The 57,671-nt window shown below is 62.2% G+C and carries 48 protein-coding genes and 1 pseudogene; 27 read left to right on the top strand and 22 right to left on the bottom strand.

Annotated elements, in window-relative coordinates; translation table 11 throughout:
• Nucleotides 1-74: 74 nt before the first annotated feature.
• Nucleotides 75-449 carry a GFA family protein gene (locus GGD57_RS17095; protein WP_184471524.1) on the top strand — a complete coding sequence of 125 codons (375 nt, stop codon included), beginning with the start codon at nucleotides 75-77 and terminating at the stop codon, nucleotides 447-449.
• Between the two features lie 107 nt (nucleotides 450-556).
• On the opposite strand, the gene GGD57_RS17090 is transcribed toward GGD57_RS17095, so the two are convergent.
• A complete protein-coding gene (locus GGD57_RS17090; protein ID WP_184471523.1) occupies nucleotides 557-1,309 on the bottom strand; it encodes a polysaccharide deacetylase family protein in 753 nt (250 codons plus the stop codon).
• Nucleotides 1,309-2,400: a glycosyltransferase family 4 protein gene (locus tag GGD57_RS17085; RefSeq protein ID WP_184471522.1), complete on the bottom strand. Its 1,092-nt coding sequence runs from the start codon at nucleotides 2,398-2,400 to the stop codon at nucleotides 1,309-1,311. The genes GGD57_RS17090 and GGD57_RS17085 overlap by 1 nt, the downstream gene beginning before the upstream one ends.
• 180 nt (nucleotides 2,401-2,580) lie before the next feature.
• On the opposite strand from GGD57_RS17085, the gene GGD57_RS17080 reads away from it, so the two are divergent.
• Both GGD57_RS17080 and GGD57_RS17075 read left to right on the top strand, forming a co-directional pair.
• On the top strand, nucleotides 2,581-4,299 hold the full coding sequence (locus GGD57_RS17080; RefSeq protein WP_184471521.1) for an adenylate/guanylate cyclase domain-containing protein: 1,719 nt from the start codon (nucleotides 2,581-2,583) through the stop codon (nucleotides 4,297-4,299).
• Nucleotides 4,299-5,177, top strand: a complete 879-nt coding sequence (locus GGD57_RS17075; RefSeq protein ID WP_184471520.1) for an FkbM family methyltransferase — start codon at nucleotides 4,299-4,301, stop codon at nucleotides 5,175-5,177. The genes GGD57_RS17080 and GGD57_RS17075 overlap by 1 nt, the downstream gene beginning before the upstream one ends.
• A gap of 80 nt (nucleotides 5,178-5,257) precedes the next feature.
• Here the strand turns inward: GGD57_RS17075 and GGD57_RS17070 are convergent, their stop codons facing one another.
• Nucleotides 5,258-6,169 carry an ankyrin repeat domain-containing protein gene (locus tag GGD57_RS17070; RefSeq protein WP_184471519.1) on the bottom strand — a complete coding sequence of 304 codons (912 nt, stop codon included), beginning with the start codon at nucleotides 6,167-6,169 and terminating at the stop codon, nucleotides 5,258-5,260.
• A 284-nt stretch (nucleotides 6,170-6,453) separates the two neighbouring features.
• On the opposite strand from GGD57_RS17070, the gene GGD57_RS17065 reads away from it, so the two are divergent.
• Nucleotides 6,454-8,367 carry an adenylate/guanylate cyclase domain-containing protein gene (locus GGD57_RS17065; protein ID WP_184471518.1) on the top strand — a complete coding sequence of 638 codons (1,914 nt, stop codon included), beginning with the start codon at nucleotides 6,454-6,456 and terminating at the stop codon, nucleotides 8,365-8,367.
• A gap of 235 nt (nucleotides 8,368-8,602) precedes the next feature.
• On the opposite strand, the gene GGD57_RS17060 is transcribed toward GGD57_RS17065, so the two are convergent.
• From GGD57_RS17060 to GGD57_RS17025, 8 genes are all read right to left on the bottom strand, one after another.
• Nucleotides 8,603-8,929: a hypothetical protein gene (locus GGD57_RS17060; protein WP_184471517.1), complete on the bottom strand. Its 327-nt coding sequence runs from the start codon at nucleotides 8,927-8,929 to the stop codon at nucleotides 8,603-8,605.
• 117 nt (nucleotides 8,930-9,046) lie between these two features.
• Entirely contained in the window at nucleotides 9,047-9,946 is a 900-nt protein-coding gene (locus GGD57_RS17055; RefSeq protein WP_184471516.1) for an RDD family protein, read from the bottom strand.
• Complete coding sequence (locus GGD57_RS17050; RefSeq protein WP_184471641.1) at nucleotides 9,943-11,019, bottom strand: stage II sporulation protein M; 1,077 nt, start codon at nucleotides 11,017-11,019, stop codon at nucleotides 9,943-9,945. The genes GGD57_RS17055 and GGD57_RS17050 overlap by 4 nt, the downstream gene beginning before the upstream one ends.
• On the bottom strand, nucleotides 11,019-12,338 hold the full coding sequence (locus GGD57_RS17045; RefSeq protein ID WP_184471515.1) for a DUF58 domain-containing protein: 1,320 nt from the start codon (nucleotides 12,336-12,338) through the stop codon (nucleotides 11,019-11,021). Before GGD57_RS17045 ends, GGD57_RS17050 begins: the two co-directional genes overlap by 1 nt.
• A complete protein-coding gene (locus GGD57_RS17040; protein WP_184471514.1) occupies nucleotides 12,339-13,295 on the bottom strand; it encodes an AAA family ATPase in 957 nt (318 codons plus the stop codon). It lies immediately after the preceding gene.
• Entirely contained in the window at nucleotides 13,282-14,523 is a 1,242-nt protein-coding gene (locus tag GGD57_RS17035; RefSeq protein ID WP_184471513.1) for a hypothetical protein, read from the bottom strand. The genes GGD57_RS17040 and GGD57_RS17035 overlap by 14 nt, the downstream gene beginning before the upstream one ends.
• Nucleotides 14,516-15,268, bottom strand: coding sequence for a hypothetical protein (locus tag GGD57_RS17030; RefSeq protein WP_184471512.1), 753 nt, complete (start codon nucleotides 15,266-15,268; stop codon nucleotides 14,516-14,518). The genes GGD57_RS17035 and GGD57_RS17030 overlap by 8 nt, the downstream gene beginning before the upstream one ends.
• 3 nt (nucleotides 15,269-15,271) lie before the next feature.
• Nucleotides 15,272-15,718, bottom strand: a complete 447-nt coding sequence (locus GGD57_RS17025; protein WP_184471640.1) for a DUF805 domain-containing protein — start codon at nucleotides 15,716-15,718, stop codon at nucleotides 15,272-15,274.
• A gap of 661 nt (nucleotides 15,719-16,379) precedes the next feature.
• Here GGD57_RS17025 and GGD57_RS17020 point away from each other — a divergent pair.
• Nucleotides 16,380-18,170 (top strand): ABC transporter ATP-binding protein, encoded by a 1,791-nt coding sequence (locus GGD57_RS17020; protein WP_184471511.1) that lies wholly within the window; start codon nucleotides 16,380-16,382, stop codon nucleotides 18,168-18,170.
• A gap of 33 nt (nucleotides 18,171-18,203) precedes the next feature.
• On the opposite strand, the gene GGD57_RS17015 is transcribed toward GGD57_RS17020, so the two are convergent.
• On the bottom strand, nucleotides 18,204-18,683 hold the full coding sequence (locus tag GGD57_RS17015) for a class I SAM-dependent methyltransferase (RefSeq protein WP_184471510.1): 480 nt from the start codon (nucleotides 18,681-18,683) through the stop codon (nucleotides 18,204-18,206).
• Nucleotides 18,684-18,755: 72 nt separating this feature from the next.
• On the opposite strand from GGD57_RS17015, the gene GGD57_RS17010 reads away from it, so the two are divergent.
• A complete protein-coding gene (locus GGD57_RS17010; RefSeq protein WP_184471509.1) occupies nucleotides 18,756-19,979 on the top strand; it encodes a DUF3095 domain-containing protein in 1,224 nt (407 codons plus the stop codon).
• 32 nt (nucleotides 19,980-20,011) lie between these two features.
• Here GGD57_RS17010 and GGD57_RS17005 read toward each other — a convergent pair whose 3' ends face one another.
• From GGD57_RS17005 to GGD57_RS16995, 3 genes are all read right to left on the bottom strand, one after another.
• Nucleotides 20,012-20,284 carry a Txe/YoeB family addiction module toxin gene (locus tag GGD57_RS17005; RefSeq protein ID WP_097616517.1) on the bottom strand — a complete coding sequence of 91 codons (273 nt, stop codon included), beginning with the start codon at nucleotides 20,282-20,284 and terminating at the stop codon, nucleotides 20,012-20,014.
• 1 nt (nucleotide 20,285) lies between these two features.
• The gene (locus tag GGD57_RS17000; RefSeq protein ID WP_184471508.1) at nucleotides 20,286-20,537 is read right to left on the bottom strand and encodes a type II toxin-antitoxin system Phd/YefM family antitoxin; all 252 of its coding nucleotides are present in this window, start codon (nucleotides 20,535-20,537) and stop codon (nucleotides 20,286-20,288) included.
• 78 nt (nucleotides 20,538-20,615) lie between these two features.
• Complete coding sequence (locus tag GGD57_RS16995; protein WP_184471507.1) at nucleotides 20,616-21,953, bottom strand: nucleotide sugar dehydrogenase; 1,338 nt, start codon at nucleotides 21,951-21,953, stop codon at nucleotides 20,616-20,618.
• 630 nt (nucleotides 21,954-22,583) lie between these two features.
• Here GGD57_RS16995 and GGD57_RS16990 point away from each other — a divergent pair.
• The 10 genes from GGD57_RS16990 (at nucleotide 22,584) to GGD57_RS16945 (ending at nucleotide 37,205) form a co-directional block, all read left to right on the top strand.
• Nucleotides 22,584-23,927, top strand: a complete 1,344-nt coding sequence (locus GGD57_RS16990; RefSeq protein WP_184471506.1) for an adenylate/guanylate cyclase domain-containing protein — start codon at nucleotides 22,584-22,586, stop codon at nucleotides 23,925-23,927.
• Nucleotides 23,928-24,082: 155 nt separating this feature from the next.
• Nucleotides 24,083-25,978: an ABC transporter ATP-binding protein gene (locus GGD57_RS16985; RefSeq protein ID WP_184471505.1), complete on the top strand. Its 1,896-nt coding sequence runs from the start codon at nucleotides 24,083-24,085 to the stop codon at nucleotides 25,976-25,978.
• Nucleotides 25,972-27,879 (top strand): ABC transporter substrate-binding protein, encoded by a 1,908-nt coding sequence (locus GGD57_RS16980; protein ID WP_184471504.1) that lies wholly within the window; start codon nucleotides 25,972-25,974, stop codon nucleotides 27,877-27,879. Before GGD57_RS16985 ends, GGD57_RS16980 begins: the two co-directional genes overlap by 7 nt.
• Nucleotides 27,880-27,882: 3 nt before the next feature.
• Entirely contained in the window at nucleotides 27,883-28,881 is a 999-nt protein-coding gene (locus GGD57_RS16975; protein WP_085739742.1) for an ABC transporter permease, read from the top strand.
• The gene (locus GGD57_RS16970; protein WP_184471503.1) at nucleotides 28,881-30,053 is read left to right on the top strand and encodes an ABC transporter permease; all 1,173 of its coding nucleotides are present in this window, start codon (nucleotides 28,881-28,883) and stop codon (nucleotides 30,051-30,053) included. The genes GGD57_RS16975 and GGD57_RS16970 overlap by 1 nt, the downstream gene beginning before the upstream one ends.
• 96 nt (nucleotides 30,054-30,149) lie before the next feature.
• The gene (locus GGD57_RS16965; protein ID WP_097611638.1) at nucleotides 30,150-31,355 is read left to right on the top strand and encodes a glycosyltransferase family protein; all 1,206 of its coding nucleotides are present in this window, start codon (nucleotides 30,150-30,152) and stop codon (nucleotides 31,353-31,355) included.
• Between the two features lie 9 nt (nucleotides 31,356-31,364).
• Nucleotides 31,365-32,612, top strand: coding sequence for a glycosyltransferase (locus GGD57_RS16960; protein WP_184471502.1), 1,248 nt, complete (start codon nucleotides 31,365-31,367; stop codon nucleotides 32,610-32,612).
• A complete protein-coding gene (locus GGD57_RS16955) occupies nucleotides 32,609-33,775 on the top strand; it encodes a glycosyltransferase family protein (protein ID WP_184471501.1) in 1,167 nt (388 codons plus the stop codon). Before GGD57_RS16960 ends, GGD57_RS16955 begins: the two co-directional genes overlap by 4 nt.
• Nucleotides 33,776-33,923: 148 nt before the next feature.
• Nucleotides 33,924-36,638 (top strand): ABC transporter ATP-binding protein, encoded by a 2,715-nt coding sequence (locus GGD57_RS16950; protein ID WP_184471500.1) that lies wholly within the window; start codon nucleotides 33,924-33,926, stop codon nucleotides 36,636-36,638.
• 99 nt (nucleotides 36,639-36,737) lie between these two features.
• Nucleotides 36,738-37,205, top strand: a complete 468-nt coding sequence (locus tag GGD57_RS16945) for a cyclic nucleotide-binding domain-containing protein (RefSeq protein WP_085740122.1) — start codon at nucleotides 36,738-36,740, stop codon at nucleotides 37,203-37,205.
• A 91-nt stretch (nucleotides 37,206-37,296) separates the two neighbouring features.
• Here GGD57_RS16945 and GGD57_RS29535 read toward each other — a convergent pair.
• Nucleotides 37,297-37,494: pseudogene (locus GGD57_RS29535) on the bottom strand (hypothetical protein); the annotation flags it as partial.
• 557 nt (nucleotides 37,495-38,051) lie between these two features.
• Complete coding sequence (locus GGD57_RS16935) at nucleotides 38,052-39,383, bottom strand: MFS transporter (RefSeq protein WP_184471499.1); 1,332 nt, start codon at nucleotides 39,381-39,383, stop codon at nucleotides 38,052-38,054.
• Between the two features lie 378 nt (nucleotides 39,384-39,761).
• Between GGD57_RS16935 and cyoA the strand changes: the two genes are divergently transcribed.
• Genes cyoA through GGD57_RS16910 form a run of 5 tightly spaced genes read left to right on the top strand, consistent with a single transcriptional unit; the run spans nucleotide 39,762 to nucleotide 44,832 of the window.
• Nucleotides 39,762-40,940, top strand: coding sequence for a ubiquinol oxidase subunit II (gene cyoA / locus GGD57_RS16930; RefSeq protein WP_184471498.1), 1,179 nt, complete (start codon nucleotides 39,762-39,764; stop codon nucleotides 40,938-40,940).
• A 42-nt stretch (nucleotides 40,941-40,982) separates the two neighbouring features.
• The gene (gene cyoB / locus GGD57_RS16925; protein ID WP_184471497.1) at nucleotides 40,983-42,986 is read left to right on the top strand and encodes a cytochrome o ubiquinol oxidase subunit I; all 2,004 of its coding nucleotides are present in this window, start codon (nucleotides 40,983-40,985) and stop codon (nucleotides 42,984-42,986) included.
• 5 nt (nucleotides 42,987-42,991) lie between these two features.
• On the top strand, nucleotides 42,992-43,612 hold the full coding sequence (gene cyoC, locus GGD57_RS16920; protein ID WP_184471496.1) for a cytochrome o ubiquinol oxidase subunit III: 621 nt from the start codon (nucleotides 42,992-42,994) through the stop codon (nucleotides 43,610-43,612).
• Nucleotides 43,609-44,010, top strand: a complete 402-nt coding sequence (gene cyoD, locus GGD57_RS16915; protein WP_097611644.1) for a cytochrome o ubiquinol oxidase subunit IV — start codon at nucleotides 43,609-43,611, stop codon at nucleotides 44,008-44,010. The genes cyoC and cyoD overlap by 4 nt, the downstream gene beginning before the upstream one ends.
• A 60-nt stretch (nucleotides 44,011-44,070) precedes the next feature.
• A complete protein-coding gene (locus GGD57_RS16910; RefSeq protein WP_184471495.1) occupies nucleotides 44,071-44,832 on the top strand; it encodes an SURF1 family protein in 762 nt (253 codons plus the stop codon).
• A gap of 162 nt (nucleotides 44,833-44,994) precedes the next feature.
• Here GGD57_RS16910 and GGD57_RS16905 read toward each other — a convergent pair whose 3' ends face one another.
• Both GGD57_RS16905 and GGD57_RS16900 read right to left on the bottom strand, forming a co-directional pair.
• Entirely contained in the window at nucleotides 44,995-45,690 is a 696-nt protein-coding gene (locus GGD57_RS16905; RefSeq protein WP_184471494.1) for a pentapeptide repeat-containing protein, read from the bottom strand.
• Nucleotides 45,690-46,937, bottom strand: coding sequence for a multidrug effflux MFS transporter (locus GGD57_RS16900; RefSeq protein ID WP_281423750.1), 1,248 nt, complete (start codon nucleotides 46,935-46,937; stop codon nucleotides 45,690-45,692). The genes GGD57_RS16905 and GGD57_RS16900 overlap by 1 nt, the downstream gene beginning before the upstream one ends.
• A 177-nt stretch (nucleotides 46,938-47,114) precedes the next feature.
• On the opposite strand from GGD57_RS16900, the gene GGD57_RS16895 reads away from it, so the two are divergent.
• Together GGD57_RS16895 and GGD57_RS16890 are read left to right on the top strand one after the other, a co-directional pair.
• The gene (locus tag GGD57_RS16895) at nucleotides 47,115-47,711 is read left to right on the top strand and encodes a TetR/AcrR family transcriptional regulator (RefSeq protein WP_184471492.1); all 597 of its coding nucleotides are present in this window, start codon (nucleotides 47,115-47,117) and stop codon (nucleotides 47,709-47,711) included.
• A gap of 150 nt (nucleotides 47,712-47,861) precedes the next feature.
• Nucleotides 47,862-49,037 carry an acyltransferase family protein gene (locus GGD57_RS16890; RefSeq protein WP_184471491.1) on the top strand — a complete coding sequence of 392 codons (1,176 nt, stop codon included), beginning with the start codon at nucleotides 47,862-47,864 and terminating at the stop codon, nucleotides 49,035-49,037.
• A gap of 142 nt (nucleotides 49,038-49,179) precedes the next feature.
• Here the strand turns inward: GGD57_RS16890 and GGD57_RS16885 are convergent, their stop codons facing one another.
• The 3 genes from GGD57_RS16885 to GGD57_RS16875 form a co-directional block, all read right to left on the bottom strand.
• Entirely contained in the window at nucleotides 49,180-51,108 is a 1,929-nt protein-coding gene (locus tag GGD57_RS16885; protein WP_184471490.1) for a hybrid sensor histidine kinase/response regulator, read from the bottom strand.
• A gap of 72 nt (nucleotides 51,109-51,180) precedes the next feature.
• The gene (locus GGD57_RS16880) at nucleotides 51,181-52,587 is read right to left on the bottom strand and encodes an FAD/NAD(P)-binding protein (protein WP_184471489.1); all 1,407 of its coding nucleotides are present in this window, start codon (nucleotides 52,585-52,587) and stop codon (nucleotides 51,181-51,183) included.
• A 364-nt stretch (nucleotides 52,588-52,951) separates the two neighbouring features.
• Nucleotides 52,952-53,863, bottom strand: coding sequence for a LysR substrate-binding domain-containing protein (locus GGD57_RS16875; protein ID WP_184471488.1), 912 nt, complete (start codon nucleotides 53,861-53,863; stop codon nucleotides 52,952-52,954).
• Nucleotides 53,864-54,018: 155 nt separating this feature from the next.
• Between GGD57_RS16875 and GGD57_RS16870 the strand changes: the two genes are divergently transcribed.
• The 4 genes from GGD57_RS16870 (at nucleotide 54,019) to GGD57_RS16855 (ending at nucleotide 57,419) form a co-directional block, all read left to right on the top strand.
• Nucleotides 54,019-54,699 carry a type 1 glutamine amidotransferase domain-containing protein gene (locus GGD57_RS16870; RefSeq protein ID WP_184471487.1) on the top strand — a complete coding sequence of 227 codons (681 nt, stop codon included), beginning with the start codon at nucleotides 54,019-54,021 and terminating at the stop codon, nucleotides 54,697-54,699.
• A 59-nt stretch (nucleotides 54,700-54,758) separates the two neighbouring features.
• Nucleotides 54,759-55,175 carry a GlcG/HbpS family heme-binding protein gene (locus GGD57_RS16865; protein WP_246713666.1) on the top strand — a complete coding sequence of 139 codons (417 nt, stop codon included), beginning with the start codon at nucleotides 54,759-54,761 and terminating at the stop codon, nucleotides 55,173-55,175.
• 21 nt (nucleotides 55,176-55,196) lie between these two features.
• Complete coding sequence (locus GGD57_RS16860) at nucleotides 55,197-55,430, top strand: hypothetical protein (protein ID WP_184471486.1); 234 nt, start codon at nucleotides 55,197-55,199, stop codon at nucleotides 55,428-55,430.
• 180 nt (nucleotides 55,431-55,610) lie between these two features.
• Nucleotides 55,611-57,419: an ABC transporter ATP-binding protein gene (locus tag GGD57_RS16855; RefSeq protein ID WP_184471638.1), complete on the top strand. Its 1,809-nt coding sequence runs from the start codon at nucleotides 55,611-55,613 to the stop codon at nucleotides 57,417-57,419.
• Nucleotides 57,420-57,671: the final 252 nt, after the last annotated feature.

The following is a 57,671-nucleotide window of genomic DNA, read 5'->3' as shown; positions in this document are numbered from 1 at the left end:
CGCGACATGCTCTGCGGAACGGATGCCGAGCCAGACCGTTTCCCCCGCGCGAGATCAATGAAACGGGGACAGCCATGACCGTGTTTTCCGGACAATGCCTTTGCGGCCAGGTGCAGCTTTCCGTTCGGGGCGAGCCTTTGCGCGTCGGGATCTGTCATTGCACCGATTGCAGGAAGGACAGCGGTTCGGCCTTTACCTTCTATGGGATCTGGCCCGCCGGCCAATTCGAGCACACGGGGGAAACCGGCGCGTTCCAAGGCCGGCATTTCTGCACCGGCTGCGGCTCGCGGCTGTTTTCCGCCGATGCCGTAGAGGCGGAGATCAAGCTCGGCATCCTCTCCGAAGCCCCGACGCCGCTCGTGCCGGGCTACGAACTCTGGATCAAGCGCCGCGAAGCGTGGCTGCGGCCGGTGGAAGGCGCCGAGCAATATGAGGAAGACCGCAGGTGAGCGGCGGCGGGCGCCCGATGGCCGCCCTCGTCCGGCATCGCCGGATCGCCGTCGCCGGCGTTGTCGCCGCCCTCATCCGAGAATTTCCCAGGCGCTTTGATCCCCTTCTATCTTAGAAGCGCCGATGCCGATGACCAGCGGACGGCAGGATGCCGGCCCGTCATGACAAACAAGGCCGACAGGAAATCCCAGGCGGCGGCGTCATGCACCAGATGGTGGGTGAGCACGCCGATCGGCTCGTCATTGCCGGCAAAGCGGTCATGCAGCTCGGCCACCAGCTCGGCCACCAGTTCCGCCTCGCCGCGTCCGCCGCGCGTGCCGTGCCAGTCGATGATGTCGACATGGGTGTTGAGCAGCGGCATCGGGCCGCCCTGCCTTGCCCGCCCATAGACCGACAGCGCCGCAAAACCAAGCCCCGGCAGTGCCGGGATAAGGGCCGCGTGGATGCGGTTCCACGGCGGCACCAGCAGCCGCTGGAAGCGGGCCGGATGCAGCCGCTCCAGCAGCCGCAACCCTTCGCGCAACTCGCCGAGCACGACGTCTGCCGGCCGCTCGCCGCCGAGTTCCTGCTTCTTGGCCTCCGGCCCGGCATGGTTCGTGTGCGACCAGCCGTGCACGGCGACAGTCACGCCTGCCTCCGCCGCCAGCCGCGCCGCCAGAGCCTCGCCGGTCAGGCCGGGAATGACGGCAAGCGTCAGCGGAACCCTGCTTTCCCCCGCCAGCGCCAGCAGCGTTTCAAGCGCCGGCGTCGGCTCGATGGCATCATCGTCCCGCAGCCAGAACCGCACCACCCGGCCGGCGGCCTGCCAGCGGTCGAGTTCGCGGCGCAGCGGCTCCCAGTCGTCCATCCGATCGGTCATCACTTCACTCCTGTTCCCGCATGGTCCCGCAAAATTCCGTCCAGTCGTTCCGCCGCCACCGCCAGCGAGCGCTCCTCGAGCACGAAGCGCTGCGCCGCCTGCCCCATGGCGTCTCGCCGCTCTCCATCGTCAAGCAAGGCAGCCACGGCCCCGGCATAGGCAGCAATGTCGCCATCCCGGGTCAGCAGGCCGGTCACCTCGGCCTCGACCACGGAAGGCACGCCCGCCGTTTCCTGTGCCACGACAGGCAGGCCGGCGGCCTGGGCTTCCAGATAGGCAAGCCCGTAAGCCTCGCCGCAGCCCGGCCAGACATACATACCGCCGCGCCCGAGCAGGCCGGCGATCTCCGCTCCGTCCAGCTCGCCCAGCCACTCGATGCGGCCCGGGGGAAGGCCGGCAAACAGCGCCTGCACCTCCTGGCGCATCGGGCCGTCACCGATGACGGCAAGCGTCCAGGGCCGGTCTTCGATCAGCCGCAATGCCTTTGCCAGCATCGCATAGCTCTTCATCTTGTCGCCCGCCCGCATCATCGCCACCGTCACCAGCCGGCGCGGGTCCGGCGCCGGCGATACCGTCTCGAACAGCGCCGTGTCGATGAAAGGTTGCAGGCGGCCAAGCCGGGCCTGCGGAAAGGCGGCGGAAAGCCCTGCCCGGTCTCGCTCGGTGAAGCTGATGTTGACCGCCGCCTGCAGGATCGCTTCGCCGACGCGCTGCTGCTGGGCGGCCCAGCCGGTGCTGTCGCGCTTGGCCGCATAGGAGGCTTCCGCCGTCACATAGGGAATGGCCAATTCAGCCGATATCGCCGGCCCGAAAGCATCGGGCGATTTGTAATAGGGGTGGTAGCAGAACCAGAGTTCGGGTCGCGGCCCGCAAGCCCATTTGTCCCGCAGCCGCTGCAATTCGGCACGGATGGCCGGTTCGAGCGCCGCTGCCGCCTCCGGGCTCGCGGCATAAGCGCGGAATTCGGACACGATCTCGACCTCGTGGCCGGCGCGCTCGAGCGCCCGGATCAACAGCCGCGCCATCAGCCGGTCGCCCGACGGCACCGGATGGTTCGGCGATTTCATCGGCGCGTAAAAAGCCACCCGCATCCACAACCCTCACCTGGAGACACACTGTTTCCACCCGGCATGCCCGCCGGCGCAACTCCGCTATTGTCCATTTCCCGAAAACTTGCGCATAAGCATATGGAATGTGATCGCGATCGAAACAATTCCGCCTTTTTGCCAATCTCTATGGGCGCGCGGTTGCATCGACAAGAACGGGAATGAATGACGACGGCCTCAGTCACAGGGATTTTTTCGGAGCGCTCGATCAGAAGGGCAAGGCTTGGTTCCGGCCTGGTCATTTTCATCTTCGTCCTGCTGCATTTGTCGAACCATGCGATCGGCCTGATTTCGGTCTCCGCCGCCGATAAGGCCGCCCGCCTTTTCCTGGCGATCTGGCGCAATCCGGTCGGGACCGCCATCTTCTATTCGTCGATTCTGACCCACATCGCGCTGGTGCTGCGCGCCATCTATATGCGCCGCAGCCTGGTCATGCCGAAGGGCGAAATGGCGCAGATCGTGCTCGGCTTGCTGATCCCGCTGCTTCTCATGGATCATGTCATCGGCACGCGCATCGCCCACGAGCTCTACGGCTATATCGACGATTACGAGACGGTCGTGACTACGCTGTGGATCCGGAACCCGACGAACGGCCTGCGCCAGGGGCTCGGTGTCCTCGCCGTATGGATCCACGGCTGCATCGGCATCCATTTCTGGCTGCGCTACCGCCCCTGGTACCCGAGCTTTGCGCCATTGTTGCTGGCGCTGGCGATCCTCGTACCGGTTCTGTCGCTGCTCGGCTTCGTCGAAATGGGCCGCACGCTCGCCGACCCCTCCTACCAGCAGGCCATCGCCAACAGCCCTTACAAGGCGACCGTCAACAGCCATTTCGCCTCGAACCCCGGGATTGGCCGTGAAGTCTCTGAGATCCGCGCCGTGCTTTACGGCGCTTTCTCGCTCTCCCTGCTCATCGTCGTCGTCGCCCGCGCCCGGCGCAAGCTGAAGGAGCGCCTCGACCAGGTGGCCGTGCATTATCCGGGCGGCGAAGTGATCCGTGTGCCGCGCGGCTTCTCGGTGCTGGAAGCAAGTCGGCTCGGTGGCCTGCCGCATTATTCCGTCTGCGGCGGCAAGGGCCAGTGCTCCACCTGCCGCGTGCAGATCCTCGGCGATTACGAAGCCCTGCCGGCCCCCGACAAGATGGAACAGACGACGCTGCGGCGCATCAATGCCGGGCCGGATGTCCGGCTCGCCTGCCAACTGCGCCCCGACCGCGACCTCGCGGTCGCGCCGCTGCTCGTGCCGGCGGTCGAAGGCGCCCTTCCCGCCAACAGCCAGGAGACCAGCCCCGGCCGCGAGCGTGAGATCGCCGTGCTCTTCGTCGATATCCGCCATTTCACCACGCTGACGGAAACCCGCCTGCCCTTCGATGTCGTCTTCCTGCTGAACCGCTATTTCGCCATCATCGGCAAGGCGGTGGAGCAGGCGGGCGGGCGGCTCGACAAGTTCATCGGCGACGGCGCCATGGCGCTCTTCGGCCTCAACACCGCGCCGGAGCAGGCATGCCGCCAGGCGCTCACAGCGGCTGCGGCAATCGTCGCCGAGATCGAGAAACTCGCCGCCGAACTCGCCGAGGAACTGGCGCTGCCGCTGCGCATCGCAATCGGCATTCACACCGGCCCCGCCGTCGTCGGCACGATGGGCTATGGGCGGGTGCGCAGCATGACGGCGATCGGCGATACCGTGAACGTCGCGAGCCGGCTGGAAAGCGCCGCCAAGGAGTTCGAGGCGGCAATCGTCATCTCCGAACCGGTGGCAACCCTCTCCGGCGCCGATCTTTCCGGCATCGAAAGCCGTGAAATCAACGTGCGCGGCCGCGCCCTGCCCTTGAAAGTCTATGTCATTCCGCGAGAGAAAGCGGCAGCACCGCTCGAAGGAAAAGACTGATGCCCGGCAAACCCTGGCTCACCGCCAGATATTGGAGCCGCCGCCTGCGCAAGGCGCGCAATCGAGCCGTCTCGCGCTTCTTCGACACCCGCTTCGGCCGCCGGCTACTGATCGAGAATATCGGCCCGCGCGTCACCTCGATGACGGTCGACGCCGGCGACCATCTGATGACCTTCTCGCCCGGCGATTATATCGGCCGCAAGGTCTTCCGGAAGGGCCATTTCGAGCGCGACGCCGTCGACCGGCTGATCGCCATCCTGCGCGAGCGCGGGCTGCTGCGAAAGGATGCCACACTGCTGGAAATCGGCGGCAATATCGGCACCCAGACCGTCTATTTCGCCTTGAGCGGCACCTATGCCCACATCGTCAGCATCGAGCCCGACCCGCGCAATTTCCCGCTGCTTGAACGCAACATCCGCCAGAACCGGCTGGAGGAAAAGGTCCGACTTATCAATTGCGCTGCCGGCGAGCACGCCGGTGAGATCGACTTTTTTCTCAACCTCAACAATCACGGCAAGAGCAGCGCCATCCGCCAGAGCCCGACCGACAGGAAGATCAGCGTGCCGGTAAAGCCGGTCTCCGAGATCCTCGCCGGCCTTGCGATCGACCCCGCCGCGATCGGCCTGGTGTGGATGGATATCGAAGGTTACGAGCCGGTCGCCTGCCGCTCGATGCAGCCGCTGCTTGCCCGCCGCGTGCCGCTGCATATGGAATTCACGCCGCTGTTCTACGGCGCCGAGGGCACGAAGGCCTTCATGTCGATGCTGTCGGGGTTTTACGAGGATTGCCTCGTGCTGTTCGAGGACCGCGAGGTGGAGATGAAGGTACGGGATCTGCCGGGCGAGTTTGACCAGTATAATGTGCTGTTTTTGCCGTAGGCTTACATCCTGACAGCTGATCGTTGACGCCGTGCCGTGCGGCACGCCTTCTCAAGTCTCGAGCATCGCGCGCCGGCTCCTCAAGGCAGCGGAGCCGGCGTGTCGGCGAGCGTTCTGAGATAGGCGATCACGTCAAGCCGGTCGGCTTCATCCGGCGCGGCGCGGATTTCCATGTCGACGCCAGGTGTCGTCAGTGTCGGACCGGCAAGAAAGATATTGAGATCCTCATAGGTCCAGGACCCCTCCCAGGCCGACAGGGTTTTGGAGTAGCCGCCAAACTTGGTCGAGGCCTTGTCGCGTCCGACGACGTTCCACAAGTTCGGCCCCCGGGTGGGTCCACCCTGGGCGCGGGTAGCATGGCAGGAGGAGCAGTTGGGGGCAAAGAAGGCCGCGCCTTTGGCCGGGTCGCCCTTTGCCAGCTTCGCGGCAATCGGCTCGGGTTTCAGAATGGTAACGCCATGCGCCAGCAGGTAGGCGGCGATCTCGGCCTGATCATTGTGCCTGGCAAGGTGATAGGGCGTGATAATGGCCGGCAGACGGGCGGGATCACCCCGGGTCCAGACGGCGTTGACGTCGGCGCCGGCTTCGACGAGCACCTTGACGCAGTCGAGACAGCCGTTCGCGACCGCGAAATGCAGCATGCGCTCGCCCCTCGATGCGGCGTTCGGGTCGGCGCCGTGCGCCAACAATAGTCCCATGAGGTCGGCGGAATTCTGCAGAACGGCGCCGGTAAGCGGCAGGCCGAGCGCCGAGGGGTTGTTCACGCCGGCCCCGCGCTCGATCAGCAATTCCACGGCTTCGGGATGACCGCTGCGAACCGCCAGGAAGAGCGGCGTGATCCCTTTCTCCTGCTCCTCGATGTCGGCGCCGGCATCGAGGGCCGCCGCGATGGCTGTCAGGTCGCCGCTCTTGACCGCCTCGTGAAGTGGAGCGCATTGGCCGGCTGTGAGAGCACTCAAATAGATGAGCGCGCTTCCGATCAGTTCACGCATCCGGCTCTCCCTCCGCCAACACGGTGACCGATAATTATATACCCGAGCGCCCCTGCCGGCCAGCTTGGCGTGCGCCCCGGACCTCCACGTCTGCCGTCAATATTCGCGAGAACCAATTGGAGGAGGAGGGCCTGGCTTATTGCACCGCCGGCGATAGGCCAGATCTTGTGCAAGCCCGAAAAAAGCGGTTAGCTGCCGTCATTGGGGACGCTCTTCATGCATGGTTAGAGGAGCTTTGGGGCGACAGCTGCGCTGAGAGGTGTCCGCATTTCGAGGGAAATCTCGTGCGCTGGTCCAAACCGCTTAGAGTGCATCTCGGCGTCCTGGTCGTCGCATCGCTGCTCTGCACGTCGATGCCGATCATCTGGATGGCATTCAGGCAGGGAAGCGATGCCGCGGTGAATTCCGGCGTGCAGCAGATGCGCGGGATGAGCCTGCGGCTGATCGAGGGATATCGCAGCACGCTGCAGGGAGGCACCGAGGCGATCGCGCTGGCATCGACCCTGCCGCAGCTCGCCTCCCCGCCGCCTGAGGATATGACTGCGAAACAGGAAGTGTTTCTGGAAGTCCTGAGAAACGTCCCCGAAGCGACGAGCATCTATACCGGATATCCCGACGGCTCGTACCTGCAGGTCATCAATGCCGCAAGGAGGGATGTTCGCCAGACCCTCGCGGCGCCTGACGAGGCGGCCTTCGCGATCAGAACGATCGCGGAGCGGCAAAGCGCGGACGTCCTGTCGACGCTCCGCTTTCTCGACAGCAAGGCAAGACCGATCGGCGAGCGGGACATCGAAGATGTGTCCTTCGATCCGCGGCAACGCCCCTGGTATCAATCCGCCGTTCAGGACGGGGTTCCGGTCTCCGTCGGACCCTATGTGACCGGAACGCTCAAGGTTCCGACGCTGACGATCGCGGCGCCGATGAAGGGCGACGGCCGGGTGGTCGTCGGCATCAACATTCACCTGCAGACCATCAGCCGCCTGCTGGATGCGCGGGGGATTTCGCCGCATGCCCGCGCCTACATCATCGATGGCGGCGGTCAGCTCGTTGCCCATTCCGACCCCGATATCATGAGCAGGATCATCGCAATATGGTCGAGAACATCCGGCGCCTTCGTCATGACGACAAACGGTTTCGACACCAGTGTTGAAACTGTCGTCAGGCTGCGGCGGGATCCCGCCTTTGCAAACGGCGGCGTGGCACGGCTCGATCTCGATGGGGAAAGCTATCTCGTGCAGATCGCTCCGGTCAGCATATCCGGTCTGTTTAAGGGAAGCACCGCCGCAATCGTCGTGCCGCTGGAAGACCTTGTGGCTGAGGCCAACCGGCTGCTCGTGCGCAATCTCCTGATGGCCGGCGCCTTCGTGCTTGCCGGTGTGGCTGCATCGGTGGTTCTCTCGCGTATGGTCAGCCGCTCTCTCTATCGGCTCGCCGACGAGGCGCGCAGGATCGGCGATCTCGATGTCGGCGAGAAAACCCTGTCGCATTCGTGGATCAGCGAGATCAACACGTTGGCGAGCGCGCTCTCGGCAAGCCGTCACGCCATCGGCCAGTTCGCCCTCTATGTCCCGCGTGAAGTGGTTCGGCGGATCGTCAGCCCGGAAGGGCGAGCGGTCGTCAAGGCGAAGCGGCAGGATGTGAGCGTGCTGTTCACCGATATCAGAGACTTCACGACCATATCCGAGCTCAACTCGCCCGAAGATGTGGTCGATACGCTGTCGGCCTATTTCGAACTGCTGAACACCATCGCCGAGAGCCATGGCGGGACAGTCGTCCAATATCTCGGCGACTCCATTTTCGTCATGTGGAACGCCCCTGTCCCGGATGTAAGGCATGCCGAAAACGGCTGTCGATGCGCCCTTGCCATGAAAGCGGCGATCGACGGCCTGAACGCGGAAAACGGCAAGAACCGCCGTCCCGCGCTGGTCACGCGATTTGGATTGCACACCGGCCCGGCGGTCGTCGGCAGCTTCGGCGCGATTTCGCGGCAGCAATACACGGCCATGGGCGACACGATCAACGTCGCCTCACGGCTGGAAGGATTGAACAAGGAATACGACACCTCGATCCTGGTCAGTGCCGCCATCCATGACGCCGTTGGCGATCGCTTCGAGTGTCGGCCGCTGGGTCTGGTGCAGGTCAAGGGGCGGGCTGAGAAGGTCGATCTATGGGAGCTTGTTGGGGAGAGCGGCAAATAAAATTTGGCGCGATTTTCGGGGAAGGCGAAATTCCTCAATCTCAACAATCACGGCAAGAGCAGCGCTATCCGCCAATGTCCGAAATCCTTGCCTAACTCGATCGATCCGGCGCCTACCGGTCTATGCGGGCGCTGCCTTCCGGCCGCGTCTCGCTGGCACCGGTCGCTTGCTTGGTGATCCGGCATATGGCGAGTTGTCATCTTCTTTGTCATCTCCGCCAAACCTCGCCGCCCCATCATTGCCACCACTTGGCTTTCTCAAGGATGACTTTCCGCATCACCTTGTGGTTGTCGGGAACTTGGATCTCGATAACCTTGCTTTTATTTCCCTTTTTCACCTCAGTGCACACTGCTGCCACCGCCGGAAAAAATGGGTCGGCAAAATCACTCATTCCAAGAGTGGCGGCAGCTTTTTCTGCCGATTCTGCCGTCATGTTGAAGCCGCATGCCGATTTCGTAACACTGTGAAAATAGAATGCCGCTGCGGTTTTGCGATCGTCAGCCTGAACATGACCCGCCGTAGCAAAAACAAACGCGAGAGCGCCTAAAATATGCAGCTTCATTATACTACCCCTAATTAGAATCTCTGAGCGCACCACAACTTCGCAGATTTCAATCGGGCGCGGCATTCGCCCTGCCGGTTAAGAGGTGACGGTGTTCAATATGCGGCCCCGCGCCCCTCAAACAAGCCTCTTCGCCTCTGCTCGCGCATGCTCATGATATTTGTTCTCCCGCAACGTGCCGAACAGCTTCAAGCTCTCCAGATGCTCGCGCTGGGCGCGGTAGAACTCGTTGAGGAAAATCAGCTCCTGGCCTGATTTCACGGCGTCCGAATAGCGGATCCGCCGGGTGATGGTGCGCACGATCTGTTCGATCTCCTTGTGGTTGGACGTCTTCGTCGAGTCGCGAAGCACGTCCTCCAGCGTCTGCAGCTCATATTTGCCGTAGACATCGAGATGTTCCGGCAGAAATTCGAATTCCGCCTGCGACGATGCGGCGGCGAACGCAGGCAGTGCGAGGTCGGAGAGCAGCACGGAACGCGGATTGTCGACCACCAGGGTGCCGGCGATGATGTCGCCGATCCGTTGCCGGCGTCGGTTGGCCAAGGGAACGATCACGACCACCAGAAGCCAGGCGCCCGTCAAACCGTTTTCCCACGCCGATTGATATTCTACCGACGCCAGAAGGCTTATGGGAGCGAAGATCTCCACCTCTTTCATCAGGTTGCGCGCAGTCACCTGGTGTGGTGTCAGCCTCCGTCCATTGACGTTGATGACGCGGATGCCGGTTATCTTTTTCCCGAGCGTGCGGCCGTTCCAGATGAGCTCCGAGAGAATGTAATAGGGGGTCCGCACCAGAAAACCCAGCAGGATGACCAGCATCGTCTCGGCACTCGGAGGCAGGAGCCCTGTGAAGCCGATAACGAACGCACAGACGAAGATGAGCAGAGTAGTGAAGAGCATGTCGAGGAATTGCGCACCGAAACGGGTTCCGAGTGAGCCGATCGCGAAACTGATCGGAACGCCCTCCGGCGGGATGAACTGTTCGACGCGTTTGCCGTCCGTCACTGGCTGGTTCATCGCGCGGGCTCACGCGAAATATTGCTGTCGCGGCCGCCGAGCAGCAGCCAGCATATCCAAAAGAGACCCATTCCCCAGCCGATGGTGAGGCGCCAGACCGGCTCCTGGATCAGCTGACGCAAAAATCCCTCGATCAAGGCTGCCACGACAAGCATCAGTGCCGCGAGGATCGCGAGCTTGACGGCATCATGCCCCTGATGGCGCAACGCTTCCTTTCGCGTTCGCGCGCCCGGCAGAAGAACGGCAAGTCCGAGCCTCGCACCGCCGGCGCACGCAATGGCGATGGCCGCAAGCTCCGTCACGCCGTGAATCGAGAGCCAGGCGAACACGTCGTAACCCAGCCCCCTGCGCGCAAACATCGCAAAGAACGCGCCGAGGATCAGACCATTGTAGAAGGTCAGAACGAAGCTCGGCAGCGATACGAAAACACCGAGCGTGAAAATCAGGACGACGATGCTGGTGTTGTGGGAAAACAGAAAGGTAGAAAATGCCGCCAGCCGGTCGCTGTCATGCCGTTCGTCGCCATAGATCGTCGAGCGGAGATAGTCGGTCGATGCGTCGGGCGTGCGCTGATCGGCCATCTCCGGAGGCACGAAGGTGTAGAACCAGCCCGGGTCGTTTTGGTAGAGCCTGTATCCGGCGACGGCCCCCAGAATGAGGGCGAGGAAGCCGATGAACAGCGGCAGGGCCGATCGGCGCACCGCCTGCGGAATGCCATGCAGCAGCAAACGGGTCGCAAGGCCGCCCAGGCTTTCCTGCGGCGCGTAGACGACCAGATAGGCCCGGGCGCAGAGACTTTCCAGATAGGCGATCAGGGCACGGTCGAGCGAGATGTCGCGCGCGACGCTCAGCGAATTCATCGCCTGCCTGTAGCCGGCGGCCAGATTGCGGACTTCATCATAACCGAGCGCGGCTACGCCGCCTTTTTCAGCGCGCGTCACCAACTCGTCCAGTTGACGCCAATGTGCCTCGCGCTCCACCCGGAAGCGCGCCGAGCGAAGCATATCGGTCTGGCCGGCGCCTGTTTCCGCCGTCGGGGGCCTGTCTATCCTGCCATCGATACCGATATCCATCATATCATCTCACGGGATTTGATTTCGATGTAGCGCGCAATGAGATCCGAGGTCAGCGCCTCCGGGGTGCTGTCGAGGCAAAGCACGCCGAGGCGCCCGAGCTTTTCCATGACGGCCCGCCTCTCCTGCAGGATCTGGCGCGCCGCGACGGAGCGGGCGACGGCGTCCATGCTGATCTCCTCGGGTTCGACAAGCTTCTGCAGCATGGGATCGCGCAAGGCGACATAGACGATGAAATGATGCCGGGCGAGCACCTGTATATTCTCGATCATCAGCTCTGCCGTGATGCTGTCGACGAAATCGGAGAATATCACGATCAGCGAACGCCGCTTCAGGCGTCCCGACAAATGCGTCAGTCCCAGCGTATGATTGCTTTCCTGGGTTTCATAACGCAGCCCGGCGCAAACCGTCTGCAATCTGGGAAAGGCCGATCGCCCCGGCAGGGCCGGCACGAACAGGCGCGGACGGCTGTCGAAGCTGTAGAAGCCGACGAGATCGCCGGCGAGCCCTGCCCCCCAGCACATGGCGAGCGCCGCATTGATGGCGCGGTCGAGCTTGGTGAAGCCGCCAAGCTGCTCGGCCATCAGCCGTCCGGAATCGACGCACAGGATGACCTGGTGGTTTCGTTCGGCCCGCATCTCGCGCACGACGAGACTGCGCATGCGCGCCGACCGCTTCCAGTCGATGCTGCGCGGATCCATGCCGTTGGCAAATTCGCGCAGCTGATGGAATTCCGATCCCTCGCCACGCAGGCGCAAATCCTTCTGGCCGGCCTCCAGCGGCAGAATCTGGGTCTTGATCGCCCCTGACAGCACCGGCGATATGTCGGGCAGAACGGCGATCTCCTGTCCGACCGGCATGCGCGCGATGATGTCGAGCAGCTTGAGCCGCGATGGCCATTTCAGCCACAGCTCATGGACCGCGTATTGGCCGCGCCGTGTCAGGCGAAGATCGAGAACGGCCTTGGCCTGTTTTTCGCCGGCGTCGGCTGGTGCGCCCGGCAATCGGCTTTCGCCGACGACCAGCTCGGGAGCGAGATCGAGGCGGATGTCGATATTATGAGGCAAGGCGCCCTTTTGCGGGCTTATGCCGATCGTCAACGCTGCGGTGTGGCCGACAAAGCCTTGCCGCGGCAGGTCGAATTCGATCGTCATCCGGCTCGACACGATCGACATCACCAGATCGGCGGCCGTCAATGCGGCAAGCCCCGCCCATAGGCCGAGCAGGGGATAGCCCATATCGCGCCACCAGACGCTGACGAAGACCGTCACCGCAGCCAAAATCAGAACAAGCGCGATCAGATACCGGGATGGCCGCATTTAACGGGGCGCATCCACGCGGTTTATGATGTTCCGCAACACCTCGTCCGGCGTGCGGCCATCGATTTCCGCCGAGGGCGAAAGAATGATGCGATGGCGCAATGCCGGCACCAGCAACGCCTGAACATCGTCCGGCAAGCCGTAATCCCGGCCCTCGAAGGCTGCGCGCACGCGCACGGCCGAGGCAAGAGCATCTGCCGCGCGCGTCGATGCGCCGTAGAGAATATCGGCATCGGAGCGGGTGGCGCGCACGAGATCGACGATATAGGTCAGGATCGTCTCATCCAGACGGATCGCATCGATCAGCGCGCGTCCCTCGGCGAGCGCGGCGCTGGTCACGAGCGGACGGATGCCGGCATTGCGCAGATCCGATTTCAGCGCCTGGCTGGCGTGCCTGGACAGGATGGCGATTTCGGTGTCGCGGCTGGGAAAATCGACGACAAGCTTGAACAGGAAGCGATCGAGCTGTGCTTCCGGCAAGGGATAGGTGCCCTGTTGCTCGATCGGGTTCTGCGTCGCCAGCACGAAGAAATCCGAGCCCAGGGAATAATCGGCTCCGTCAAGCGTGACCATCCGCTCGTTCATCGCCTGCAGCAGAGCCGATTGCGTCTTCGGCGGAGCGCGATTGATCTCATCGGCGAGCAGGATGTCGGTAAAGACCGGGCCCTTGGTCAGGTGGAACTGATTTGTCTGGAAGTTGAAAAGATTGACCCCCAGCACATCGCCGGGCATCAGGTCGGGCGTGAACTGGATGCGGCGATAGTCCAGCGCCATGGCGGCGGAGACCGAGCGGGCCAGCAGGGTTTTGGCCGTGCCGGGAGGACCCTCGACGAGGCAGTGCCCGCCGGCAAAGATCGAAATCAGGACGAGATCGACAATGGCGTCCTGCCCCTGCACTACCTTGCCGATTTCGCCACGAACCGCAGCGATGAGATTGCGAAATTCACCTAGATCCAAGCTCAAAGCTCCCTAACATTTTCCTGAATGTCTCAAGATTGCGATGCAGATCCGAGCGCGTCATGACATGTCCGCGTTCGGTCAGCGCCTCGGCTGCGGCATGCAATGCCTGCGCGCCGGCCTTATCCTGGCGCGCCAGGCGCTGAAACAGGCGCGCTATACCGGCCTGATTTCCGGCGCCCGATCCGAACAGCAACTGCGCTTTATCGGCAAGCAGATGCAGCACGAACTGGCCGGCCATCCGCCCGTCATTGCCCGACAGGCGCAAGAGCCGCGCCGTGGCGTCGATCGCTGCCGTCTTCGACATTTCGATGTTGCCGGACGTATCGCCCAACGGCGGCCCGAAGCGATAGGCGCCGCGCCAGCAGCAGATCGCTGCGACAACGAGAAGCGTTCCCCAGATGACGGAGAGCGGATAAGCGAAAAACCGCTTGAGGTCGGAGGCAGAACGCTCATAGGACTTGCCCTCGTCCACCGGTTTTTCGCGGTCCAGAGGTTCGCCTGCCGTATCCAGATAGACCGGCCGTACGTCGCCGGCGCCACGGAGACGCTCGACGAGCGACACGGCAAAGGCGGCGTTATCGGCCAGGGCCATTCCGTGATTGTTCAACAGGTCGGGATCCGACAGAACATACACATTGGGCTTCTGCGCGCAGCGCAGGAGCAGCGCACCCAACGGCGTGCCTGCAATCTCCTTGCAGCCGCTCGGGAGACTCGACCGCTCGAAGGTCTGTGCTTGATAGAGGTCGATCTTGATTGGCTGGCCCGATTTCAGCTGGATTTGCGCCTCTTCAAAATCTGTCTTGCTGCGGGCGAAGCCAATATCCGAGTACCCGATCTTGTCGAGTTCGCCGCCGATATCGGTCAGGTCGACCAGTCCCGATTTGCTGGCAATACCATCCGTTGATACGCTGCCGCGCCATTTCGGCAAAATGATCAGCGTCGGCAGGGCGTATCGGCTTGCCTCCTTAGCCGGGTTTGCTGGCTGAGAGGCGACAGCCTCGCCTTGGCGTATCGACAGGGGAAAGATGCGCAGCGAGATTTCCGAACTCGCTCGGGCGACATGCGGGTCGGATCGCACGACAGGGATGCCCTTGGCCTGCAGCCACAATTCCAATCCTTTGTTGCCGAGCGGCGAGCGGTCGTAATCGCTGCCCCGCGGCAGCCAGAAGAGCGCCAGTGCCGCGAGCCCAAGCACCAGGATTAAAACGGGGGCCGACTTACGCATGAGTCAATCTGCCGACCGACAGCAGGCCACGCGCCGTCGCGAGAAGGGTGCTGAAATGGTTTTCCGCAACGGCGCGGCCGCCGTAATGCACGAGTTCCACCGCGGTCAGGAAATTTGCAAGACGCTCACGGTCGGGCATGTTTTTCGGCAGGCGGGCGAAAACGGCGCGTTCCGTGTCCGAGCGGAAAAGACGTGTTTCCGTCATATCAGCCGCGTGCAGCAGACAATGCCTGAGCAGCAGGACAACGGCCTGCCGTCGATCCGCCATGGCGGCAATACGCTGCAGGAAGTCGGTCGGCTCTTCCTCGGCCGCGGCCTGTGAGGTGCGCCAGCTTTCCGGCGCCTCTCCCTGCCGCTTCATTTCGCGGGGAGCAGATGCGAGCAAGACTCCACCGTTTCCGAAGCGTATCCACAAGCCGATGACCGCGATGAGACCGGCAAGCACGACGGCAACCGCCAGCGGTCCGCTGACTGCGGTCTCGCGCGGGACGATCAGCGGCTGGCGTTGTGGCGACGATGTCGCCGTATTCGACGTCGGCCCGGCTTTTGCCGAGGCGTCGTCATAGACGAGCGTACAGCGCAATCCGTTCTGCGAGCACTGCGCGGCATATTCGGCTGCGGCGGCGCTCTTTTGATCACCGCCCTCAACCTGCTGATTGTCGCCGTCCTGCGCCTGTGCGGGCGGAAACTGGGCCGAGGTGGCGAGCAACAGAGCCACCAGCAGGCCGACTTTGCGGATGATCATGCTCTAGGCGAAGACCTCAGCTCGTATCTCCGGACGCAGCGGATCCGCCCCGAACTTGTTTGGGCCTTCGGTGCCCGGAAGCAAGTTGATAACAAAGATCACAAGGCCGGTGACGTAACCGACATAGGGGATAAGGCCGAGGATAGAGAGCGCGAGATACCACCAACCGGAAATGTTGCGATCATGGAAGCGGCGAACCTCCAGAGCTATCAGCGGCAAAAATATCGCGAGGATGAGCAATCCGCCGATGATCAGGAACGCGGTGTTCACTGTCGCGCTTCCGCCTTGGCGATTGGAAAACGCACCCATGAAACCCGCCACAAATCCGCCTGCCCCCGCTACGATACAAAAGAATAGCTGAAACCACCAGAATTCCGACCGGGAAGCCCTGCCAGAAAAGGTTGCGTATTTCTGCACCAGAACAGTCCGAACAGCTTCAGTAAATCCCATTTCAATGCCCATTCTGCTGCTCTAAGGGGGGCGACGACCCACCATCGCCTCGCCGCGATAGTCATTTCGAATGAGAAAAGAGCTACAATTCAAGCGCAGAAATTGCAATAAGACGTTCATTCAGGTTCACGATTTAAAAGCAATGCTTGTAAACTGAGACTTTTTCATCACTTATTAGACGCCCCTTCGGGACGAGAATGCATCATCCTTGCTGGACTGACCTCCCAACGTTTATGCTTCCGACGGAAAAATAACACGCTTTCTCGATGCCGTCGGGAAGCGACAGCACCACGAACAATTCAGCTGCACGTCGGCCGAAACATTGATCCGCAACCGCACAAGGTGTGTCGTTTCCGCATCACTTTCCGTCAGGTTGCAAATATCCGCTTGGCAACAGCGCATTGGTTCGGTAGAAAACGCTCACCGCTCAATCGAACAAGGGAGGCGTTGAATGACATCAGTAATCATCGAAACCTTCCCATGTGGCATGTCCCGACGCTAGGTCATTGCCATTCGCGGCCCGCCTCGGGCGCGCCACATGCGGTTTTCTCTTCCTTCATAGCCCGATTGATCTGACGGGATCATTTTATCTCCCGCTTGGGCTGTGCGCCTTTTAACTCTCGCTTTGAGGACCGGCGTCGACATGGGCCGGGCTGGTTAAATGACTCGCAAGAAGCTCGATTTCCGTGCCGATGCCTATCGCAACGTGCTCGGCTTTGTTTTTCATCATTGGCGCCATCGGCTTGGTCTGGTGGGCATTATCGTCGTGCTGGTGATATCAAGCACGCTCGCCGAAGTCATGGTGCCGGTGTTCTCGGGCCGGATCGTCGATGCCATTGCCGGCGGCAATGCGGCGGATGGGGCGCTCCGTGCCTTCGTCGTCGTCGTGGCTCTGGGCATGACGAGCGTAGCGCTGCGCTGGTTCATCTTCAACGGCATCATCCGGCTGACGCTGCGCATCATGGCGGATGTCGTCAACAACGGCTTCCACAAGGTGCAGCGGTTCTCGACCGACTGGCATGCCAACAGCTTTGCCGGTTCGACGGTGCGCAAGATCACCCGCGGCATGTGGGCGCTCGATTCGCTCAACGACCTGCTGCTGGTCGCTCTTTTGCCGTCCATCGTCATGCTGGTCGGCGCCAGCATCGTGCTCGGCAGCTACTGGCCGGTCATGGGCCTGATCGTGGCCCTGGGATCGCTGATCTATATCGGCGTGACCGTGGCGCTTTCCATGGGCTTCGTATCGCCGGCGGCAAGGCTTGCCAATGCCTGGGACACCAAGCTGGGTGGGGCGCTGGCGGATGCAATCAGCTGCAATGCGGTGGTCAAAGCCTTCGGCGCCGAAAACCGCGAAGAGGCACGCTTGCGCCATGTGCTCGCCAAATGGGACAGCCGCACGCGGCGGACATGGAAGCGCGGCACATCGAGCGGCACGATCCAGGGCTTCATGATGGTGTCCATGCAGGCCGGCATCCTGGGCACGGGCCTCATCATGTGGCGGCAGGGACTGGCAACGGCTGGCGACATCACCTTCGTGCTGGCGATGTTCTTCGTTCTGCAGGGCTATCTCCGCAATGTCGGCCAGGACATCCGCAATCTGCAGCGGGCCGTCAACGACATGGAAGAGCTGGTGCTGCTCGACAAGATGCCGCTCGGCATCGAGGACAGGCCTGATGCCACGCCGATTGCGATTGGCGAGGGCGAGATCGTCTTCGATCGCGTCACCTTCCAATATGGCGCGCATCCCACCCCGCTTTACGAGGACTTTTCGGTCACCATCAAGCCGGGCGAGCGCGTGGGACTGGTGGGGCATTCGGGCTCGGGCAAGACGACTTTCGTCAAGCTCATCCAGCGTCTGCACGACGTGACGTCGGGCGCAATCCGCATCGACGGGCAGGATATCTCAGGCGTCAGGCAGTCAAGCCTGCGCGGCCAGATTGCCATCGTGCAGCAGGAGCCGATCCTGTTTCACCGCACGCTCGCCGAGAACATCGCCTATGGCAGGCCGAACGCCTCGCGCCGCGAGATCGAGCAGGCGGCGAAACAGGCAAGCGCCCACGACTTCATCATGGGCCTTCCCAAGGGCTATGAGACCATGGTGGGAGAGCGCGGCGTCAAACTGTCGGGCGGCGAGCGGCAGCGTGTCGCCATTGCCCGTGCGTTCCTCGCCGATGCGCCGGTGCTGATCCTCGACGAGGCGACGTCGAGCCTCGACAGCGAGAGCGAAGTCCAGATCCAGCAGGCGATGGAACGCCTGATGAACGGCCGCACCACGCTTGTCATCGCCCACCGGCTGTCGACGGTGCGGGCGCTGGACCGGCTGCTGGTCTTCGACAAGGGCAACATCGTCGAGGAAGGCGACCACCAGGCGCTGATCCGGCTGAACAACGGCATCTATCGCCGGCTGTTCGAGCGGCAGACGCTGGAACTGACCAAGGGTCTGGTGGCGTGAACCGGAATACGCCAGGGCTGATGCTCCGGCGTATTACCTCTTGCGATAAAGGAAATAACGGCCTTCCTTGATGCCCCCGGGCAGCGGCAGCGCCGCCAGCTCGGCATGCTCCAGCGGCAGGCCGCTGACGGCAATGGCGTTTGGGGCGAGCACGCCGGCCATCAGCTGCGGCAGCCAGGTCAGGGTCACCGCGTCGATCTCGTCATGGCCGGTGCCGATATCGGCATGGGCAAGGGCGGCGCCGATGCCGAGGAAGGCCTGGCCGGATTCGCGGATATTGCCGGTGACCATGTCCTGCGGCTCCGGTGTCGAGGCCGAATAGGAGCGGACCTCCCAGTCGAAGGCGACGATACGGCGGCCAGGAAAGCACTCCCGCAGGTGATCATAGGTGCGGCCGTTGCCGAGGCCGAATTCCAGCACCGGGCCCTCGATTTCGCCCACCAGACCGATAATCGCGTTCAGAATATCGCGTTGAGCCGTCAACCGGCGAATGAAGCTGTCGAGGCGGCTCATCTATTCCGTATCCGTCATGAAAATCGTGGATGCGTGCTAACACATGAAACCTTGCCAAGTCGATTGCCGTAAATGGGAATTGGCGTTGCAGTGGCAACATGGGTCTGTGCTAAGGTCGATGACATGGAAACCGTAACCGACGAAGATTTCTTTGCCGCCGTGCCGCTCTTCAGCGCCTTCGAGGGCGTGACCGATGCCGCCAATTATCGGCCGCTGCCGGAGGGATGGGTGCTTGCGGTCGCCGACATCGTCGGCTCGACACAGGCGATCGCCGGCGGCCGTTACAAGGACGTCAACATGGCGGGTGCCAGCGTCATATCGGCGGTGCTGAATGCCGTCGGCAAGGGCGATTATCCCTTCGTCTTCGGCGGCGACGGCGCGCTGATTGCGCTTCCGGGCTCGCTGGAGCAGGCGGCGCGCGATGCTCTCGCTGCCGTGCAGGTCTGGGTCGAGGAGGATCTCGGCCTGATGCTGCGCATCGCCGTCGTTCCGGTCGCCGATACCCGCGCCGAGGGGCTCGACGTCCGCGTCGCGCGCTATTCCGCCAGCCCGCATGTCACCTATGCGATGTTCTGGGGCGGCGGCACCAGCTGGGCAGAAAGACAGATGAAGCTCGGCCGCTACGGCGTCGAGCGCGCTGCCGCCGGAACCCGCCCGGATCTGACCGGTCTCTCCTGCCGCTGGAGCCCGATCGAAGCCGAGAACGGCGAAATCGTCTCGATCATCGCCGTGCCCGGCGAAGGCCGGCCGGGCGAAGAATTCCGCGCCCTCGTCAACGGTATCGTCGCCATCACCGCCGAGCAGAACCGCGGCAGCCATCCGGTGCCGGCCAACGGCCCGAAATTCGCCTTCTCGCTGAAGGGCATCAATCGCGAGGCCAAGGCCACCGCGCCGGCCGGAAGGCGGCTGCGGCAGAAGCTCATCATCTTCCTGCAGCTTGCCATCACCGTGGCATGCTACAAGCTCGGCATCCCGCTCGGCCGCTTCGATGCGCGCCGCTACAAGAGCGACGTCGCCGGCAATTCCGATTTCCGCAAATTCGACGACGGGCTGAAGATGACCGTCGACGTCGACGCCGAGCACCTGAAACGGATCGAGACGCTGCTGGAAGCGGCGCAGGCCAAGGGCATTGCCCGCTACGGCCTGCATCGCCAGGCCTCGGCGCTGATGACCTGCTTCGTGCCGACGCCGATTTCGCGCGACCACATGCATTTCATCGATGGCGCATCAGGCGGTTATGCCGTCGCCGCCAGCCGGATGACCGGCAAGGCGCTTTCGACAGCGTCTGTGCTTTAGGCGCCAAAGACCAGCGCCGGCATTGTCCCAGCCTATTTTTCGTAATGAAATCGGCACTGGATGATTTCCAACTGCTGGTTGGAGCCCTTGCCTGTGACGCAGTATACGAGCCGATGCTCTCCCAGGATTCGCCGAGACCAAAATCCGGAGAGATCACCCTTCAGCGGCTCGGGCTTGCCAAGACCTTTGAAGGGCGACCTCTTTGTATCCCTGAGCAGCTCGTTGATTTTCTCGACCATCTTCTGATCGGTTTTCTGCCAGTATTCGTATTCTTCCCAGGAATTCGGGGTCCAGAGCAACTTCATGTCAGAGAGTCGGGTCGTTCTCTATCGTCTGTCCCGTACGAAGCTGCCCGATGCTCTCGCGCAACCGGGCGGAATTGGCAGGCGTCGAGAGCAGATGCAACGTCTCTTGCATGCTCTCGTACTCGCTTTCGGCAATCAAAACCAATGCTTCCGAACCTTGACGGGTCACGAGCAGAGGCGCTCGGGAAGACAGAACCTGATCGAAATAGGTTGCGATGTTCTGCCGGAATTCGGTCAAACGAACATGTGCCATCGAGCATCCTTTCTCCACTCTTGAGCGTACAGATATATGTACAGATTGCTTGAGGGTCAAATACGCAGCCGCGTTCCGTCACGCCTTGATGACGTGATCGGCCGAAAGGCCGAGCCGATTGAAGACGTTGCGGGTGTCGACGATCAGCGCAGCGCTTTTCGCAAGCGTCGCATAATCCAAGCCGTCATGGTCTGTCGCGACCAGCACCGCGTCGTAGCCGGCAATCGCTTCCGGCGTCAGCGCTACCGATCTGCGGCCCTTCAGCACCTGGTATTCGCGCGTCGGCGGGATCTCGGCAACGAAGGGGTCGTGATAATCGGCCCGGCCGCCGCGTTCCTCGATGATCTCGATCAGCCGCAGCGACGGGCTCTCTCTGATATCGGCGACGTTCTTCTTGTAGGCAAGCCCGAGCACCAGCACCCGGCTGCGGCTCAGCGCCTTGCCGGCGCGGATGTCGAGCGCTTCGGCAAGCTTGCCGACGACATAACGCGGCATCGCCGAATTGATCTCGCCGGCCAGTTCGATGAAGCGGGTCGGCAGCTCGTATTCCCGCGATTTCCAGGTGAGGTAGAAGGGATCGATCGGGATGCAATGACCGCCGAGGCCGGGCCCGGGATAGAAGGGCATGTAGCCGAAGGGCTTGGTCTTGGCCGCGTCGATCACTTCCCAGACGTCGATGCCCATCGCCGCATAGACGGTCTTCAATTCGTTGACGAGGGCGATATTGACCGAGCGGAAGATGTTTTCCGTAAGCTTCACCGCTTCGGCCGTCGCATTCGAAGAGACCGGAACGACCGTCGAGACCGCAGCGCCATAGAAAGCCTTCATCAGCGCCAGCGCTTCAACGCCGTCGCCGGCGACGACCTTCGGGATGGTGGCGGTATGATAATGCTGGTTGCCGGGATCCTCGCGCTCCGGCGAGAAACCAACGAAGAAGTCCGCGCCGGATTTCAGCCCGGTGCCTTCGAGGATGACCTTGACGATATCGTCGGTGGTGCCGGGATAGGTGGTCGATTCCAGCACGACGAGCTGGCCCGGGCGCAAATGCGCGGCGATCGAGCGCGACGTCGCCTCGACGAAGGAAAGGTCGGGATCGCGGTGCTTGGTCAGCGGCGTCGGCACGCAGATGATGATGACGTCGCAGGCGGCAAGACCGGCAAAATCGGTCGTCGCCTGGAAGCGCCCCGCCTCGATCTCGGCGCCAAGCGCCTCGTTGCTGACGGCGTCGATATAGGAGCGGCGGGCCTCGAGCGCCACCATCTTGCCCGGATCGATGTCGAAGCCGGTCACCGCAAAACCGCTGCGCGCCACCGCGATCGCCAGCGGCAGGCCGACATAGCCGAGCCCGATGACGCCGGCACGCGCCGCGCGGGTTTCGATCTTCTGCAAAAGCGTGTCGAAAGTGGAGGTGGCCAAGGCGGGATCTTTCAAACAGGGAAGAGGAAGCTGATCTAGTGCATGATCGCGAGGAATTAAACCCAGCTGCTTCTCCCTGGCGGCAATGCCGTCCGGTTGGCGCCCAAAAGCTGCCCCTCACCGGCTACAGTCACCCTCGACCGGGGTCGGCGGGCGTCGAGAAGATGAAGGCGCCGGCAAAGCTCACGTAAAAGTCGCAACTGGTACCCATATTCTTCGCTGTTCTTGCTCCAGAATCCACCCCACTCTCCGTCGTCCTCGGGCTTGACCCGAGGACCCCATGCTCGGCCTCGCCGATATCCACATCGAAAACCCCTTAGCCGGGTGTGGCCGAAATGCCCCGGCTGCCGCCTTTGCTGCAACTTCAGCGCACAAAAAAATCTCCGTCCCATTGTTTCGCATTTGCAGCATCCCTATTTTGACTTTTGACAGTGAACCGCCATGAAAGGACTGCCCGTCCGATCTCCGACCGGGGAGCAGAGGGGTGCCGCTGCCGGGCTCTCGGCAGATCGTTGACAAATAATACCGCTCGTACATCCTGATTTCCTTTTGACCTGCGCATGAAAATGTGCCGGCCGGGGGATTTTTGGCTCTTGGGGATGGGCGTGCCTGATGAGGATCATACCGAGAATGAGCACGATCGAATCCAGCGTGTCGTCCATCCTGTTGGATCGGGTCGCTGAATGGCTGACGAATTCTTCGCTGGCCGGAGACGAGCTTGAAAACATCGTGCGCGGCTTCTGCGAAAGGCTCGCCGCCGCCGGCCTGCCGATCGCGCGTGTGCATCTGACCTTTTCGATGCTGCATCCGCTCTATGACGCGCTGAGCTTTACCTGGCGGCGCGCCAGCGGCGTCACCATCGAGGGCTTCCGCATGCCGGCCGGGCAGAAGCCGGACCGTTTTCTGCAGAGCCCCTATTATTACCTGCTCGACAACAATCTGCAGCACATCCGCCGCCGGCTGATGCAGGAAGGGCCGGCCGAATTCCCGATCTTCGAGGACCTGCGCAAGGACGCCATCACCGATTACCTCGCCTTCGTGCAGCCCTTCGGCGACGGCTCGGTGCAGGGCATGATGGGCTCCTGGTCGACCGATCATCATAACGGCTTTTCCGACGATATGATCGACGCGCTCATCAGGATGCAGAACCATCTGGCGGTCGCCGCCAAGATGGCGGTGCTCGGCAAGCTCGCCAACAATATGCTGACCACCTATCTCGGCGGCGATGCCGGCAAACGGGTGCTGAACGGCCAGATCCGCCGCGGCGACGGCGAGACGATCCGCGCCGCCCTCGTCATGGGCGACATGCGCGAATCCACCATGTATGCCGAAAAAGAGGGCCGCCAGGCCTATATCGACACGCTGAACCAGTTCTTCGACGCGATCGCCGCTCCCTTCAACCGCAATGGCGGCGAGATCCTGAGCTTCCTCGGCGACGGCTTCCTGGCCGTCTATCCCTGCGGGCGCCACAAGGATCCGTCGAAAATCGCCTGCGAGGCCGCCCTTTCGGCCGTTCATCAGGCGCAGGCGCGGGTCGCCGAACTCAACAGGGATCGCGAGCAGAAGGGCCTCAGCAAGGTCGGCTACGGCATCGGCCTGCATGTCGGCAACGTCATGTTCGGCAATGTCGGCCTCAAGGACCGCCTGACCTTCTCCGCCTTCGGCTCGGCGGTCAACGAGGTCCAGCGGCTGCAGATCCTCACCAAGAAATACGGCCGCGAAGTCGTCGCCAGCCAGGCTTTCGCCGGTTATTGCGGCGGCGAATGGACGAGGCTCGGCGAAGAGAAGCTGCGCGGCATCCGCCAGAAGGTCACGGTGCTGCAGCCGCGCGCCCCGGCCCCCGAGATCAATGTCGACGACAGCTTCCGCGAGGCGGTGCAGAACGGGCTGTCGGAAGCCGAGCAGGTCATCCTCCTGCATCGCGACGCCAAGAAACAGGTCAAGCAGACGAGCATGGAGAAATTCATCCAGTAAAACGCCAAGACTCCGTCCTCAATCTGCGTGCTTCGCCTAAGGGAACTTTGACGGAACGCGACAGTTTTCCCGCAATTGTCATCTGCTAGACACCCCGTTTGCGGTACGATAGTGTGCCTTAACGGGAACACAGAAGACTGGGGAATTTCATTGGTATGGCGTCTGCAGCGGATTTGTTGCGTATTGAAAATCTCGACGTCTCCTTCTCGGTTTTCGGCGACCGGCTGCGTGTCGTAAAAGAAGCCAATCTTCGCATCCTTCCGGGCAAGGTCACCGCTCTCGTCGGCGAGTCCGGTTCCGGCAAATCGGTGATCAGCCAGTCGGTCATGGGCATCCTGCCCAACCCGGCCAAGGCGTCGGGCCGCATCCTCTTTACCGATCCGCTCGACGGCAGCACGACCGATATCCTGTCGCTGCCGCGCGACAGCGAAGAGATGCGCGATCTGCGCGGCAAGCGCATGGCGACGATCTTCCAGGAGCCGATGACCTCGCTCTCGCCGCTGCACACCGTCGGCAACCAGATCAGCGAAGTGCTGCTGATCCATACCGACGTCGACAAGCAGGAAGCACGCGCCAGGACCGAGGAGATGCTCGGCCTCGTCGGCTTCTCCAATCCGCACCGCACCTACGACATGTACCCGTTCGAACTGTCGGGCGGCATGCGCCAGCGCGCGATGATCGCCATGGCGCTGATCTGCAAGCCGGCGCTCCTGATCGCCGACGAGCCGACGACGGCGCTCGACGTGACGATCCAGGCACAGATCCTCGAACTGCTGCGCGATCTGCAGGCCAAGCTCGGCATGGCGATGCTGCTCATCACCCACGATCTCGGCATCGTCGCCAACATGGCCGACGAGGTGGTCGTCATCTATCACGGCGAGATCATGGAGGCCGGGCCGGTCGAGGCGATCTTCCGCAACCCGCAGCATGCCTATCTCAAGGCGCTGATGGCCGCCGTTCCGCATTTCGACATGAAACCCGGCGAGCGGCTGAAGGCGCTGCGCGACGTGCCGGTCAATCTCGAAACCCTCGTCGGCAAGAAGAAGCCGCTGCAGGCCGAAGCGCCGGGCACATTGCTTTCGGTCACCAATCTCTCGAAGACCTACAAGACGCGCAAGCGCAGTTTCCTCGGCAAGCAGGAAGCCGCCGTCGTGCACGCCGTCGACGACGTCAGCTTCGACATCCGCCGCGGCGAATGCCTTGGCCTCGTCGGCGAATCCGGCTGCGGCAAGACGACGCTCAGCAAGATCCTGATGCGTGCCATCACCCCCGATGGCGGCGCTGTCGTCTTCAACGACGGCAAGGAAGTCATCGACGTCCTGTCCGTCAAAGGCGCCGAGCTGCAGGAACTGCGCACCAAGATCCAGATGGTGTTCCAGGATCCGGTCTCCTCGCTCTCGCCGCGCATGACGGTGCGCAACATCCTCAGCGAACCGCTGGAGATCCACGACCGCGGCGACAGCGACGAGCGCAAGCGCAAGGTCGAAGGCTTGATGGCGGCGATCGGCCTCGACAAGCGTTATCTCAGCCGCTACCCGCACAGTTTTTCCGGCGGCCAACGGCAGCGCATCGGCATCGCCCGCGCTCTGGCGCTCGGGCCAAAGCTCGTCATCCTCGACGAGCCGGTCTCGGCGCTCGACGTCTCCGTCCAGGCGCAGATCCTCAACCTGTTGAAGGACCTGCAGAAGGAGCTGGGGCTGACCTATCTGTTCATCTCGCACAATCTCGCCGTTGTCGATTACATGGCCGACCGCATCGCTGTGATGTGCAAGGGCCGCATCGTCGAGATCGCGCCGCGCGAGATCATCCTGCGCGATCCGGTGCACCCCTATACGAAATCGCTGCTCGCCGCCGTCCCCTTCCCCGATCTCGACCGGCCGCTCGATTTCAAGGCGCTCCGGGAAAACGGCGCCGCCGACAAGCAGAACTGGGGCGCGACCTTCACCGCCGAGCATGACGACGCTTCCGAGCTTGCCTATGCCGATCTTGGCGACGGCCATCTGGTGCGCGCCCGCAAGGGCGCCGATGCCAAGGAGTTGCGCTCATGGTGACGCGTCGCATTTTTCTGGGCGGCCTCGTCGGTGCCGCGATCGCGCCCTCCGTGCTTCGGGCGCAACAGGCCGGCGAGCCGGAATTCCTGAAGGAGCAGCTCTCCTCAGGCAGCCTGCCGCCGATGGCCGAGCGCCTTCCAACCCGCCCGCGCATCGTCAACCTGAAGGAAATGGGGCTCGAACCCGGCAGCTATGGCGGCACGGTGCGCACCATCATCGGCAGCCAGCGCGACATCCGCTTCATGACGATCTACGGCTATGCCCGCCTGGTCGGCTACGACAAGCACCTGCAGTTCCAGCCTGACATTCTCGCCGGTTTCCAATCGGAAGACGACACGGTCTTCACCTTCACGCTGCGCGAAGGCCATAAATGGTCCGACGGCCAGCCGTTCACCGCCGACGATTTCCGCTATTGGTGGGAAGACGTCATCCTGAACGACAAGCTGACGCCGGGCGGCGGCGCGCTGGAGCTTCGCCCGCACGGCAGCCTGCCGCGCTTCGAGATGCTCGATGCGCTGACCGTGCGTTACACCTGGGAAAAACCCAACCCGATGTTCCTGCCGACCCTGGCAGGACCGATACCGCTCGTCATCGTCGGGCCGGCGCACTACCTCAAACAGTTCCACAAGAAGTATCAGCCCGACCAGGCGAAGATGGAACAGATGATGCAGGCCAACCGCGCCAAGAAATGGCAGGACCTGCACATCAAGATGGCCAGATCCTACCGGCCGGAAAATCCCGACCTGCCGACCCTCGATCCCTGGCACAACAGGACGCCGCTGCCGGCCGAGCAGTTCGTCTTCGAGCGCAACCCGTTCTTCCACCGCGTCGACGAGACCGGCAGGCAGCTTCCCTATCTCGACCGCTTCATCCTCAACGTCTCCTCCTCGTCGATCATCGCCGCCAAGGCCGGGGCCGGTGAAGCCGACCTGCAGGCGACCGGCATCGATTTCAACGACTATACCTTCCTCAAGGAGGCCGAGAAGCGCTTCCCGGTGAAGGTCGATCTCTGGAAGGTCGCGCGCGGCTCGCGCATCACGCTCCTGCCGAACCTCAACTGCGCCGACGAGGTGTGGCGCGGCCTGTTCCGCGACGTACGCCTGCGCCGGGCGCTGTCGCTGGCGATCGATCGGCACGAGATCAACATGGTCGCCTTCTACGGCCTGGGCACGCCGAGCGCCGATACCGTCCTGCCCGACAGCCCGCTGTTCAAGCAGGAATATGCCGATGCCTTCGTCAAGTTCGATCCCGACGAGGCCAACCGCCTGCTCGACGAACTCGGCCTGACCAAACGCGGCGACGACGGCATCCGGCTGCTGCCGGACGGGCGGCGCGCCGAGATCACCGTCGAGACCGCCGGCGAGAGCAATCTCGATACCGACGTGCTGGAGCTGGTGCACGATCACTGGGCCAATATCGGCCTGGCGCTCTATACCCGCACCTCGCAGCGCGATGTCTTCCGCAACCGCGCCATGAGCGGCACGATCATGATGTCGATCTGGTACGGCCTCGACAATGGCGTTCCCACAGCCGACATGTCGCCCTCCGGGCTGGCGCCGACGCTCGACGATCAGCTGCAATGGCCGCTCTGGGGCATGCACTACCTCTCCGCCGGCCAGGAGGGCGCAGCACCCGACCTGCCGGAAGCGGCCGAACTGGTCGATCTGCTCGGCCAATGGGGCTCGACGGCGAAATTCGAGGAGCGCCAGGTGATCTGGCACAAGATGCTGTCGCTCTATACGCAGCAGGTCTTCTCGATCGGCCTGATCAACAGCACGCTGCAGCCGATCCTTCGCGCCGCCAAGCTGCAGAACATGCCGGCGAAAGCGCTCTACGGCTTCGATCCCACCTCCTATCTCGGCATCTACATGCCGGATACATTCTGGTACAAGGAGGCCTGAGGCGTGCTCAGATATATTCTCTGGCGTATCGCCGCCATGGTGCCGACACTCTTCGTCATTTCGGCGCTGGTTTTCACCATCATCGAGCTGCCGCCCGGCGATTTCTTCGAGAGCCAGATCGCCGAGCTGCGCGCCTCCGGCGAAACTGCCAACCTCCAGGAAATCGAGGAGATGCGCCAGCAATACGGCTTCGACAAGCCGGAGATCGTGCGCTATTTCTACTGGGTCGGCGGCATGCTGCACGGCGATTTCGGCTATTCCTTCGAATACCAGCTGCCGGTCTCCGACGTGGTCGGCGATCGCTTGTGGCTGACGATCCTCGTCTCCTTCACCACCATCCTGCTCACCTGGCTGATCGCCTTTCCGATCGGCATCTATTCGGCCACGCACCAGTACAGCTGGGGCGATTACGGGCTGACCTTCCTCGGCCTGCTCGGCATCGCCATTCCGAACTTCATGCTGGCGCTGATCCTGATGTATTTCGCCAATATCTGGTTCGGCATCTCGATCGGCCATTTGATGGACCAGCAATATATCTCGGCGCCGATGAGCTGGGAGAAGGCGCGGTCGATCCTCTCTCACCTGTGGATCCCGGTGATCATCGTCGGCACCGCCGGCACGGCCGGCATGATCCGGCGGCTGCGCGCCAACCTGCTCGACGAAATGCAGAAGCAATATGTGACGACCGCCCGCGCCAAAGGCCTGCATCCGATGCGCGCACTGCTCAAATATCCGCTGCGCATGGCGCTCAACTTCTTCGTCGCCGATATCGGCTCGATCCTGCCGTCGATCATCTCGGGCGCCGAAATCGTCGCCATCGTGCTGTCGCTGGAGACGACGGGACCGATGCTGATCAAGGCGCTGCAGAGCCAGGACATGTATCTGGCCGGCTCCTTCCTGATGTTCCTGGCCTTCCTCAACGTCATCGGCGTGCTGATCTCCGACATCGCGCTCGGCTTCCTCGATCCCCGCATCCGTCTGCAAGGCAGGAGCACCAAATAATGTCGCCCCTTCCCGCACCCGGCGCGCCGCTTCCCCATTACGTCTCGACGGCGCCTTTCGATCCGCATGCGACCGAAACCATGACGGCGGCGCAATCGCGCATCCATCTCGCCTCGCAGAAGCAGCTGATGTGGTGGAAGTTCAAGCAGCACAAGCTGGCCTTGATCTCCGGCATCTTTCTCGCCGCCGTCTACCTGATGATCCTGATCGTCGAGTTCCTGGCGCCCTACGGCCTGCACACCCGCAATGTCGATTTCATCCATGCGCCGCCGCAAAGCGTCCATTTCTTCGACAAGGGTGAATTCGTCGGCCCCTTCGTCTACGGCCGCAGCATGACGCTCGATCTCGACACGCTGCACCGCGTCTATACCGACAGGCCGAACGACGTGCAGCCGATCCGCTTCTTCTGCCGGGGCGATTCCTACAAATTCTGGGGTGTGGTGGCCTCGAACTATCACCTGGTCTGCCCGGCGATCGGCGGTCAGATGTTCCTGCTCGGCACCGACCGGCTCGGCCGCGACGTGCTCTCGCGCATCCTCTACGGCGCGCGGATCTCGCTGACGATCGGCCTGATCGGCATTTCGATCAGCTTCGTGCTCGGCATCGTCATCGGCGGCCTCGCCGGCTACTGGGGCGGTATTTTCGATCTCATCGTCCAGCGCCTGATCGAGGTGCTGCAATCGCTGCCGAGCCTGCCGCTGTGGATGGCGCTGGCCGCCATCATGCCGGTGACCTGGAGCCCGATCGTCATTTATTTCGGCATCACCGTCATCCTCGGCATCATCGACTGGACCGGGCTGGCGCGTGCCGTGCGCTCCAAGCTTTTGGCGCTGCGCGAGGAGGATTACGTGCAGGCGGCACAGCTGATGGGCGCCAGCACGCCGCGCATCATCGGCCGGCATCTGGTGCCGGGTTTCATGTCGCATCTCATTGCGTCGGCGACGATTTCGATCCCCGGCATGATCCTCGGCGAGACCGCGCTCTCCTTTCTCGGCCTCGGCCTTCGCCCGCCGATCACCAGCTGGGGTATTCTGCTGACCGAGGCAAAAAGCGTCAGCGTCATCGCCTTTTATCCTTGGCTGCTCTATCCGATCATTCCTGTTGTTCTTGTCATTTTGGCGTTCAACTTTCTGGGAGACGGCTTGCGTGATGCGGCAGATCCCTACAAATAACAGCAAGCTCGGCGGTGCCTCACGGCATCGCTCCCGCCGCATGGCCTCCGGACGGTGGGGGTGCTAAATATGTTGCTCGCCCCAGAGGAAACGCCCATGGCCAGACGTCTCGAAGATGCACGCATCCTCATGTACAGCCACGACACCTTCGGTCTCGGCCATCTGCGCCGCTGTCGCACCATCGCCCATGCGCTGGTCGAGGATTATCGCGGCCTCAACATTCTGATCATTTCGGGCGCCACGATCGCCGGCGCCTTCGACTACCGCGCCCGTGTCGACTTCGTGAAGATCCCGAGCGTCATCAAGCTGCGCAACGGCGAATATACGTCGCTTGCCAGCCATATCGATCTGCACGAGACGCTGAAGATGCGCGAATCGAGCATCCGCCACACGGCCGAGACCTTCCAGCCCGATATCTTCATCGTCGACAAGGAACCGATGGGGCTGAAGGGCGAGGTCGAGGATACGCTCGCCTATCTCAAGGCCCGCGGCACCGTGCTGGTGCTCGGGCTGCGCGAGATCATGGACGCGCCGCATCTGCTCGAGGCCGAGTGGAAGAAGAACGGCATCATGCAGAAGATCGACCAGTATTACGACAGCGTCTGGGTCTACGGTCCGCCCGATTTTTACGATCCGCTTGTCGGCCTCGACGTCCCGGCCAGCCTGCGCCGGAAGATGGATTTCGTCGGCTTCCTGCAGCGCAGTGTCTCCAAGGGCAAGACCTCGATCAACGCCCGCAAGGACAATTACATCCTCGTCACCACGGGCGGCGGCGGCGACGGCTCCGATCTCGTCCACGACGTGATGAACGCCTATGAGGCCGATCCGACACTGACGCAGAAGGCGCTCGTCGTGCTCGGGCCCTATATGCCGGCCGCCGAGCGCGCCAAGCTGGTGCAGAAGGGCGAAGCCATTCCCTATATCGAGGTGATCGAGTTCGACAACCATATGGAAGAGCTGATCGACGGCGCCATCGGCGTCGTCGCCATGGGCGGCTACAACACCTATTGCGAGATCCTCTCCTTCGACAAGCCGGCCCTCATCGTGCCCCGCGTCAAGCCGCGCGAGGAACAGCTGTTGCGCGCCCAACGGGCAAGCGAGCTCGGCCTCGTCGACATGCTGCTGCCGGAACAGTCGGTCGATCCGAAGATCATGGCCGAGGCGCTGAAGCGCCTGCCCTCCCGCCTGCCGCCGTCGAAGAGCGGCAGCAACATGCATCTCGAAGGGCTCGATCATATTTCGCAGACCGTCGGCCGATGGATCGACGGCCGCGCCAGCCACCTTGCCCTCGTCGCAGAATAGGGCACAGCCTTGCCGCCACGCCGCAAGATCCTCGTCGTTCTGAAAGGCTATCCCCGCCTTTCGGAAACCTTCATCGCCCAGGAACTGCTCGGCCTCGAAAAGGCCGGCTTCGACCTGACGCTGATTTCGATGCGCCGGCCGACCGACAAGAAGCGCCACCCGGTCCATGACGAGATCCGGGCGCGCGTCGTCTACCTGCCGGAATATCTGCATGAGGAGCCGATCCGTGTGCTGAAGGGCCTCGTCGCCGGTTTTTCGAAACCCGGCTTCAAGGCGCTGATCAAACGTTTCCTCGCCGACCTCAAGCGCGACATCTCGCGCAACCGCTTCCGCCGTCTCGGCCAGGCGCTGGTGCTGGCGCGCGAATGGCCTGACGGCGGCGAATGGCTGCATGCCCATTTCATCCACACGCCGGCCTCGGTGACGGAATATGCGAGCATCCTCACCGGCACGCCCTGGACCTGCTCGGCACACGCCAAGGACATCTGGACGTCGCCGGACTGGGAGCTCAACGAGAAGCTCGGCAGCGCCCGCTGGGCGGTCACCTGCACCAGAACAGGTTACGAGCACATGCGGGGCCTGACATCCCGCAAGGACGCGGTGCATTTGAGCTATCACGGCCTCGATCTCGCCCGTTTCGGCCATTTTGCCGGCGCGCGTTCGGACCGCACCGGCACCAACCCCGACGACCCGGCCTTCATCCTCAGCGTCGGCCGTGCCGTCGAGAAGAAGGGCTACGACGTGCTGCTGCGGGCACTGGCGCTGCTACCCGCCGATCTCCACTGGCGCATGGATCACATCGGCGGCGGCGAGGAGCTTGCGAAACTGAAGGCGCTGGCCGCCGAACTCGGCCTCTCCGGCCGCATCGTCTGGAAGGGCGCCCTGGCACAGGAAGACGTGCTCGATCATTACCGCCGCGCCGATCTCTTCGCGCTGGCCTGCCGGGTCGCCGCCAATGGCGACCGCGACGGCCTGCCGAACGTCCTCGTTGAAGCATCGAGCCAGCGGCTCGTCTGCATCTCGACCGAAGTATCCGGCGTGCCGGAACTCCTGAAGAACGGTGAAAACGGTCTGGTCGTGCCGCCGGAGGATCCGGCGCTGCTTGCGAGAGCCCTGGAAGAAGCGATCCGCGACCCGGCGCTGCGCCAGCGCCTCGGTGATGCCGCCGAAAGCCGGGTGCGCGAAGATTTCGACTATCACTCCAGCATCAGACAGCTCACCGGCCTGTTCGAGGCCGAATGGCAGAAGGCCTCATGACGGCACCGCGTATCTTCTTCTACGTCCAGCATCTGCTCGGCATCGGCCATATCGCCCGTGCCAGCCGCATCGCCAACGCGCTCGTCAAGGACGGCTTCGACGTCACCGTCGTCACCGGCGGACTGCCGGTGCCGGGCTTTCCCGGTGAGGGCGTGAAGACCGTGGCCCTGCCGGCGGTCGTTGCCAGCAATGCCGGTTTCTCCGGTCTCGCCGATGCCGATGGCCGGCCCGCCGGCGAGGATTTCCTTGGCACCCGCCGCGATCTGCTGCTCGAGGCCTTTCATGCCGCAAGGCCCGATGTCGTCATCATCGAAGCCTTCCCCTTCGGCCGGCGGCAGATGCGCTTCGAACTGCTGCCCTTGCTCGCGGCGATCGAAAAGGCCGAGCCGCGGCCGAAACTGCTAAGCTCGGTGCGCGACATCCTGCAGGAAAACCGCAAGGCCGGCCGCGACGCGGAAACCGCAGCGCTGGTCAGGGAGCATTTCGACGCCGTGCTCGTCCACGGCGATCCCGATTTCGTCAGGCTAGAAGACACTTTCCCGCTGACACCTGAGATCGCCGACAGGCTGCGTTATACCGGCCTTGTCGCAGCCCCGCCGGCACCGGAACCGACTGAAACCTTCGATGTCATCGCCTCGGCGGGCGGCGGCGCCGTCGGTGCGGCGCTGATCGGCGCGGCCAAAGAGGCGGCGGCGATGCTGCCCGCCGATCTCCGCTGGCTGCTGATAGCGGGGCCGAACCTGCCGGAGAGCGATTTCGCCGCCTTGGCGCTGGACGCTCCCCCGAATGTGACGCTGGTTCGCTTCCGCAAGGATTTTCCCTCGCTGCTGCGTGGCGCCAAAGTCTCGATCTCGCAGGCGGGCTACAACACGGTCGGCGATCTCCTGCGTACCGAATGCCGGGCAATCCTCATCCCCTTCGTCGCCGGCGGCGAGACCGAGCAGACGGTGCGCGCCGAACGGCTGCAGGCGCTCGGCCTCGCCGAGATCCTGCCGGAAACAGGACTGACGCCGGACCATGTGAAAGAGGCGGTCGAAAGGGCGCTCGCCGCACCGGGGCGCAAGCCGGTCCTGCTCGATCTCGACGGAGCGGAGAAAACCGCCGGCGTCATTCGCTCCATGATTGCCGAATCCCTCGCCCAATCCAAAATTCCTGTGATATAAGCATTGTTCCGGCGAGAATCGGCGTTTCTGCAGCCGGTCGCTTCGCCTTGTTTTCATTGCGATATCGGCGGTCCGGCTGCATGGTCCTGTTCTTGAGAATCCTCCCCATCCCGGCCCCCGGAATTTCCCAGCAAGCTGACGGTTAGCCATGGAAAAAAGCCTCGCCCGCTACATCTGGAAGAACACGCGGCTGCAGCAGCTGTGGATTCTGGCTGTCGTCGCCGCCTCGATGGTGCCCTACTTCCTGTCCTTCGACCTGCCGAAGCAGATCGTCAACGGACCGATCCAGGGCGACGGTTTCGAAGGCCCGGGCGCAAGACAGACCTTCATGCACATTGCCTACGACATTCCGCTGATCGGCCATGTCGAATTCTTTCAAGGCTTGCAGCTCAACCGCTTCCAGATGCTGATGGCCCTCAGCCTGGTGTTTCTGGCGCTGGTGGTACTGAACGGCCTCTTCAAATTCTACATCAACACCTATAAGGGCCGGCTCGGCGAGCGCATGCTGCGCCGCATTCGCTTCGAGCTGATCGACCGGGTGCTGCGTTTCCCGCCTATTCACTTCAAGCGGGTGAAATCGGCCGAAATCGCCACCATGATCAAGGACGAGGTGGAGCCGATGGGCGGCTTCACCGGCGATGCCTTCGTCTCGCCTGCCCTTCTCGGCGGCCAGGCGATCACCGCGCTCGCCTTCATCATCGTGCAGAATTTCTGGCTCGGCATGATCGCCGCCGGCATCGTCGGCGTCCAGGCCGTCGTCATTCCCCGCATGCGCAAGCGGCTGCTGGATCTCGGCCGCCAGCGGCAGCTGACGGCGCGCGAACTTTCCGGCCGCGTCGGCGAAATCGTCGACGGCATCGGCACGATCCACGGCAACGACACATCCAACCTCGAACGCGCCGACATCGCCTCGCGGCTCGGCCGGATCTTCTCGATCCGCTACGACCTTTACCAGTGGAAATTCCTGGTGAAGTTCATCAACAATTTCCTCGCCCAGGTCACGCCTTTCCTGTTTTACGCGATCGGCGGCTATCTGGCGCTGCAGGGCCGGCTCGACATCGGCCAGCTCGTCGCCGTCATCTCGGCCTATAAGGACCTGCCGGGGCCGCTCAAGGAACTGATCGACTGGGACCAGATGCGCCAGGACGTGCAGGTGAAATACCAGCAGGTCTACGAGCAGTTCAACGTCGAGCCGCTGATCGACAGCCGCATCCAGGAACTCGCGATCGCCCCCGTCGGCGCGCTGACGAGCGCACTCGTCGTCACCAACCTCTCGCTCTCCGACGATAGCGGCGCCCGCCTCGTCGATCACGTTTCCGTCGAGATCAAGCCGAACGAGACGGTGGCGATCGTCGGCCCGAACGGCAGCGGCGCGGAAGCCTTCGCCGAAGCGCTGGGACGCATGGTATGGCCGGATTCCGGCCGCATCACCATCGACGGCCGTGACCTCCTGGAGTTGCCGGAATCGATCACCGGCCGGCGCATTTCCTATGCCTCGGCCGATACGTTCTTCTTCCACGGCTCGCTTGCCAGCAATCTGCTCTACGGTCTCAAGCATGCGCCGATGACCGACGCCGTCTATGACGAGAAGGAAGCGCAGGAATATAAATGGCACTCCATCGAAGCGGTGAAGGCCGGCAATCCGACGCTCGACCTCAACAGCGACTGGGTGGATTACAAGGCGGCCGGCGCCAGCGGGCCCGAGGACCTGTTGAAAGCGATCCGGCCGGTGCTCGACGCGGTGCTGATCTCGCAGGATATTCTTGACCTGGCGCTGCGCTCGAACGTCAATACCGACGTTCATGTGGCGGTCAGCGATCATGTCGTGGCGTTGCGCGCCTCGCTCAGAGACCGGCTGCGCGACGAGGGTCTCGACGGCATCGTCGTGCCTTTCGATTTCGACGCCTATAACGCCCAGGCAACGGTCGGCGAAAACCTGCTCTTCGGCACGATGAAGCGGCCGCTGATGACCAATCGCAGGCTGGCCGCGCATCCCTATTTCCAGCAGCTCTTCCGCGAGACGGGCTTGAGCACCGATCTTTACGCCATGGGCCTCGAAATCGCCGAGAACGCGGTGGAACTGTTCCACGATCTGCCGCCGGACCATCCTTTCTTCCAGCAACTGACCTTCATGACGGCGGACGACATTCCGACCTATCAGGCGCTGCTGCAGAAGCTGCAAAGCCGCCGCTTCGAGGATGCCACGCCCGAGGAACGGTCGGCGATTATCCGATTGAGCTTTGCCTATATCGAGCCGCGCCACCGCTTCGGCCTGCTGACCGACGAGCTGATGGCCAAGATCGTCAGCGCCCGCAAGCAGTTCCACGAGCATATTCCGGCCGATCTCGCCGAGCTGATCGAGCGTTACGACGCCGAGCGTTTCACCCCGTCGGCAAGCCTGATGGACAATGTGCTGTTCGGCCGCATCGCCTATCAGCAGGCCGACGCCTCCGATCGCATCCGCGCCATCATGGGCGAACTCTTCGACGCGCTCGACCTTTACGACGACGTGCTGGCGATCGGGCTCGAATTCGACGTCGGCTCCGGCGGCAAGCGGCTGACCATGGTGCAGCGGCAGAAGCTCAATCTTGCCCGCGCGCTTCTGAAACGCTCGGACTATTTCATCTTCAACCGGCCGCTGTCGGCGCTCGACCAGCGCGTTCAGGATCAGATCACCCGCAATATCGTCGAAGACCTGCACAAGGAAGGCGAGCGCCCGGCGATCATCTGGGTGCTCTCCAATGCGCGCCTCGCCGAGCTGTTCGACCGAATCCTGCTCTTCGACCGCGGCGGGTTGGCGGAGGCCGGCAACTATCCGGAACTTTCCGAGAAAAACGGTATGTTCAAGGAACTGTTATCGTAATATTCTATTGGGGCGGCGATGGTAGGCGTTCCCGGGGGAACGCCCGGAATTTGAAGACGCCTGGTTCCAAGAACCATGCGGCAGGGGATTGAAACGCTCATGCTGTTGAGAGACGAAGTGGAAATGCTGCGCCGGGTGCCGATCTTTTCAAGGATCGCGCCAGCAAAACTCAAGCTTTTGGCCTTCACCTCCGACCGCATGACCTACAAAGCCGGGCAGGACCTCTTCCATCAGGGCGATGTCGGCGACGCCGCCTATGTCATCCTTTCCGGCAGCGCCGATATCATCGTCGCCTCGCCGGCCGGCGAAATCAAGGTCGCCGATGTCGAGCTCAATTCCATCGTCGGCGAAATCGCCATCCTCTGCGATGTCTCGCGCACGGCAACGGTGCGCGCCACCTCGCCGCTCGAGGTGCTGCGTATCAGCAAGGAGCACTTCCTGAAACTGCTCAGCGACTTTCCGGAGATGGCCGTCGAAATCATGCGGGTGCTGGCCGACCGCCTGAACCATACGACTGCGGAGCTGACCGCAGCGCGTGCGGCAAAGCAGCCGCAGATGGCGCAGTAAAAAACTATTCAGCGTTTCGGCGGCCATTGCCGGGCGCCGTGCATAAGGCGCAATATTTCCCCTTTTTCGATTTTCACACGTCAGATGGGCTTCATTTGGCTTCAGCCTTGAGCCGCGCCAGCAGCTCTGCCCGTTCACGCGCCATCTGTTCCTTGACGACCTCATTCGGAATCCAGACCGTGTTCGGATCGTCGGCTTCCCGGATCGCCTCTCCGACCTGTTCGCGGAACCACTTGTCGTATTCCGCCGCCTCGTGGCGGCCTTCGACAAAGGCGGCAATATCCGACCGCAACGAAGATTGCGCTGCAAGCGCATCGAGACGATAAAAATCGTGCTGCTTGCCGGCATAGGTTTTCCAGCACGTGGGAACTGCGTTGTTCCAGCTTTCCGGTGGCCGATATGGATCGAGTTCTCCCCAGAAGACCATGGTGGGTATATCAAGGGGAGACGTTTCGAAGCGCAGTCTGGTCGATGACACGCAAATCAGCGCCTGGAGTTCCAGCCCCTCTTTGACCGCATTCCACAGAGCCGTTCCACCGGCGCTAAAACCGATCCCCAAGCACCCGCGTCCGTCGATCTCGCGAAGTGCCCGAACCGCATGGCTCATGCCGCCCTGGTTGAAAAGATGGTCGTGAAGCGCGTCCCCACGCAGATCGGAACGCCCGCTCAGGTCGGCCAGTTGCAAACCATGGCGCTGAGAGCTGCCGGCATCCGGCAGCTCGGCAGAGGTTTCGGGAAAGCCGTGGATATCGCTGACGACCAAATGTTGCATTTCGACGATGCCGCTCTTCGCTGCGACAGATGATAAGACAGTCGCCGGTTTCCCGGCGACTGTTGCGGTTCAACCTATTCCCGCTGTTCCAGCGCCTTGCTGAAGGCGAGTGCGGCCAGTGTGCAGATGGCGCCGGAGAGCAGGTAGTAGCCGACGAAGGTCAGGCCGAAGCGGCTGGAGAGGCTGAGCGCCACCAGCGGTGCGAAGCCGGCGCCGATCAGCCAGGCGAGATCCGAGGTGAAGGCGGCACCGGTATAACGATAGCCGCGGCCGAAGCGCGACGAGATCGAGCCGGTCGCCTGGCCGAAGGAGAGGCCGAGCACGCCGAAGCCGATGATGACGAAGGCGTCATGGCCGCTATTGCCGGAAGCGATCAGGATCGGCCCGACGAAGCTGAAGACGGCAATGATGACGGCGCAGATGGCAAGCTGGGCGCGCCGGCCGATGCGGTCGGCGATCAGGCCGGACGCGACGATGGCGACGATGCCGACCATGGCGCCGACCACCTGCACCACCATGAAGGCGCCGATCGGCTGGTTGCCGTAAAGGCTCATCCAGCCGAGCGGGAAGATGGTGACGAGGTGGAACATGGCAAAGCTTGCGAGCGGCACGAAGGCGCCGATCAAAATGTCGCGGCCGTGAACGCGCAACACGTCGAGAATCGGTGCGGCTTCCAGCTCGTGCTGTTCGAGCAGCGTGCCGAATTCCTTGGTCATGACCAGGCGCAGACGCGCAAACAGCGCCACCACGTTGATCGCGAAGGCGACGAAGAAGGGATAGCGCCAGCCCCAGGAGAGGAAATCCTCACTGGAAAGATTGGCGACGAAATAACCGAACAGGGTGCTGGCCAGCGCAAAGCCGATCGGCGCGCCGAGCTGCGGAATCATCGCATACCAGCCGCGGTGATTGGCCGGCGCGTTGAGCGCCAGCAGCGAGGCAAGACCGTCCCAGGCGCCGCCGAGCGCAAAACCCTGGCCGAGACGGAAGAGCGCCAGCAGCGCGATCGACCAGACGCCGATCTCCTCGTAACCCGGCAGGAAGGCGATCGAGGCCGTGGAGCCACCGAGCAGGAAGAGCGCGATCGTCAGCTTGGTGCCGCGCCCATACATGCGGTCGATCGTCATGAAGACGACGGAGCCGACCGGGCGGGCGAGAAAGGCGAGCGAGAAGATGGCGAAGGAATAGAGTGTCGCCGTCAGCCTGTCCGGCGCAAAGGGGAAGACCAGTTGCGGAAAGACCAGGACGGAGGCGAGGCCGTAGACGAAGAAATCGAAGAATTCCGACATGCGGCCGATCACCACGCCGATGGCGATGCTGCCCGGGGAAACCGGCTTGTCGTCGTGAATGCGCCGCGCGTCGCGTTCGAGCGACGCCGACGATGGTCCGTAATGCGATGTTGTAGCCATGAAAAACGCCTCCTCGTTAAGGCGCTTCCGGCAAAGCGCCTCAAGCCTGATCTTGATCAAACCGGCAGGCTTATCAAGTGCGTCAGACGTAAATAGTTCATCAGTGCGGTTCAAATTGAGCGCGGATGGAAAAAATTGGCGTGATCCGGACAGTAATTTGTCATGGGAGCGCTGGCCTGACCGATTCTTGCGGATATATTGACCGAAACACGCGCTGGAGAAAAATCCTTCTTGATTTCATCAGGATTTCAAAGCACTAGCGCACAGGATTTGTGCCGCAGTGCGGCACGCTTGCTGCACTGCGACCAAAGGCCTCATGTCGCGATCCGGTTCAGTGCTTTAGTCGCGGAACAAACGAAACAACAAGAGCTTAGAGACGTGCCAAAACTCGTGAAGTTTTCCCGCCTTCTATCCGTCTTGCCGCTGCTTTTCCTGGCAGGATGCAACATGGTGGTCATGGCGCCATCCGGCGACATCGCCGTGCAACAGCGCGATCTCATCGTCATCTCGACGGTGCTGATGCTTCTGATCATCATCCCGGTGATCTTCCTGACGCTGCTCTTTGCCTGGCGCTACCGCCGCTCCAACACGGCCGCAACCTATGCGCCGGAATGGCACCATTCGACCCGCCTCGAAATCGTCATCTGGGCAGCACCGCTGGCGATCATCATCGCGCTCGGCGCCGTGACCTGGATTTCCACGCATAAGCTCGATCCCTACCGCCCGCTCGACCGCCTCGATGCCGAGCGCGCCATCCCGGCCGACACCAAGCCGCTGACCGTCGAGGTCGTGGCGCTCGACTGGAAGTGGCTGTTCTTCTATCCCGAACTCGGCATCGCCACCGTCAACGAGCTTGCTGCCCCGGTGGACACGCCAATCAATTTCAAGATCACCGCCTCCTCGGTGATGAATTCCTTCTACATCCCCGCCCTTGCCGGCCAGATCTACGCCATGCCCGGCATGGAGACCAAGCTGCACGCCGTCATCAACCGGGAAGGCGAATATGAAGGCTTTTCCGCCAATTACAGCGGTGCCGGCTTCTCGCACATGCGCTTCAAGTTCCATGGCCTCAACCGCGAGGGCTTCGACGCCTGGATGGCCAAGGTCAAACAGCAGGGCACGATGCTCAACCGCGACGCCTATCTGAAGCTCGAAAAGCCGAGCGAGAAGGAACCGGTGCGCTATTATGCCGGCGCCGACGCCGACCTCTACGACGCCATCCTCAACATGTGCGCCACCCCCGGCAAGATGTGCATGAACGAGATGATGCATATCGACATGATGGGCGGCGGCGGCAAGGAAAGCGCCGAGAATCGCGAGAAGCTGCAATATGACCATCGCCATGCCGACGAAGGCGTCGTGGCGCCGGCCGCCACCGTGCCGGCAACGGGTGCTCCGGCACGCAGCGAACCGGCCAGCAACACCGATGGCAATACAGACGGCAGCAGCATGCAGCACGACATGCCCGGCATGGACATGCAGCATGACGGCCATTCCATGCCCGGCATGAGCAATGGCGCCGATCCGGCGCCGGCGCAGCTCAACAACAACAATTAACCTGGCGCTTTGCGTCGCAAGACATAATGAACGGGTTGTTCCATGTTTTCCAATCCTGACCTCCTGAAGTTCGTCTTCGGCCGGTTGACCCTCGATGCCATTCCCTATCACGAGCCGATCCTGGTCGTGACCTTCATCGGCGTGGTCATCGGCGGCCTCGCCGTGCTCGGCCTCATCACCTATTTCAAGTTCTGGGGTCCGCTCTGGCGCGACTGGATCTGCAGCGTCGATCACAAGAAGATCGGCATCATGTATGTGATCCTCGCCGTCATCATGCTGCTGCGCGGTTTTTCCGATGCCATCCTGATGCGTGTGCAGCAGGCGATCGCCTTCAACGGCAATGAAGGCCCGCTGCCGCCGCACCATTACGACCAGATCTTCACCGCCCACGGCGTCATCATGATCTTCTTCGTGGCGATGCCCTTCGTCACCGGCCTGATGAACTTCGTCGTGCCGCTGCAGATCGGCGCGCGCGACGTCTCCTTCCCCTTCCTCAACAACTTCTCCTTCTGGATGACCACCGCCGGCGCGATCGTCATCATGCTGTCGCTGTTCATCGGCGAATTCGCCCAGACCGGCTGGCTCGCTTATCCGCCGCTGTCGGGCGCGGCCTACAGTCCGGGGGTCGGCGTCGACTATTATATCTGGGGCCTGCAGGTGGCCGGCGTCGGAACGACGCTTTCGGGCATCAACCTGATCGCCACCATCGTCAAGATGCGCGCACCGGGCATGACCTTCATGAAAATGCCGGTCTTCACTTGGACGGCGCTCTGCACCAACGTGCTGATCGTCGCCTCTTTCCCGATCCTGACGGCAACGCTCGCCCTGCTGTCGCTCGACCGCTATGCCGGGACGAACTTCTTCACCAACGACCTCGGCGGCAACCCGATGATGTACATCAACCTCATCTGGATCTGGGGCCATCCGGAGGTCTACATCCTGGTGCTGCCGGCCTTCGGCATCTTCTCGGAAGTCGTCGCCACCTTCTCCGGAAAACGCCTCTTCGGCTACGCCTCGATGGTCTACGCCACCTGCGTGATCATGATCCTGTCCTACATCGTCTGGCTGCACCACTTCTTCACGATGGGATCGGGTGCTTCCGTCAACTCCTTCTTCGGCATCACCACGATGATCATCTCGATCCCCACGGGAGCGAAGATCTTCAACTGGCTGTTCACCATGTATCGCGGCCGCATCCGCTACGAGGTGCCGATGCTGTGGACGGTCGGCTTCATGGTGACCTTCGTCATCGGCGGCATGACCGGCGTCATGCTCGCCGTGCCGCCGGCCGACTTCGTGCTGCACAATTCGCTGTTCCTCATCGCCCACTTCCACAACGTCATCATCGGCGGCGTTCTCTTCGGCATGTTCGCCGGCGTGAACTACTGGTTCCCGAAGGCCTTCGGCTTCAAGCTCGATCCCTTCTGGGGCAAGCTGAGCTTCTGGTTCTGGCAGATCGGTTTCTGGTTCGCCTTCATGCCGCTCTATGTGCTCGGCCTGATGGGCGTCACCCGCCGCATGAGCCAGTTCGAGGACCCGTCGCTGCAGATCTGGTTCATCATCGCCGCCTTCGGCGTCGGCCTGATCGCGCTCGGCATCGTGTCCTTCCTGATCCAGATCGCTGTCAGCTTCATGAAGCGCGAGGAACTGCGCGACGACAGCGGCGATCCCTGGGACGGCCGCACGCTGGAATGGTCGACGGCTTCGCCGCCGCCGGATTACAACTTCGCCTTCACGCCCGTCGTGCACGACCATGACAGCTGGTACGACATGAAGAACCGCGGTTATGCCCGTCCGCTCGAAGGCTTCCGGCCGATCCATATGCCGAAGAACACCGGCACCGGCGCGATCCTTTCGGCCATCAGCGTCGCCCTCGCCTTCGGCCTGATCTGGTACATGTGGTGGCTGGTGGTCGTCTCCTTCGTCGCCATGCTCGTCGTGGCGATCGGCCATACCTTCAACTACAGGCGCGATTTCTACATCCCCGCCGACGCGGTGACCGAAACGGAAGGCAAGCGTACCGCGCTGCTTGCCGAGCAGGTGTGATGACCATGAGCGATCAGACTATCGACACGGCCGAAAAGCCTGAATTCTACCTGACGGAAGATCACCATCCGGAAGGCAGCACCAATCTCGGCTTCTGGCTCTACCTGATGAGCGACTGCCTGATTTTCGCGGTGCTGTTTGCCACGCACGGCGTGCTCGGCCGCAATTATGCCGCCGGCCCGTCGCCGGCCGATCTCTTCGATCTGCCGATCGTCGCCCTCAACACCTCGATGCTGCTGTTCTCCTCGATCACCTACGGCTTCGCCATGCTGCAGATGGAGCGCAACGCCAAGGCGGAAACGCTGTTCTGGCTCGGCGTGACCGGCCTGTTCGGCGCAGCCTTCATCGGGCTCGAACTCTATGAGTTCATCCACCTGATCCATGAGGGCGCCGGCCCGACGCGCAGCGCCTTCCTGTCTTCCTTCTTCACGCTCGTCGGCACGCACGGCCTGCACGTCACCTTCGGCATCATCTGGCTGATTACGCTGATGGTGCAGGTGTCGATGCACGGGCTGGTCGAAGCCAACCGCCGCCGCCTGATGTGCCTGTCGATGTTCTGGCACTTCCTCGACGTCGTCTGGATCGGCGTCTTTTCCTTCGTCTATCTGCTCGGAGTTCTCGGATGAGTTCGCAAGCACCCGCCCATGAGGATGCCCACGAGGCGCATCACGGCCACAGCCACGGTCACCAGGCCGGCCACGGCACCTTCAAGAGCTATATGGCGGGCTTCGTGCTCTCCGTCATTCTCACCGCCATTCCCTTCTGGCTCGTCATGTCGGGCGTGATCGCCAGCCCGGCGCTGACGGCGGTGCTGGTGATGGGCCTCGGCGCCATCCAGATCGTCGTCCACATGATCTTCTTCCTGCATATGAACACCAGGAGCGAGGGCGGCTGGACGATCATGGCGCTGATCTTCACCCTCATCATCGTCGCCATCGCCCTCTCCGGCTCGCTCTGGGTCATGCATCATCTCAACACCAACATGATGCCGATGAACCCTGAAATGATGAAGAACATGCCGTGATCCCTCGGCACGGGCGGCGGCAGCGCCGCCCGCAGCGGTTCAGCCCGATATAGTTTGGATATGAGCGAGGCTTCCTCGGAACAATCGGAGACACGGCATTCCCGGGCGAAACGCACGGTCTTCGCCGTTTGCCTGGCGTTGCTTGCCGCGGCGCTGGCCGCCCTCGGCACCTGGCAGGTCGAGCGCCTGGCCTGGAAACGTGACCTCATTGCCCGCGTCGATCAACGCGTGCACGCGCCGCCGGTGCCGGCCCCGGCCACGCCCGCCGACTGGAACAGGGTCAATACCACAGACGACGAATATCGGCGGGTGACCGCATCGGGGATGCTGGCAAACGACAAGGAAACGCTGGTCTATGCCTCGACGGCGCTCGGCCCGGGTTACTGGGTGATGACGCCGCTGATGCTTGCCGACGGCACATCGATCCTCGTCAATCGCGGCTTCGTTCCGACCGATCGGCGCGACCCGGCCTCGCGCCGCGAAGGCCAACCATCAGAGCCGGTGGAAATCACCGGGCTGATGCGGATGACCGAGCCGAAGGGATCGCTGCTCAAATCCAACGACGTCGCCGCCGACCGCTGGTATTCGCGCGACGTCGCGGCAATCGCGCAAAAGCGCGGCGTCAGTGCCGTCGCCCCTTATTTCATCGACGCCGATGCCGCACCCAATCCGGGCGGCCTGCCGGTCGGCGGCCTCACAATCATCCAATTCCCCGACAACCATCTCGTCTATGCCATCACCTGGTACGGGCTCTCGGCGATGGCGCTGGCATTGCTGGTTTTCATCCTGCGCGCCGAGATCGACAGAGGCCGCCGGGAATAGAAGGGACGAGAGCAAGATTTGCTCCCGCAGACACGTTAAGGCCGAACGGACCGTGAAGTTCAAGCCGCAAACGCAGCTCATGGCAATGGCGCAGCGCCAGTCTCGCAGCATTACGACGCCTCCCATCCAGCAATGCCTCGACAAATTGGGGTCGTAGCATCTCTACACGACGGTGAGCCCCAACTGGGCCAAGAGTCCACCGGCCTGAGCATAGGAGATAATGGCGCCCTTGAATCTTTCAGCATTGCCTATAGTGAGGCCGCCAAGATCGGCACCACGAAGATCCGCGCCTTCGAAACGGCAGTGTGTAAGATCTGCATTTCGAAGCGAACAACCGTCAAAAATTGCGTCTCTGAAATCGCAGCTACGCAGATCCGATCCGCTGAAATCGATCTGTCGCAAATGAGACTTTCGGAATGATCGCGCCGGCAACTTTGCATAGACCAGTAGGGTTTCGTCGAACCGCACATCCAAGGCCTGTCCGTCGGTAAAGTCCGCACCAGTCAGCTTGCACCGCGCAAAGTTGACCGAGCCAAGCTTAGCGCGTCGATAGTTCCCATTGTTGAAGTCACATCCCAAGAACTCTGCGTCTTCCAGCGCAGCGCCAACAAAGCTGGAAAAGGCCCCCCGACAGGAGACGAATCGAGCGCCTTCCAGGCTAGCCTTCTCAAAATTGGTGCGTTCCAGCGTGCAGTGCTGAAAAACCCAGCCGGCGAGCGGCAACCGCGACAAGTCAACCTCATCCAGATGACACGCGATCAGGGTCACGAACTCACCTTTGAGCGCTTGTTGTTCCACCTCTCGTCGGTTGAGCGTTTTGTCCGTAATAGCGAGCGACATTGCTGCCTTACTGCTCATCAATCGTCTCCTTTGCTGGTCAGTCCGCGTTTGGCAAAAGACCAAACCATGAGACTGATTAGCGCGCCGGCAAGCATGGTGCCGGTAACCGCTGTCATGCTGCCGTCGTTAAAAAGGCCCACGGCCGTGGCCGCTAGGCCGGCGCAGACGAACTGCATGACACCGACGATCGCGGAACCGCCGCCTCTATGATTTCCACTGGCAGCCAGAGCTAGCGCCACGGTGTTTGCTCCTGTGATCGGAAGTGTGAGCGAGCACATGAAGAACAGCCCCATAAGCAAGACCAGAGGCATGTCGGAACCAAATAAGAAAAGCACTGACGCCGCGGCCAAGCACGTCGCAAGCGATATGGTCGTTGCGCATCGCGAATTGATTCGTCGCAGCATCGCACCATTGAGGATGGCTCCCACGATGATGCCTACCGCATTGAGGGCGAACAGCCATCCATAAACTTCAGCGCTGACACCGTAGAGCGTCATGTAGATGAAGGACGAACCGCTGACAAAAGCGAATCCAACAGCGAACGATAGGCCGCCGACGATGGCAGGCAACAGGAAGGAGCGGTTCGCCAGGAGCTGGCCATAGTTGGTCAGTGTCTGTGAGAGCGACTCACGCTGCCGCGCACTACTGGGTAGCGATTCAGGAATAGTCAGTATTACCGCAAGCAAGCATACGAAGCCTATACCTGCGAGCAGAGCGAAGATCGAATGCCATCCCGCAGTGGCTGTCACGTAACCTCCAATGACCGGAGCCACAATCGGTGCGAGTGCCTGAATTGCCATCACGGAGGAAAGCAGCGTTGCGGCTTCCTGTTTGTCGTAGAGATCGCTGATGATCGCGCGGCCGACGACCATACCGGCACAACCGCCAACAGCTTGCAGAAACCGCAGAACAAGAAAGGTCTCGATGTTCGGTGCAAAGACGATGGACAGGGATATGGCTGCGAAGAATGCGACGCCGGAAACGAGGGGGAGCTTACGTCCCCATCCGTCGATTACAGGGCCGTAAAAAAGCTGCCCGATTGCGAGGCCAAGCAGAAACAAAGAAAGACTGAGCTGGACTTCTCCGACACTGGTGCCGAACCCCTGCGCAAGCTCTGGGAAGCCGGCCAAGTACATGTCGGTAGACAGCGGTGCAAATGTCCCCAGCGCTGCGAGCACGATGACGGTCCGCTTTCCGACGGACCTCCGCCTAGCATCGCCTGCGGATTCCGATTGAGAGGCGGCCACACGAACGCGAGATGACATTGTTGCTCCAAGATTTATAACACTATTCGGTGTTGTTATTAGTTGACTGGGAGGATATTTGCAACACCGATCGGTGTTGTAAAATTCAGAGGTTGTGCTATAGAGCCGCAGATTGGAGGTGTATCGGTCATGTCTGACGGAACAGAAGGACCAAGAGGGCGAGGCCGTCCAAGACGCATGGCGAGTGAAGAGCTACATGCCCTTGTGTTGAAGGCCACCCGAGAGCTTTTTATCGAGCGTGGCTTTAGCGGAACGACGATGGACGCCGTAGCCCATCACTGCGGCGTGTCAAAGCGAACGGTTTATAACTTGTTCAAAAGTAAGAGCGACCTGTTTGCGGCTTTGATCGACACCAATCGCAGGGGCTTGTTGGCTCTCCCCGGTGCCTACAATGACCTCACCGTGGAAGATGCGCTTATAGAGATACTTACCATCAACCTTGATGAACAGGCCGAACTGGAACAGCAAACCTTACTTCAAGTCACCCTGATGGAGGCCAGGCGGCATCCTGAACTGGAAGCTCTTTTGCGAGAGATGGGGGAGGAACGCTCACGCCATCTCTTGATAGAGTGGTTGGATGAGCAACGACAACTTGGGCGTATTGTTGTTGGAAGTACGCGTGCCGCAGCGCGGATGCTAATGAATATCGTGAGCGGTCCGCATGAGCAGCAATCAATCGGAAAATTCGACAAAAAGACGAGGGCCGAGCGCAACGCCTATTTGCGACAGAGCATCAAAATCTTCGCAGCAGGGGTAAGTCAGACCAAAACTTGAGACTTTCATCTTGAACGTCAGGTACTTGAGGCTTCCCGCCAAAATCTCCCTATCGCTTTGCACGGATACGAGCCCGAGCGCACCGCATTAATCTCTCGTAAAGCGATGTCCGATACTGCTTGCCTGAAGAGAATATTTAAAAAGCTGCACATGAGCCGGCCGGATTACATCCCCAGTCTCGATGGCCTGCGCGGCATTGCCGCGCTTCTGGTCGTTCAAGCCCATATCGGACTTGTCTTTCCCGGCACAGCCCAGCATTTCATGACGATGGGCAGCGAAGCCGTCGGCTTGTTCTTTGCGCTCAGCGGCTTTCTGATGGCCCATCTCTATGGCTCGCGGCCGGTGACCAAAGAAAACGTGCTGGATTTTCTGGTGAGCCGCTTTGCCCGCATCTATCCGGTCTATCTGGCTGCCGTCGTGCTCGTGGCGATCCTGTCCGGCATGCAAGATCTGAACTTCGTTCAGCCGATTGTCGGCGCCACGGACTTTGTGCGCCACGTCTTTCTTCTGGGCTCGAGCGGGGTTTTCTGGTCAATTCCGCCGGAAATCCAATTCTATCTGCTCTTCCCGGTCCTATGGCTTTGCCTGGCCCGGCCGCACCGCCATAGCGGCCTGATCGTCGGCTTTGCCGTGGTCGCCGTCATCGACGGCCTGCTGGAATTGCCGGGGCCCGGCATCATGCTGGTTTCCAAGCTCCCCTACTTTCTTTTCGGCGCACTTGCCGGGGCGCTGCATTCCCGCTGGGACAGATGGGCGCCATCGGCCCTCACCGGAATTTTCACGCTGTTCCTGCTGGCGGCGTTCTTCACCTACCGGCATGTCGTGCCGAGTTTTTCCCCCGAATTCTGGGGTCTGCAAAGCGCGGTCGCGGCAGCCGTCATTGTCGCGCTCGTCGCTCGGCAACCGCCCATCGCAGCCTATGTGCTGGCAGCCGCACCCATGCGGTTCTTAGGGACCATCAGCTTCTCGCTCTATCTTTTCCATGTCCCCATCATGTTCCTCGCACGCCGGACCTTTGAGGGCCTGATGCCCGAACCGGTGCTGATCGGGGCAGCACTTGCCGTTGCGGCAGTCGGAGCATGGTTCATTCACGAGACGATCGAAGTCCCAAGCCGCCGGCTGCTCGTCGGCCTGTGGCAGCAGCATCGCTGGCGCATAGCCTCGGGCGCAATTCCGGCCGAAGGCATTGAACGCGCGATCCTCGACCTCAAGGAGACCGAAAAACGCCTCCTGAGCGGCACAACGTCAGCCGCGGCGGACGAACTGCGGGAGGAAGCCTCCCGCACGGGCACCCAGGACAATGGCGACGAGAAGCTTCGCGCCTAGAGCATGTCGCGCAAAAGTGTGCAGCGGTTTTGCGATAACGACATGCGTAAAAACAAAGACCTAAAGCACGAGAAGCGAATCTGAAAGATCGCGACGCGCTTTAGATTCCAAAAAGTGTGAGCGGCTTTCGGCATCACGCCTCTCAGGAAGCGACCCGGCTGATCGCCTCGGCGAGCTGGGCCTGCGAGAAGGGCTTGCCGAGACGGGGCAGGTTGGCGATACCTGTTCCTTCGGGGAGCTCGGCGTAACCGGTTGCGAGAATGATCGGCATTTCGGGCCATTCGTCGCGGATCGCCTTGGCGAGCTGCGCACCGGTCATGCGCGGCATGGCATGGTCGCAAATCACCAGATCGACCGGTTGCCTGCGCAGGATTTCAAGCGCCTCGGGACCGGCCATCGCCTCGAACACGGTGTGACCGAGATCCTCCAGCATCAGCGTCGTATTCATCAGCACCAGGCCATCGTCATCGACGGCGACGATGCGCAAGCCGTGCGGCGCATTTTCCGCCCGTTGCGGCGACTCGACAGCCAGTTTGCCGACTTGCTCGGCAGTGACAACCGGGAACCACAATTCGGCCGTCGTGCCTTCGCCGAGGCTGCTCTTCAGCATCAGGCGGCCGCCGGATTGGGACGCAAGGCCCTGCACCATGGATAGGCCGAGGCCGGTGCCCTTGCCGACCCCCTTGGTGGTGAAGAACGGCGTGATTGCCTGCTCCATCGTCTTGGCGTCCATCCCCTCGCCTTCGTCGATCACCGCGATCCTGATATAACGGCCGGGCGGCAGCGTACGCTTGCCCGGCAACACCGTTTCCTCGGAAGCGCGAAGCATGATCCGGCCGCCGGACGGCATGGCGTCGCGGGCGTTGACGACGAGGTTCAGGATCGCCATCTCCAGCTGGTTCGGATCGGTGCGGATGGTCGGCAGCCTGACCGGGAAAGACGTCTCGATCACGGTCAGCGGGCCGAGCGACCGGCTCAGCATATCCATCATGCCGCGGACCAGGCCGGAGACGTCGATCGGCTCCATGTGCAGTTCCTGCCGGCGGGAAAAGGCCAGCATGCGCTGCGTCAGCGCGGCACCCCGCTGGGCGCCCTGCAGGGCATTATCGACAAGCGATGTCAGCGACAGATCCTGCGGCATGCGTTTCTTCAGGATTTCGAGACTGCCGAGCACGGCCATCAGCAGATTGTTGAAATCATGGGCGATCCCGCCGGTGAGCTGACCGATCGCCTCCATCTTCTGCGACTGGAAGAGTTCTTCGCGCGCCTGCTCCAGGGCGCGCTGGATCTCCATCTTTTCGGTGATATCGCGGGTGATCTTGGCAAAACCGAGCACATCGCCTTCCTCGTCGCGAATGACATCGATGACGATGCTGGCCCAGAAGCGGGTGCCGTCCTTGCGGACCCGCCAGCCTTCCCGCTCGAACCGGCCTTCGGCACGCGCGACGGCGAGCGCCGTCTCCGGCACGCCGTCGGCGCGGTCCTCAGGCGTATAGAAGGTCGAGAAATGACGGCCGATGATTTCATCAGGCCGGTAGCCCTTGATCCGCTCGGCGCCGAAGTTCCAGCTGCTGACATTGCCGTCGGGATCGAGCATGTAGATGGCATAGTCCGAGACGCCCTGGACCAGCCGGCGGAACTGCTCCTCGCTCTGGCGGATCGCCTTTTCGGCGGCTCTGCGCTCTGTCAGGTCGCGGGTGATCTTGGCATAGCCGATGAGCTCGCCGGAGGGACGGCGAATTGGATCGATGATCACATGCGCCCAGAAGCGGCTGCCGTCCTTGCGCTGGCGCCAGCCTTCCCCTTCGAACCGGCCATGCTCCTTGGCGGTCGCGAGCGTGCGCTCCGGAATCCCCGCGGCGCGGTCCTCCTCCAGATAGAAGCGGGAAAAATGCTCGCCGAGAATTTCGGAAGGCTTGTAACCTTTTAAACGCTGCGCGCCGGTATTCCAGCTGGTGACGATGCCTTCGGGGCTCAGCATATAGATGGCATAGTCGGTGATGGCATCGACCAGAAGGCGAAAGCGTCCCTCTTCCTCGAGAGACGTATCATGTCGATCCAGCGCTTCCATCAGCCCCTCTTGTTCACCAGCGCTTTATAACGCCGCGGCAGGCGGATGGTTCCGAAATTCAGCCTCGAATTTTCAGACTGCCTTGACCTGCGGGTAGAAGCGCTCGCCCACCCGTTCGGCAGCCGCATAGGCCTGCGAGACGATCTCCGGCACCAGATCGATATCGGGCAGGCTGCCCAGGCCGAGCGGGCCGACGGCAAAAAGCCCGGCGACCGTCGAACCGTCCTCGAGGAAAGGCTCGCCGCGCGCATTGACCGCGAGCCCCAGCGACAGCTCGTCCGGCATGGCGAGGCCGGCGGAAAGCAGGCTCTGCATCAGCGGCGCGGAAAGATCGGGCGCCTGACAGCGGCAGTCGATGATGCGCTCGGCATGGATGATCTCCTCGGCCGAGGAACCGGCCGGCGTGAAGAACAGGCCGCTCAGGCCCCGGCGGCCGGCACGGCCGCGACGCAGCACCGTGCGGCCTTCGGCAAGCTCGCGCTTCAGGCGCAGATGCATGGCTTCCGGCAGGCGGTTGCGGTGGCTGTCGTAGATGGCCCTGAGATGCCGGTTGAACTGATGCTTGTCGCCGGCCGGCAGCGAACGCCACAGCGAGCGGGCATGTCTGCGCAGCCCGTTCATCACCGATTGCCAGCTTCGGCCCTCGTCCTCGGCCTCGTGACAGGCCTGGCGGATGAATCGCACGATGTCGGGCAGGCTCTGAGGCAGCGCTTCGGCCGGGAAGACCGGGTCGGCGGAATTCGGCGTATGGCTCTGGGGCAGGAAACCGCGCCGGGAAATGATCGTCACCTGGCCGGCATAGCCGGAATCGCGCAGCTGCAGCAACTGGTCGACGACCCGGATGCCGCTGCCGAGCAGCACCGCATGCGGCCGCGCGACGAGGCGCTGGGCCCGGACGGGAGAGGCCTCCCGCTCGCCGGCATCCTGATCGCCGAGGCCGTAGCCGGTGGCCAGGATCACCGTATCGAACAGCGGATTGGCAGGGTTGGCGCTTTCGAGCAGGAAACGGTGGCCGTGGCTGCGGCGGATTGCCACGACCGGATCGTTGCAGACCTGGACGGTGATGTCCCGGCGGGCGGCGAGCGCTTCGGAAAAGCGCTGGTAGACATAATCGCTGAAGATCTCCTTCGGCACGAAGATCTGCCGGAAACCGGGGATGGCGGCCGGCACGGCGGCGCGGAAGGCGGCATTGCTGCAGAGCCAGTCGTTGAAATCGTCATTGTCGCCGAGCGAAACCGAGAGATCGCGCACGCGGGTGTTGAGGATCGTCGAGGCGCGGACCGAGGCCAGCGCCTGCCCGCCGCTGACCGACGAATTCGGGTCGAACAGCTGCAGGTGGAAGGGCGCCCGCACCGTCTTCATCAGCGCGATGGCCGTCATCATGCCAGAAAAGCCGCGCCCGACGATCGCTATGCGCGGCACGGCGGATATCTGCGCTGCCGCATTGGCGCGCGCCGAAAAAAGTCCCTGAACCGTCATCGCAACTCCTCTGCGGCTCGGCCGCACCACGTGCAAATAGGTTCAACGCATAAAAGCGGGTCATGCGTTGATGAGGTTCATGCAGCCATTCACAAACATCTGCCGCAGGATCGGGGTCCGGACGAGCGGCCCCGCGAAAGCACCAGGCGAACGATCGCGCCCGCTCATAGTCTATTAAACTAGTCGTGTATGAAAGCGCTAAAAACCGCAGGTGGCAAGAGCTTTGTTGCCACGGCAGCGTAAACTATTGGAACAAAACATATTTTTCGGCCGGCTCCACCGCATGGCAACGGTTGAACCGGGACTTCATAGGCGGCAAAGTGCCCATTTCGCCTAGATGAACACGGGTATGCACAATTCGATTTCAAGTCTCTTTTGCGGTCATTTCTCTTGCCAGTTCGCCGATCATCGAACGCAACCACCTGTGGGCCGGGTCGTGACGGTAGCGAACGTGCCAAGCCATCTGCACCGGGAAACTACCGAGATCGACGGGCGGCGGCAGTATCTTCAGGCGCGGATCCCGCTCCAGAGACCGACAGATCAGGCGCGGCAGCGTTGCGCAATAATCGGTTGCGACGAGCATCTCGGGTACGGCCAGGAAGTGGGTGACAGACACGGCAACCTCTCGCTTGAGATTTTGCTGCCCCAATGCCTGGAAGAGGCCCGCGCGCAGCCGGCCCGGCGGCAGCACGTTCACGTGCTTGAGGCTCTCGAACTGTTCCCGGGATATATGGTCTCCAATCTCGGGATGATCGGCGCGCACCACGCAGGCAAGCCCGTCGTCCATAAGATGCTGGACGACGAGGTTATCAGGCGGATCGACGATCCGGCCAAACACCATGGCTGTCGTGCCGGAAATAACGCCGGTCTCGGCGAGATCATTACCGAACGGCGTCATGCGGAGCTTGATGCCCGGCGCCAACTGCCGCATTCTCGCTGCCAGTGCCGGCATCAACACGAGCTCCGCATAGCTGTTGGGGGCTAGCGTGAACAGGCGCTCGGCCTGTGCCGGCTGAAACTCCTGCTGGTTCGAAACGAGATCGTCGAGCTGCGCCAGCGCTGCTTCGATCGTCGGGGCGATCTCCTCCGCCAGTTCCGTCGGTTTTATGCCGTACCTTTCCCGGATGAACAGCGGATCATGCAGGGTTTCGCGCAGGCGGTTCAGCGAATTGGACAGCGCCGGCTGGGTGATGCCCAACCGCACTGCGGCCCGTGTGACGCTCCGCTCTTCCATCAGGGCCAGGAAAACCGGAAGCAGGTTCAGATCGTATTTCATTTAGATATAATCTCATTTGAATATCTAAAATCAAAGAAGTAAATTTCCGAAATATGTCGGCAGATGCCATTGTGACGACATCGAAACGCCGCAGCGGCTGATCGAGCTCCAATCCACCGGCCGCCACGGCGCGCCATCTGACGGAAGGATCTACAATGAAAGTCCTCATCGTACTCACCTCGCACGACACGCTCGGAGACACCGGCAGGAAGACCGGTTTCTGGCTCGAAGAGCTGGCGGCACCCTATTATGTCTTCAAGGATGCCGGCGCCGAGATCACCCTCGCCTCGCCGAAGGGTGGCCAGCCGCCTCTCGACCCGAAGAGCGACGAACCAATGTTCCAGACCGACCTGACGCGGCGTTTTACCGCCGACGAGGCGGCCAAGGCGCAGCTTGCGGCGACTGTGCGCCTGGACAGCGTCGACCAGAAGGATTTCGATACCGTCTTCTACCCCGGCGGCCACGGCCCGTTGTGGGATCTGGCCGAAGACCGGAATTCGATCGGGCTGATCCAATCCTTCGTCAGGGCCGGCAAGCCGATCGCCCTCGTCTGCCATGCACCGGGCGTCCTGCGCCACGTCACGAACCCCGACGGCACCCCCTTCGTCCAGGGACGCTCCCTCACCGGCTTCACCAATTCCGAGGAAGAGGCCGTGGGGCTCACAAAGGTCGTGCCGTTCCTCGTCGAGGACGAGCTGATCGGTCTCGGTGCGGTCTTCTCCAAGATCAAGGATTGGGGCGTGCATACGGTGGTCGACGGCCAGCTCATCACGGGTCAGAATCCGGCGTCGTCCAGTGAAGCGGCCGAAGCCCTCATCGCTGTTCTCACGCGCTGAAATATCGTGATCTGCCGTCGGCCAGCGCGGCGGCAGGTCGCCTTCAGAAACCGGAGTTCATGATGTCCACCACGGTTCCACTACTGTTGCTGTCGGACGCGCGACAGATGATCGAGAGGTCCATCGCCGCCGCGGGTGCGCTTGATGTTGCCTGCTCAATCGCCATCGTCGACGCGTCCGGGCACCTGCTCTCGTTCGTTCGCCAGGACGGGGCCATGGCAGGGTCGGCAGAGCTTGCCATCGACAAGGCCTTTACCGCTCAGATTTTCAACAACCGGACCGAAGTGCTCGGCGCACTGGCCCAGCCTGGCGCCGAACTCTACGGCATCCAGCATTCGCATGGTGGAAGGATCGTGATCTTCGGCGGCGGCATTCCCATCCGGTTTGAAGGACGAGCCATCGGCGCGATTGGCGTGAGCGGCGGAACCGTCGCTGAAGATATCGCCATCGCCGAGGCCGGGTCCTCAGCCTCCTGATCATTGCCGGCGAGCGCCGGCATGGTCCTGCCGCTCGATCACGCACGTGACGCGAACGAGGCGAACGCCTGGACGGCATTCTTGGCGTCGCTGGTCTTCAGTGTTGCGTTGAGGGCAAGGGCTTTGAGCGGCATGGGTTCCTCCGGCAAGGATTGTCCGGCAGGTTGCCTGATGGGGCTGTCTGACGGGATCTGGCTGCTGCAACCCACCCGCGCGGCGATTGTTCCCGCGGGCATGCGAGGGGACCTCACGTAAAAATAACCAGTTGGTGAATTGTTTACTTGAACCCATGGGCGGAATCGGCAAAAGTGACGGTGCAATCAATCCCTTCATGGATTTGCCGTCTTTTCGGGCCAGCGTCCGAGCACCACATCTATTGGAAAAAATACCGTGAGCAGCGATGCGTTAAGACGCGCGACGAAGCCTTCGGCTTCGATGGCGCTTGCAACTGCGGCAGGCTGGGGCCGAGGCCTCTATACCTTGGTGCGCATCACCATGATGGCCTTCCGCCACCCCTGGCAATCCGGCTTTGCGATCGGCGCCACGCTTATCGCTTCCACCTTCCAGCTGATGATCCCCCGCCTTCTCGGCCAGGCGGTCGACCACACGCAGATGGCGATGAGCGGCGGCGCGGCAGGCCAGGCGGCCCAGGACGCGCTTCTGACCACGGCGCTGCTGCTGCTCGGTGCCGCCGTGCTGCGCGGCCTCTTCACCATGGTGCAGAACTATTACAGCGAAGCCGTCGGCCATCATATCGGCTACGAATTGCGGCTGGCCTGCTACGAGAAGATCCAGCGGCTGTCCTTCAGCTTTCACGACACCGTGCATTCCGGCGACCTGATCACCATCGGCCTGCTCGATCTCGAAGGCGTGCGCATGTATTTTTCCACCGCGCTGGTCCGGATGATCCTGCTGTCGATCCTGATCGGCATCGGCGCCTATATGCTGCTGTCGACCGATGTCGTGCTGGGCCTTCTGGCGCTCTCCTTCGTGCCGTTCGTCGGCTGGCGCTCCTCGGTGACGCAACTCAGGCTGCGCGCCACCTGGCTCGACCTGCAGGAGCGGCTGTCGGTGCTGACCCGCATCATGGAAGAGAATCTCGGCGGCATTCGCGTCGTGCGCGCCTTTGCCGCACAGGACCACGAATTGTCGAAATTCGAGGCGGCCTCGAAGAACGCGCTGGCGCTGGCGCATCAGCGCGTCGGCATCCGCGTCGTCAACACCAGTGCCATGACCTTCTCCTTTTTCGCGGCCATGGGCCTCGTGCTCTGGGTCGGCGGCGGCAAGGTGATGTCGGGCGAGATCACCGTCGGCACGCTCGCCTCGTTCCTCACCTTCATGACCATTTTGCAGATGCCGGTGCGCCAGCTCGGCCTGATGGTCAATGCCTTTGCCCGCGCCTCGACCTGCGGCACGCGCCTCTTCAACCTTCTCGACCTCGACATATCGATCAAGGACGCGCCGGATGCGCGGGAGCTGAAGCTTACCGACGGCGTGCTGCGCTTCGAAAATGTCAGCTTCGCCTATCCCGGTTCGGAAAAACGCACCGTGCTCCACGATGTCTCCTTCGAAGCCAGGCGCGGCCAGACGATCGGCATCGTCGGGCCGCCCGGCAGCGGCAAGTCGACGATCGCCCACCTCATTCCCCGCTTCTACGATGTCAGCGGCGGCAAGATCACGCTCGACGGCCAGGATATCCGCAAGGCGACGCTGCAATCGCTTCGCCGGGCGATTGCCGTCGTGCAGCAGGATTCCTTCCTGTTCACGACGACGATCGAAAACAACATCGCCTATGGCGATCCGTGGGCAAAGGAAGGCCGCATCGAACGCGCCAGCGAAAGCGCCCAGCTGCACAATTACGTGCTCGGCCTGCCCACGGGCTACGGCACCGTCGTCGGCGAGCGCGGCGTGTCGCTGTCCGGCGGCCAGCGGCAGCGCCTTTCGATCGCCCGTGCCCTGATGCTGAAACCGGCGGTGATGGTGTTCGACGATTCGACGGCGGCGATCGACGCCGCCACCGAGCAGCGCATTCGCAGCGCCATGCGCCGCTACGCCGCCGACCGCGTGACGATCATCGTCGCCCATCGCCTGAGTTCGCTGATGCATGCCGACCAGATCCTGTTCGTCGAAGACGGAAGGATCGTCGAGCGCGGAACGCATGCAGCGCTGCTGTCGCTCGGCGGGCGCTACAAGGCGCTTTACGATCTGCAGGTGCGGCCGGGCGATGAAGTGTTGAGCGCGTAACGATATACCTCTTCTCCCCAGCGGGGAGAAGTGCCGAGCAAAGCGAGGCGATGAGGGGGCGAGGCGCGATCGCGACCAGTGCCCTGAGCGGAAGCGAAGGGCAAATAGGGCGTGCCGTGCGGCCCTCATCCGCCCTTCGGGCACCTTCTCCCCGATGGGGCTATCAGATTCACACATTGTCGAAAGCGGCGAGGAGGAGGCCTACGCCGCGCTTGGCGGCTTGGAACTGTTGCCATCCGTCGAGTATGACGA

It is taken from the genome of Rhizobium esperanzae (assembly GCF_014197615.1).
In the GTDB taxonomy this organism is placed as follows: Bacteria; Pseudomonadota; Alphaproteobacteria; order Rhizobiales; family Rhizobiaceae; genus Rhizobium; species Rhizobium esperanzae_A.
The sequence above is the reverse complement of the archived record's forward strand: the minus strand, read 5'-3'. Positions and strand labels throughout refer to the sequence as shown.

Bases quoted from the DNA above. Each gene is read 5' to 3' on its own strand.
- GGD57_RS16890 (WP_184471491.1), top strand. From the start codon at position 47,862: ATGAGCCGGCCGGATTACATCCCCAGTCTCGATGGCCTGCGCGGCATT.
- GGD57_RS17030 (WP_184471512.1), bottom strand. From the start codon at position 15,268: ATGATCATCCGCAAAGTCGGCCTGCTGGTGGCTCTGTTGCTCGCCACC.
- GGD57_RS17055 (WP_184471516.1), bottom strand. From the start codon at position 9,946: ATGAACCAGCCAGTGACGGACGGCAAACGCGTCGAACAGTTCATCCCG.
- GGD57_RS16935 (WP_184471499.1), bottom strand. From the start codon at position 39,383: ATGGCTACAACATCGCATTACGGACCATCGTCGGCGTCGCTCGAACGC.
- GGD57_RS17070 (WP_184471519.1), bottom strand. From the start codon at position 6,169: ATGCGTGAACTGATCGGAAGCGCGCTCATCTATTTGAGTGCTCTCACA.
- GGD57_RS17015 (WP_184471510.1), bottom strand. From the start codon at position 18,683: ATGAGCCGCCTCGACAGCTTCATTCGCCGGTTGACGGCTCAACGCGAT.
- GGD57_RS16950 (WP_184471500.1), top strand. From the start codon at position 33,924: ATGGAAAAAAGCCTCGCCCGCTACATCTGGAAGAACACGCGGCTGCAG.
- GGD57_RS17085 (WP_184471522.1), bottom strand. From the start codon at position 2,400: ATGCGGGTGGCTTTTTACGCGCCGATGAAATCGCCGAACCATCCGGTG.
- GGD57_RS17060 (WP_184471517.1), bottom strand. From the start codon at position 8,929: ATGAAGCTGCATATTTTAGGCGCTCTCGCGTTTGTTTTTGCTACGGCG.
- GGD57_RS16970 (WP_184471503.1), top strand. From the start codon at position 28,881: ATGTCGCCCCTTCCCGCACCCGGCGCGCCGCTTCCCCATTACGTCTCG.
- cyoC (WP_184471496.1), top strand. From the start codon at position 42,992: ATGAGCGATCAGACTATCGACACGGCCGAAAAGCCTGAATTCTACCTG.
- GGD57_RS16905 (WP_184471494.1), bottom strand. From the start codon at position 45,690: ATGAGCAGTAAGGCAGCAATGTCGCTCGCTATTACGGACAAAACGCTC.
- GGD57_RS17010 (WP_184471509.1), top strand. From the start codon at position 18,756: ATGGGAATTGGCGTTGCAGTGGCAACATGGGTCTGTGCTAAGGTCGAT.
- GGD57_RS16870 (WP_184471487.1), top strand. From the start codon at position 54,019: ATGAAAGTCCTCATCGTACTCACCTCGCACGACACGCTCGGAGACACC.
- GGD57_RS17095 (WP_184471524.1), top strand. From the start codon at position 75: ATGACCGTGTTTTCCGGACAATGCCTTTGCGGCCAGGTGCAGCTTTCC.
- GGD57_RS17045 (WP_184471515.1), bottom strand. From the start codon at position 12,338: ATGCGGCCATCCCGGTATCTGATCGCGCTTGTTCTGATTTTGGCTGCG.
- GGD57_RS17090 (WP_184471523.1), bottom strand. From the start codon at position 1,309: ATGACCGATCGGATGGACGACTGGGAGCCGCTGCGCCGCGAACTCGAC.
- GGD57_RS16910 (WP_184471495.1), top strand. From the start codon at position 44,071: ATGAGCGAGGCTTCCTCGGAACAATCGGAGACACGGCATTCCCGGGCG.
- GGD57_RS16985 (WP_184471505.1), top strand. From the start codon at position 24,083: ATGGCGTCTGCAGCGGATTTGTTGCGTATTGAAAATCTCGACGTCTCC.
- cyoD (WP_097611644.1), top strand. From the start codon at position 43,609: ATGAGTTCGCAAGCACCCGCCCATGAGGATGCCCACGAGGCGCATCAC.
- GGD57_RS16855 (WP_184471638.1), top strand. From the start codon at position 55,611: ATGGCGCTTGCAACTGCGGCAGGCTGGGGCCGAGGCCTCTATACCTTG.
- GGD57_RS17035 (WP_184471513.1), bottom strand. From the start codon at position 14,523: ATGCGTAAGTCGGCCCCCGTTTTAATCCTGGTGCTTGGGCTCGCGGCA.
- GGD57_RS17020 (WP_184471511.1), top strand. From the start codon at position 16,380: ATGACTCGCAAGAAGCTCGATTTCCGTGCCGATGCCTATCGCAACGTG.
- GGD57_RS16865 (WP_246713666.1), top strand. From the start codon at position 54,759: ATGATGTCCACCACGGTTCCACTACTGTTGCTGTCGGACGCGCGACAG.
- GGD57_RS16980 (WP_184471504.1), top strand. From the start codon at position 25,972: ATGGTGACGCGTCGCATTTTTCTGGGCGGCCTCGTCGGTGCCGCGATC.
- GGD57_RS16860 (WP_184471486.1), top strand. From the start codon at position 55,197: ATGGTCCTGCCGCTCGATCACGCACGTGACGCGAACGAGGCGAACGCC.
- GGD57_RS17025 (WP_184471640.1), bottom strand. From the start codon at position 15,718: ATGGGATTTACTGAAGCTGTTCGGACTGTTCTGGTGCAGAAATACGCA.
- GGD57_RS16875 (WP_184471488.1), bottom strand. From the start codon at position 53,863: ATGAAATACGATCTGAACCTGCTTCCGGTTTTCCTGGCCCTGATGGAA.
- GGD57_RS16965 (WP_097611638.1), top strand. From the start codon at position 30,150: ATGGCCAGACGTCTCGAAGATGCACGCATCCTCATGTACAGCCACGAC.
- GGD57_RS16990 (WP_184471506.1), top strand. From the start codon at position 22,584: ATGAGCACGATCGAATCCAGCGTGTCGTCCATCCTGTTGGATCGGGTC.
- GGD57_RS17080 (WP_184471521.1), top strand. From the start codon at position 2,581: ATGACGACGGCCTCAGTCACAGGGATTTTTTCGGAGCGCTCGATCAGA.
- GGD57_RS17050 (WP_184471641.1), bottom strand. From the start codon at position 11,019: ATGGATATCGGTATCGATGGCAGGATAGACAGGCCCCCGACGGCGGAA.
- GGD57_RS16880 (WP_184471489.1), bottom strand. From the start codon at position 52,587: ATGACGGTTCAGGGACTTTTTTCGGCGCGCGCCAATGCGGCAGCGCAG.
- GGD57_RS16885 (WP_184471490.1), bottom strand. From the start codon at position 51,108: ATGGAAGCGCTGGATCGACATGATACGTCTCTCGAGGAAGAGGGACGC.
- GGD57_RS17000 (WP_184471508.1), bottom strand. From the start codon at position 20,537: ATGGCACATGTTCGTTTGACCGAATTCCGGCAGAACATCGCAACCTAT.
- GGD57_RS17075 (WP_184471520.1), top strand. From the start codon at position 4,299: ATGCCCGGCAAACCCTGGCTCACCGCCAGATATTGGAGCCGCCGCCTG.
- GGD57_RS16955 (WP_184471501.1), top strand. From the start codon at position 32,609: ATGACGGCACCGCGTATCTTCTTCTACGTCCAGCATCTGCTCGGCATC.
- GGD57_RS16945 (WP_085740122.1), top strand. From the start codon at position 36,738: ATGCTGTTGAGAGACGAAGTGGAAATGCTGCGCCGGGTGCCGATCTTT.
- GGD57_RS16895 (WP_184471492.1), top strand. From the start codon at position 47,115: ATGGCGAGTGAAGAGCTACATGCCCTTGTGTTGAAGGCCACCCGAGAG.
- GGD57_RS16900 (WP_281423750.1), bottom strand. From the start codon at position 46,937: ATGTCATCTCGCGTTCGTGTGGCCGCCTCTCAATCGGAATCCGCAGGC.
- cyoB (WP_184471497.1), top strand. From the start codon at position 40,983: ATGTTTTCCAATCCTGACCTCCTGAAGTTCGTCTTCGGCCGGTTGACC.
- GGD57_RS17005 (WP_097616517.1), bottom strand. From the start codon at position 20,284: ATGAAGTTGCTCTGGACCCCGAATTCCTGGGAAGAATACGAATACTGG.